The organism is Bacillus sp. UNC41MFS5 (assembly GCF_000686805.1).
This window is the reverse complement of sequence record NZ_KK366018.1, coordinates 37,759-95,251: the sequence shown is the minus strand read 5'-3', so window position 1 is coordinate 95,251 and position 57,493 is coordinate 37,759. Positions and strand designations below refer to the sequence as shown.

Annotated in this window: 60 protein-coding genes, 1 pseudogene and 1 riboswitch (1 of these 62 cut by a window edge); of the genes and pseudogenes, 16 read left to right on the top strand and 45 right to left on the bottom strand. The window is 37.2% G+C overall.

Annotated elements, in window-relative coordinates; genetic code table 11:
* A protein-coding gene (locus tag BR30_RS34440) for an efflux RND transporter periplasmic adaptor subunit (protein ID WP_051633763.1) crosses the window boundary here: on the bottom strand, positions 1 to 776 show its 5' portion. Its footprint begins 88 nt before the window's first position; only the first 776 of its 864 coding nucleotides appear in the window; it begins with the start codon at positions 774 to 776; its stop codon lies beyond the left edge, outside the window.
* Positions 777 to 925: 149 nt separating this feature from the next.
* On the opposite strand from BR30_RS34440, the gene BR30_RS37480 reads away from it, so the two are divergent.
* Positions 926 to 1,093 carry a hypothetical protein gene (locus tag BR30_RS37480; protein WP_197032402.1) on the top strand — a complete coding sequence of 56 codons (168 nt, stop codon included), beginning with the start codon at positions 926 to 928 and terminating at the stop codon, positions 1,091 to 1,093.
* A 2-nt stretch (positions 1,094 to 1,095) separates the two neighbouring features.
* On the opposite strand, the gene BR30_RS0124005 is transcribed toward BR30_RS37480, so the two are convergent.
* From BR30_RS0124005 to BR30_RS0123980, 6 genes are all read right to left on the bottom strand, one after another.
* Positions 1,096 to 1,584 (bottom strand): hypothetical protein, encoded by a 489-nt coding sequence (locus BR30_RS0124005; RefSeq protein ID WP_026567222.1) that lies wholly within the window; start codon positions 1,582 to 1,584, stop codon positions 1,096 to 1,098.
* Positions 1,585 to 1,599: 15 nt separating this feature from the next.
* Complete coding sequence (locus BR30_RS0124000; RefSeq protein WP_026567221.1) at positions 1,600 to 1,989, bottom strand: DUF6010 family protein; 390 nt, start codon at positions 1,987 to 1,989, stop codon at positions 1,600 to 1,602.
* 149 nt (positions 1,990 to 2,138) lie between these two features.
* Complete coding sequence (locus BR30_RS0123995) at positions 2,139 to 2,786, bottom strand: response regulator transcription factor (RefSeq protein ID WP_035446092.1); 648 nt, start codon at positions 2,784 to 2,786, stop codon at positions 2,139 to 2,141.
* Positions 2,764 to 5,277 (bottom strand): sensor histidine kinase, encoded by a 2,514-nt coding sequence (locus BR30_RS0123990; protein ID WP_026567219.1) that lies wholly within the window; start codon positions 5,275 to 5,277, stop codon positions 2,764 to 2,766. The genes BR30_RS0123995 and BR30_RS0123990 overlap by 23 nt, the downstream gene beginning before the upstream one ends.
* Positions 5,278 to 5,427: 150 nt before the next feature.
* Positions 5,428 to 5,850 carry a FosM family fosfomycin resistance protein gene (gene fosM / locus BR30_RS0123985; RefSeq protein ID WP_026567218.1) on the bottom strand — a complete coding sequence of 141 codons (423 nt, stop codon included), beginning with the start codon at positions 5,848 to 5,850 and terminating at the stop codon, positions 5,428 to 5,430.
* Between the two features lie 29 nt (positions 5,851 to 5,879).
* Complete coding sequence (locus BR30_RS0123980) at positions 5,880 to 6,224, bottom strand: avidin-fold protein (protein ID WP_331280813.1); 345 nt, start codon at positions 6,222 to 6,224, stop codon at positions 5,880 to 5,882.
* Between the two features lie 204 nt (positions 6,225 to 6,428).
* Here BR30_RS0123980 and BR30_RS0123975 point away from each other — a divergent pair, with 204 nt between their 5' ends.
* Positions 6,429 to 7,127, top strand: a complete 699-nt coding sequence (locus tag BR30_RS0123975) for a DUF421 domain-containing protein (protein ID WP_026567216.1) — start codon at positions 6,429 to 6,431, stop codon at positions 7,125 to 7,127.
* Positions 7,128 to 7,174: 47 nt separating this feature from the next.
* Here BR30_RS0123975 and BR30_RS0123970 read toward each other — a convergent pair whose 3' ends face one another.
* From BR30_RS0123970 to BR30_RS0123935, 8 genes are all read right to left on the bottom strand, one after another.
* Positions 7,175 to 7,831: a potassium channel family protein gene (locus BR30_RS0123970; RefSeq protein WP_026567215.1), complete on the bottom strand. Its 657-nt coding sequence runs from the start codon at positions 7,829 to 7,831 to the stop codon at positions 7,175 to 7,177.
* Between the two features lie 35 nt (positions 7,832 to 7,866).
* Positions 7,867 to 9,216, bottom strand: coding sequence for a TrkH family potassium uptake protein (locus BR30_RS0123965; RefSeq protein WP_026567214.1), 1,350 nt, complete (start codon positions 9,214 to 9,216; stop codon positions 7,867 to 7,869).
* A 106-nt stretch (positions 9,217 to 9,322) separates the two neighbouring features.
* Positions 9,323 to 10,900 (bottom strand): cation:proton antiporter domain-containing protein, encoded by a 1,578-nt coding sequence (locus BR30_RS0123960; protein ID WP_026567213.1) that lies wholly within the window; start codon positions 10,898 to 10,900, stop codon positions 9,323 to 9,325.
* 343 nt (positions 10,901 to 11,243) lie between these two features.
* Positions 11,244 to 12,254 (bottom strand): DUF3231 family protein, encoded by a 1,011-nt coding sequence (locus tag BR30_RS0123955; RefSeq protein WP_035446090.1) that lies wholly within the window; start codon positions 12,252 to 12,254, stop codon positions 11,244 to 11,246.
* A 119-nt stretch (positions 12,255 to 12,373) separates the two neighbouring features.
* Positions 12,374 to 13,483 (bottom strand): glycosyl hydrolase family 18 protein, encoded by a 1,110-nt coding sequence (locus tag BR30_RS0123950; RefSeq protein WP_026567211.1) that lies wholly within the window; start codon positions 13,481 to 13,483, stop codon positions 12,374 to 12,376.
* A 13-nt stretch (positions 13,484 to 13,496) separates the two neighbouring features.
* A complete protein-coding gene (locus BR30_RS0123945) occupies positions 13,497 to 14,156 on the bottom strand; it encodes an MOSC domain-containing protein (RefSeq protein ID WP_026567210.1) in 660 nt (219 codons plus the stop codon).
* 116 nt (positions 14,157 to 14,272) lie between these two features.
* Positions 14,273 to 14,758, bottom strand: coding sequence for a CBO0543 family protein (locus tag BR30_RS0123940; RefSeq protein ID WP_026567209.1), 486 nt, complete (start codon positions 14,756 to 14,758; stop codon positions 14,273 to 14,275).
* Positions 14,759 to 15,015: 257 nt separating this feature from the next.
* Positions 15,016 to 15,312: an antibiotic biosynthesis monooxygenase family protein gene (locus BR30_RS0123935; protein ID WP_026567208.1), complete on the bottom strand. Its 297-nt coding sequence runs from the start codon at positions 15,310 to 15,312 to the stop codon at positions 15,016 to 15,018.
* Positions 15,313 to 15,468: 156 nt separating this feature from the next.
* Here BR30_RS0123935 and BR30_RS0123930 point away from each other — a divergent pair, with 156 nt between their 5' ends.
* Both BR30_RS0123930 and BR30_RS0123925 read left to right on the top strand, forming a co-directional pair.
* Entirely contained in the window at positions 15,469 to 16,125 is a 657-nt protein-coding gene (locus tag BR30_RS0123930; protein WP_026567207.1) for a cupin domain-containing protein, read from the top strand.
* 239 nt (positions 16,126 to 16,364) lie between these two features.
* Positions 16,365 to 16,673 (top strand): hypothetical protein, encoded by a 309-nt coding sequence (locus BR30_RS0123925; RefSeq protein ID WP_026567206.1) that lies wholly within the window; start codon positions 16,365 to 16,367, stop codon positions 16,671 to 16,673.
* 62 nt (positions 16,674 to 16,735) lie between these two features.
* Here BR30_RS0123925 and BR30_RS0123920 read toward each other — a convergent pair whose 3' ends face one another.
* On the bottom strand, positions 16,736 to 17,926 hold the full coding sequence (locus BR30_RS0123920; protein WP_026567205.1) for an acetyl-CoA C-acetyltransferase: 1,191 nt from the start codon (positions 17,924 to 17,926) through the stop codon (positions 16,736 to 16,738).
* Positions 17,927 to 18,302: 376 nt separating this feature from the next.
* Positions 18,303 to 19,037 carry a 3-oxoacyl-[acyl-carrier-protein] reductase gene (gene fabG, locus BR30_RS0123915; RefSeq protein ID WP_231507797.1) on the bottom strand — a complete coding sequence of 245 codons (735 nt, stop codon included), beginning with the start codon at positions 19,035 to 19,037 and terminating at the stop codon, positions 18,303 to 18,305.
* A 320-nt stretch (positions 19,038 to 19,357) separates the two neighbouring features.
* On the opposite strand from fabG, the gene BR30_RS0123910 reads away from it, so the two are divergent.
* From BR30_RS0123910 to phaC, 3 genes are all read left to right on the top strand, one after another.
* Positions 19,358 to 19,840, top strand: coding sequence for a hypothetical protein (locus BR30_RS0123910; protein WP_026567203.1), 483 nt, complete (start codon positions 19,358 to 19,360; stop codon positions 19,838 to 19,840).
* Positions 19,841 to 19,928: 88 nt separating this feature from the next.
* Positions 19,929 to 20,672, top strand: coding sequence for a 3-oxoacyl-ACP reductase (locus tag BR30_RS0123905; RefSeq protein ID WP_026567202.1), 744 nt, complete (start codon positions 19,929 to 19,931; stop codon positions 20,670 to 20,672).
* 68 nt (positions 20,673 to 20,740) lie between these two features.
* Positions 20,741 to 21,826 carry a class III poly(R)-hydroxyalkanoic acid synthase subunit PhaC gene (phaC, locus tag BR30_RS0123900; protein ID WP_026567201.1) on the top strand — a complete coding sequence of 362 codons (1,086 nt, stop codon included), beginning with the start codon at positions 20,741 to 20,743 and terminating at the stop codon, positions 21,824 to 21,826.
* A 238-nt stretch (positions 21,827 to 22,064) separates the two neighbouring features.
* Here phaC and BR30_RS0123895 read toward each other — a convergent pair whose 3' ends face one another.
* The 3 genes from BR30_RS0123895 to BR30_RS0123885 are packed head-to-tail and all read right to left on the bottom strand — an operon-like array spanning position 22,065 to position 24,603.
* Complete coding sequence (locus BR30_RS0123895; RefSeq protein WP_026567200.1) at positions 22,065 to 22,724, bottom strand: DUF429 domain-containing protein; 660 nt, start codon at positions 22,722 to 22,724, stop codon at positions 22,065 to 22,067.
* A 24-nt stretch (positions 22,725 to 22,748) separates the two neighbouring features.
* On the bottom strand, positions 22,749 to 24,038 hold the full coding sequence (locus BR30_RS0123890) for an AAA family ATPase (protein ID WP_026567199.1): 1,290 nt from the start codon (positions 24,036 to 24,038) through the stop codon (positions 22,749 to 22,751).
* Between the two features lie 19 nt (positions 24,039 to 24,057).
* Positions 24,058 to 24,603, bottom strand: coding sequence for a GNAT family N-acetyltransferase (locus BR30_RS0123885; RefSeq protein WP_026567198.1), 546 nt, complete (start codon positions 24,601 to 24,603; stop codon positions 24,058 to 24,060).
* Between the two features lie 216 nt (positions 24,604 to 24,819).
* Between BR30_RS0123885 and BR30_RS0123880 the strand changes: the two genes are divergently transcribed.
* Positions 24,820 to 26,262, top strand: a complete 1,443-nt coding sequence (locus BR30_RS0123880) for a flavin monoamine oxidase family protein (protein ID WP_026567197.1) — start codon at positions 24,820 to 24,822, stop codon at positions 26,260 to 26,262.
* A 223-nt stretch (positions 26,263 to 26,485) separates the two neighbouring features.
* Positions 26,486 to 27,391 carry a branched-chain amino acid transaminase gene (locus BR30_RS0123875; protein WP_026567196.1) on the top strand — a complete coding sequence of 302 codons (906 nt, stop codon included), beginning with the start codon at positions 26,486 to 26,488 and terminating at the stop codon, positions 27,389 to 27,391.
* Position 27,392: 1 nt separating this feature from the next.
* On the opposite strand, the pseudogene BR30_RS38910 reads toward BR30_RS0123875, so the two are convergent.
* From BR30_RS38910 to BR30_RS0123860, 4 genes and pseudogenes are all read right to left on the bottom strand, one after another.
* Positions 27,393 to 27,630: pseudogene (locus BR30_RS38910) on the bottom strand (MFS transporter); the annotation flags it as partial.
* A gap of 177 nt (positions 27,631 to 27,807) precedes the next feature.
* Positions 27,808 to 28,335, bottom strand: a complete 528-nt coding sequence (locus tag BR30_RS0123870; RefSeq protein WP_026567195.1) for a dihydrofolate reductase family protein — start codon at positions 28,333 to 28,335, stop codon at positions 27,808 to 27,810.
* A 44-nt stretch (positions 28,336 to 28,379) separates the two neighbouring features.
* The gene (locus BR30_RS0123865) at positions 28,380 to 28,898 is read right to left on the bottom strand and encodes a spermidine/spermine N(1)-acetyltransferase (RefSeq protein ID WP_026567194.1); all 519 of its coding nucleotides are present in this window, start codon (positions 28,896 to 28,898) and stop codon (positions 28,380 to 28,382) included.
* Positions 28,899 to 28,923: 25 nt separating this feature from the next.
* A complete protein-coding gene (locus BR30_RS0123860) occupies positions 28,924 to 29,376 on the bottom strand; it encodes a MarR family winged helix-turn-helix transcriptional regulator (protein ID WP_026567193.1) in 453 nt (150 codons plus the stop codon).
* A gap of 261 nt (positions 29,377 to 29,637) precedes the next feature.
* Between BR30_RS0123860 and BR30_RS0123855 the strand changes: the two genes are divergently transcribed.
* Positions 29,638 to 31,080 carry a L,D-transpeptidase family protein gene (locus BR30_RS0123855; protein ID WP_026567192.1) on the top strand — a complete coding sequence of 481 codons (1,443 nt, stop codon included), beginning with the start codon at positions 29,638 to 29,640 and terminating at the stop codon, positions 31,078 to 31,080.
* Between the two features lie 123 nt (positions 31,081 to 31,203).
* On the opposite strand, the gene BR30_RS0123850 is transcribed toward BR30_RS0123855, so the two are convergent.
* The 4 genes from BR30_RS0123850 to BR30_RS0123835 all read right to left on the bottom strand — a co-directional run bounded on the left by BR30_RS0123850 (position 31,204) and on the right by BR30_RS0123835 (position 34,335).
* Positions 31,204 to 31,419 (bottom strand): helix-turn-helix domain-containing protein, encoded by a 216-nt coding sequence (locus BR30_RS0123850; RefSeq protein WP_026567191.1) that lies wholly within the window; start codon positions 31,417 to 31,419, stop codon positions 31,204 to 31,206.
* Between the two features lie 10 nt (positions 31,420 to 31,429).
* Positions 31,430 to 31,912, bottom strand: a complete 483-nt coding sequence (locus BR30_RS0123845; protein ID WP_026567190.1) for a DUF2975 domain-containing protein — start codon at positions 31,910 to 31,912, stop codon at positions 31,430 to 31,432.
* A 242-nt stretch (positions 31,913 to 32,154) separates the two neighbouring features.
* On the bottom strand, positions 32,155 to 33,426 hold the full coding sequence (locus tag BR30_RS0123840; protein WP_026567189.1) for an MFS transporter: 1,272 nt from the start codon (positions 33,424 to 33,426) through the stop codon (positions 32,155 to 32,157).
* Positions 33,427 to 33,552: 126 nt separating this feature from the next.
* Complete coding sequence (locus BR30_RS0123835) at positions 33,553 to 34,335, bottom strand: PhzF family phenazine biosynthesis protein (protein ID WP_026567188.1); 783 nt, start codon at positions 34,333 to 34,335, stop codon at positions 33,553 to 33,555.
* Positions 34,336 to 34,444: 109 nt separating this feature from the next.
* Here BR30_RS0123835 and pdxR point away from each other — a divergent pair, with 109 nt between their 5' ends.
* Positions 34,445 to 35,923 (top strand): MocR-like pyridoxine biosynthesis transcription factor PdxR, encoded by a 1,479-nt coding sequence (gene pdxR / locus BR30_RS0123830; RefSeq protein WP_026567187.1) that lies wholly within the window; start codon positions 34,445 to 34,447, stop codon positions 35,921 to 35,923.
* An 80-nt stretch (positions 35,924 to 36,003) separates the two neighbouring features.
* On the opposite strand, the gene BR30_RS0123825 is transcribed toward pdxR, so the two are convergent.
* The 3 genes from BR30_RS0123825 to BR30_RS0123815 form a co-directional block, all read right to left on the bottom strand.
* Positions 36,004 to 36,480, bottom strand: a complete 477-nt coding sequence (locus BR30_RS0123825) for a hypothetical protein (protein WP_026567186.1) — start codon at positions 36,478 to 36,480, stop codon at positions 36,004 to 36,006.
* Between the two features lie 192 nt (positions 36,481 to 36,672).
* Positions 36,673 to 37,380, bottom strand: coding sequence for a GntR family transcriptional regulator (locus BR30_RS0123820; RefSeq protein ID WP_026567185.1), 708 nt, complete (start codon positions 37,378 to 37,380; stop codon positions 36,673 to 36,675).
* Positions 37,381 to 37,462: 82 nt separating this feature from the next.
* Positions 37,463 to 38,872, bottom strand: coding sequence for a GH1 family beta-glucosidase (locus BR30_RS0123815; RefSeq protein WP_026567184.1), 1,410 nt, complete (start codon positions 38,870 to 38,872; stop codon positions 37,463 to 37,465).
* Between the two features lie 281 nt (positions 38,873 to 39,153).
* On the opposite strand from BR30_RS0123815, the gene BR30_RS0123810 reads away from it, so the two are divergent.
* Both BR30_RS0123810 and BR30_RS0123805 read left to right on the top strand, forming a co-directional pair.
* Positions 39,154 to 39,768: a DUF47 domain-containing protein gene (locus BR30_RS0123810; RefSeq protein ID WP_026567183.1), complete on the top strand. Its 615-nt coding sequence runs from the start codon at positions 39,154 to 39,156 to the stop codon at positions 39,766 to 39,768.
* Positions 39,769 to 39,823: 55 nt separating this feature from the next.
* Positions 39,824 to 40,810: an inorganic phosphate transporter gene (locus BR30_RS0123805; RefSeq protein ID WP_035446088.1), complete on the top strand. Its 987-nt coding sequence runs from the start codon at positions 39,824 to 39,826 to the stop codon at positions 40,808 to 40,810.
* Between the two features lie 137 nt (positions 40,811 to 40,947).
* Here BR30_RS0123805 and BR30_RS0123800 read toward each other — a convergent pair whose 3' ends face one another.
* Positions 40,948 to 42,108, bottom strand: a complete 1,161-nt coding sequence (locus BR30_RS0123800) for a DUF4317 domain-containing protein (RefSeq protein WP_026567181.1) — start codon at positions 42,106 to 42,108, stop codon at positions 40,948 to 40,950.
* Between the two features lie 174 nt (positions 42,109 to 42,282).
* On the opposite strand from BR30_RS0123800, the gene BR30_RS0123795 reads away from it, so the two are divergent.
* Positions 42,283 to 43,251, top strand: a complete 969-nt coding sequence (locus tag BR30_RS0123795; protein ID WP_026567180.1) for an NAD(P)-dependent alcohol dehydrogenase — start codon at positions 42,283 to 42,285, stop codon at positions 43,249 to 43,251.
* 239 nt (positions 43,252 to 43,490) lie between these two features.
* Here BR30_RS0123795 and BR30_RS0123790 read toward each other — a convergent pair whose 3' ends face one another.
* The 8 genes from BR30_RS0123790 to BR30_RS0123755 form a co-directional block, all read right to left on the bottom strand.
* Positions 43,491 to 44,369, bottom strand: coding sequence for a 5'-methylthioadenosine/S-adenosylhomocysteine nucleosidase (locus tag BR30_RS0123790; protein ID WP_026567179.1), 879 nt, complete (start codon positions 44,367 to 44,369; stop codon positions 43,491 to 43,493).
* Positions 44,370 to 44,542: 173 nt separating this feature from the next.
* Positions 44,543 to 44,646, bottom strand: a riboswitch (purine riboswitch).
* A 283-nt stretch (positions 44,647 to 44,929) separates the two neighbouring features.
* On the bottom strand, positions 44,930 to 45,925 hold the full coding sequence (locus BR30_RS34435; RefSeq protein WP_026567178.1) for a peptidoglycan recognition protein family protein: 996 nt from the start codon (positions 45,923 to 45,925) through the stop codon (positions 44,930 to 44,932).
* Between the two features lie 87 nt (positions 45,926 to 46,012).
* Positions 46,013 to 47,539 (bottom strand): tannase/feruloyl esterase family alpha/beta hydrolase, encoded by a 1,527-nt coding sequence (locus tag BR30_RS0123780; protein WP_026567177.1) that lies wholly within the window; start codon positions 47,537 to 47,539, stop codon positions 46,013 to 46,015.
* Between the two features lie 45 nt (positions 47,540 to 47,584).
* Positions 47,585 to 48,244, bottom strand: a complete 660-nt coding sequence (locus BR30_RS0123775; RefSeq protein ID WP_026567176.1) for a CoA transferase subunit B — start codon at positions 48,242 to 48,244, stop codon at positions 47,585 to 47,587.
* Between the two features lie 15 nt (positions 48,245 to 48,259).
* Complete coding sequence (locus BR30_RS0123770; RefSeq protein ID WP_026567175.1) at positions 48,260 to 48,961, bottom strand: CoA transferase subunit A; 702 nt, start codon at positions 48,959 to 48,961, stop codon at positions 48,260 to 48,262.
* A gap of 405 nt (positions 48,962 to 49,366) precedes the next feature.
* Entirely contained in the window at positions 49,367 to 49,567 is a 201-nt protein-coding gene (locus tag BR30_RS0123765; RefSeq protein ID WP_026567174.1) for a hypothetical protein, read from the bottom strand.
* Positions 49,568 to 49,664: 97 nt separating this feature from the next.
* Entirely contained in the window at positions 49,665 to 50,186 is a 522-nt protein-coding gene (locus BR30_RS0123760) for a DinB family protein (protein ID WP_026567173.1), read from the bottom strand.
* Positions 50,187 to 50,340: 154 nt separating this feature from the next.
* A complete protein-coding gene (locus BR30_RS0123755) occupies positions 50,341 to 51,165 on the bottom strand; it encodes a GNAT family N-acetyltransferase (protein ID WP_026567172.1) in 825 nt (274 codons plus the stop codon).
* Positions 51,166 to 51,397: 232 nt separating this feature from the next.
* Here BR30_RS0123755 and BR30_RS0123750 point away from each other — a divergent pair, with 232 nt between their 5' ends.
* Entirely contained in the window at positions 51,398 to 51,823 is a 426-nt protein-coding gene (locus BR30_RS0123750; RefSeq protein ID WP_035446086.1) for a ribosomal maturation YjgA family protein, read from the top strand.
* A 17-nt stretch (positions 51,824 to 51,840) separates the two neighbouring features.
* On the opposite strand, the gene BR30_RS34430 is transcribed toward BR30_RS0123750, so the two are convergent.
* The 5 genes from BR30_RS34430 to BR30_RS0123725 form a co-directional block, all read right to left on the bottom strand.
* Complete coding sequence (locus BR30_RS34430) at positions 51,841 to 52,305, bottom strand: Gmad2 immunoglobulin-like domain-containing protein (RefSeq protein ID WP_051633762.1); 465 nt, start codon at positions 52,303 to 52,305, stop codon at positions 51,841 to 51,843.
* 166 nt (positions 52,306 to 52,471) lie between these two features.
* Positions 52,472 to 52,693: a DUF1540 domain-containing protein gene (locus tag BR30_RS0123740; RefSeq protein ID WP_026567170.1), complete on the bottom strand. Its 222-nt coding sequence runs from the start codon at positions 52,691 to 52,693 to the stop codon at positions 52,472 to 52,474.
* A gap of 167 nt (positions 52,694 to 52,860) precedes the next feature.
* Positions 52,861 to 54,108 (bottom strand): L-lactate MFS transporter, encoded by a 1,248-nt coding sequence (locus BR30_RS0123735; RefSeq protein WP_026567169.1) that lies wholly within the window; start codon positions 54,106 to 54,108, stop codon positions 52,861 to 52,863.
* A 133-nt stretch (positions 54,109 to 54,241) separates the two neighbouring features.
* Positions 54,242 to 55,021: a LytR/AlgR family response regulator transcription factor gene (locus BR30_RS0123730; protein WP_026567168.1), complete on the bottom strand. Its 780-nt coding sequence runs from the start codon at positions 55,019 to 55,021 to the stop codon at positions 54,242 to 54,244.
* Positions 55,018 to 56,679, bottom strand: a complete 1,662-nt coding sequence (locus BR30_RS0123725; RefSeq protein WP_026567167.1) for a sensor histidine kinase — start codon at positions 56,677 to 56,679, stop codon at positions 55,018 to 55,020. The genes BR30_RS0123730 and BR30_RS0123725 overlap by 4 nt, the downstream gene beginning before the upstream one ends.
* Positions 56,680 to 56,945: 266 nt before the next feature.
* Between BR30_RS0123725 and BR30_RS37475 the strand changes: the two genes are divergently transcribed.
* The coding region (locus tag BR30_RS37475) for a hypothetical protein (RefSeq protein ID WP_051633761.1) at positions 56,946 to 57,493 on the top strand (548 nt) is incomplete at its 3' end.

Here is a 57,493-nt window from a genome sequence, read left to right as displayed (position 1 = left end):
CCCTTAATCTCCACCGTCGTACCATCATTAATGCCGGTTTGAATAGATTGCTTTGTAGCCATCCCTTTTTCGGTTGGGATCAATACATAAGGTTTATTTTTACTATCAAATTGAATGGCCTTCATCGAAAGGGTTATAACTCCCTTAGCAGATTGTTTCAATATTTTTGCTTCGGTACTCATGCCCACTTTGATCGTTTTGTCTTTCGGTAGATTAATCGTTGCGGTAAAGTAAGAAACCCCATTCTCGTTGGTGGCTTCTTTGGAAATGGCAGACACGGTTCCTTTTATTTCTTTGTCAAGCGCATTGATCGCAACATTAACTTTTTGATCCACTTTGAGGTATTTGAGGTCATATTCATCGACCTTTACATTTGTTTGTAACTTAGAATAGTCGACGATATCAAGTAGCTGTGCTCCAGACATGACTTCTGCGTTTTTCTCGACATGGATTTTTGAAATCTCTCCGTCAAAGACAGCCTTTATTTTGTCTCCCTGCTTAGTGGTCATCAAGACATCACCTTTTTCTACTTGCTCCCCGACTTTAACTTCAATTTCTTTAATTTGCATGGCAGTATCACTGATCATCGTCTTCCTGTTTTTTGCTTCGACGGTTCCTGAAAAGCTGTAATAAGTGGTAATATCACCTGTTATTGCTGTTTCTTCTTCAAGATCACTCGAACCCTTTGGCATAAATAAAAAGCCTGTAAGGAGAGCCACTGCGATCAGCCCAACCATGGTCCATATGACAAATTTCTTTTTACTCTTCTTTTTCATTTTTCTTTCCTCCCGAATGTTTTTTTGTTTAGTTCCTACTTCGTATGGGGTTTTTCTTTTGTTTTGGATGATTTCATTGTACGTAGTTTCTATTCCATCAAAACCGCAGACTTTGAGAGAACCACCGCAGACTTTTGGGGTACCACCGCATGGATTTTGCAGGTGTGGTTGTGTATTGGAAATTGGGTTTAGTGGCGGATGGCTACTGGTTACTGGCGGATAACATAGAGTTAGTGGCGCTTGGCCCGAGTTTACTGGCGGATAACACATGTTTACTGGCGATAACCAATCTCCAAGTAAGCGCAAAAAAACCTTAACTTTATTTGTTAAGGTTTTTACTACTTTTAGTTAGATAGATTAATATTATGAGACACCCAGCTACAGCCACGAACAATAGCAACATATTTAAATATAATGGCAAGAACAAAACAGCAATTGCTAGCCAAGCAAATAGGAGAGCTATCGGGCTCGTGGCTCTGAGGAAAAGATGAACAAATCGGAAACTTGAATGAATGAAAGGTGTAGCTTCTAACAACAAAATCGTTGGGTTCATGATCGAACCATAGATTAATGGGATGACAATGTACAAGGAAAACTCTGTTTTCGACGACATTTCCAATAGAAAAGCAAAACCCATTGCGAAGCCTTGCATGAAAAAATCAATATGGGATGATTTTAGTTTTCTAGCATTCGTGAAGACCTTTGTCATTGGTGAACTTTTTTGATAAAACACGGCTGCAAGCGGCAAGGATAATACCATCCCCATCATAAATGAGAACAATCCCCACTGTAATAGTTGAACATTCATTTCAATTACCTCCCTTTAATAAAACCTCAAGATAAATACAGCTACAATAAAATCAAATATGGCGCATAGGGGTGGAAACCATCGGACAACACTTGTTTTAATGATTCTTGGATGGTGAAGTAGATCCCAAATTCCATGTAGAATAAAACCCACCCCTATCCAAATCGGAGAATACAATAATCCCAATAAGGCACAATTAAAAAACAGGAATGACACCAAAAATTCAACCGAGATCCAGGTCACACGTGAATCCGATAAAGCAGCTCCAGCATAAACACATGCCGTATAGGTCAAAAAGAGTGCGAATAATTGATAGGAAATGGGCGATGTAAACGTGATAAAGAGTCTAATTGTTAGCATCGCTAATAAAACACCCGTTACAAGCGTTTTAAGGTTTGATTTCATAACAAATCTCCTTCCATTTATTTGGTATGGAATCATCATATTTCAGGAGAAGACACTGCCAACCGCAAACATTCATGGATTTTACGCAAAAAATTGAGGGTTTACCGAAATAACAAGAAAAGGACCGGCATTCGCCGGTCCCATTCCATCTAATATAAATCTTCCGTTGGTAAAATCCCCAGTCCTTTAGCTTTTTTAATAGCTTCTACCCGTGAGTTGACATTTAATTTTTGAAAAAGTTCGGTCAGACTATATTCCAACGAGCGTTGACTAATTAACAAGGTCTTGGAAATTTCCTTATTACTTTGTCCCTTCGCTAATTCGCGAAGAAGTTTTTCTTCCTTTTTTCCAATGGTTGTCTTTTCATTGACATTATCCCCTTGCACAACAATCTCTTGGCGTCTAAGCTGCTTTAGAAGTTGCATCGGAATAATTGCTTCTTTTCGCGATGCGCTGCGTATCGCCTGAACTAGCTGCTCCCGAGTTGATGTTTTCGAAATAAAACCGGACACGCCTGATTCCATCAGCAAATTAAAATGCGGCGCAATATCAAACCCCGAATAAATGAGAATAATGGCGTCAGGGACATCTTCGAGCACCTTTCGTGCCAAATCAGCCCCATTGATATTAGGCATATATAAATCAAACAGAATCACGTCAAAACTCTTTAGACGGACCAAATCCGAGACAAGATAAACGTCCGTTTCAATCGTAACATTCATATCTGATTCTGACTCAATTAGCATCTTTGTTCCTTCGACGACGGATCTATGATCATCCACCAATAATATTTCCATAATGATCACCTTTTTGCGATGTTATAGTTGGAATGGTAATATCCATGTGAAAACCTTCTTGAGGAGCAGAATGAAACTCGACTTTCCCTTCTAAACTAAGGACCCGATTTTCGATCCCCGCTAAACCCATATGTTTAAATGAGCCGCCAAAGGAATTTAAATCGATCCCTACTCCGTTATCCCCATAGGAAAAATGAATATATTCCTGTTTGCTGATCAAATTCATCGTTACTTTCGTTGCCTGTGAATGTTTGGTAGCATTATTTAATAGCTCCTGTACTATTCGATACATGCCCAGGATTTGATCTTCATTTAATGAATGGATCAACTCCATTGCCGAGAAGTCAATCTCATAATTAGAAAACATGCGGGCGTACGAAAACAGACTCTTTAAGGATTCCACCAGCCCCATTTTTAATAGAAACGGTGGGCGTAGTTCGTTACAAGTAATTCGAATTTGATGAATGGCGTCCAGCAATCCCTCTTCAATTTGCATCAGTTCCTCCTGTATCCCATCGGTAAACTTAGATGTGGAACGTAATGACTCCAATTTACGGTACCAAATGATGAGATCCTGCAATACAGAATCATGCAAATCACTGGAAAGAGAAGCCCGTTCCTTTTCAGAAAGTCTAAACAAGAGCCGTAGCATCCATTTTGGGGTCTCGTTGATGCTTACCATGTCCTCAATCCGTTTCATCAGATCTTCAATAAACCCGAGATTATCATATAAAATCGTAACATAATGAACCGCCGTTTCAAGCCACTCTTCCTCTATTTTTTTCAATGCTTGATCGATGTTAATCCTTAAATAAATCAGCTGATCCTTTTCGGCAATTTTGACCCATTTTTCCTTTTTGTCACTTAGAGTTGCTTCTACATTTCTTGGAATTTGTTCAATAGATGCACTTGTTACGGGTAACACTCTCTTTATCTCGTCAATCAAACGATTTTCTAGTTCAGAAACTTTCATTACATTCGCAAGTTCATGGGAGAAACGATTAATACTTTGCTGAAGCATCTTATATCTTTTTTCACTTTGGATTAACTCAAGTTCCTCTGTTTTGCGCTCGGTTATATCCTTAACCATCCCATGAACCCCCATCAATTCACCATAAAGGAAGATCGGAACAAAGGTAATATTGACAATGCGAGGCTCCCTTTGCCTAAAGCGGACGATCCTGCATTCAAGGTCTCTTGATTCATGGGTTTGAATGACTTCTGAGAGAACTTGATAGATAGCCAAGTGATCCTCATCAAAAATCAACCCAATTAAACAACGATCAGGCAAATCGTCTATTTTGATGCCGGTAATTTTTTCAAAAGATTGATTTGCATTGACGAAATTAGCCTTTAAATCAATGGAAAAAACTCCATCCAAATTGTTCTCAAATAATGACTTATACCTTTGCTCACTTTCCTCTAATGCTAGCTCCGACCTTTTTTTCTCAGTAATATCCAACATCAATCCATCAAGCCTTTCAACTGCACCTGTATTGTCCAGAAATGGATGGACAATCAGCCTTCCCCATCTAGTTTCATTTTCAATATGGGTATAACGAATGACTTTGTTGACAGGTAGACCCCTATCCAAATTTTTCTTTACTTCCCCCATTAGCATCATATTATCCTCTGGGTGGATGTGGTCATGTAGTCGAATCGGGTTATTCATGATTTCATGTCTAGGAATTCCAGATATTTTTTCGATACTCTCCGAACAAAAGGTATAGTAGCTAAAATCCTTATCCGTTGACCACACTGCAGCATTTACACTTTCTAAAATATTCTCTAGTAATTGTTCTGTCTGTTTGCGGGATGTGATATCCCGAACGACTGCGACGACATACTTTACATTTCCAAAACTATCTAGCACAGGTTTCACCCTAGTTTCTACATGAAGAATTGTACCCTGTGAATGAATTAGACGGTATTCCAAATCAACCTCATGTTTGGTTTGAATAGCTTGTAAATGCAAGGAGCGAACACGTTTTCGATCCTCGAGATGAATAATTTCGAATGCATCCATCCCTTCATATTGTTCAACTGTGTACCCTATAATCGGGTGAATGGATGGTGATACATACCGTACGATCGCCCTATTGTCAACGAGTACAATTACATCGGATGTGTTGTCGGCGACAATTTTATACCTTATGTCTTCGTCTAGAGGCTGTTCTATGGAAGACTTTTGTAAGATCCCTGTAAAAGCCATTGGTGTAGCTTCCGTTTCATTAATAGGGATTAATTGCAGACTTACAGAGAAAGTGGAACCATCTTTACAATGAACAATAAGAGGATCATTTTCTTTCTTTTCAATGAAGATTAAGTTGGTTAAACCATCATCCCATTGCTTTTGATCCGAACCAAATAATTTCTGAAACGCTTCGTTTACCCATAAAACCTTATTATCAAGGCCAATAATATACATCGCATCTGGCATATTGTGCAGCAATTGCTGCGCGTTTCTTATTAAATGTAAGTCCGTGCTCATTACGTTTCTCCTTTCGATAAGAAAGAATTTCCAGTTTAATCCTTTATGATAATTATAATGGAGATGACTTCAATAAAACACGCAAAAAATAGGGGGAGGTCCGCAAAAAAGAAAAAGCCTCCAAATCTGGGGCTTGAGGAAAGGAAGTAGTTAACTGTAAAACTCCATATGTCCTTTTTCTTGTTTGTAATAATCTAATCTATCTTGTAAGGTACCAGTGTGAAACTCAAACTTATGCCCGTCTGGGTCGGTAAAGTAGATTGACTTCTTGTCTTTTTCATCCCTTTGACGACCTGGTAAGATAGTAACATTCAAATCTATTAGTTTTTGAACCATTACATCAAACTCTGCTTCATCGATAGTAAAAGCTATATGTGTGTAGGATTGGTGTATTTCATTACGAGGTATATCTTTCTCTACATTAAGTGCTAACCACATTCCATTTAAGTCAAAATAAGCAGTGCTTCTACCTTTTACCAGCAGCTTCGCATTAAAAACATCTTGGTAAAAGTTAATAGATTTCTCCAGATCTGAAACGGAAAATAAAAAATGATTGAGACCTTTAATGGACATGTATATCACCTCGAAATTTTAGCCTCCTTTTATTTAACTTCTTCAATAACCGATTCTCCCTCAGTTTGCTCAGTACCTGTCCATTTCCACCTCTCATGTAATCTAATTCTTCCATCGGGCAGAGTTTCTGGAATCGAGTAGCACTGCCCGCCTCTTATTTCATTTTTTGTGTTCACATGGTTATATCTAAATTGTAAATGGCCATTTTCCAGAACCATTCCAATCAGTGTCCCTTTTACGATCTCTCCACCACCATATGTAGCTGAAAGTATCTTTCCCTCTTGTTTGTATTCAAAAAATGTACTTGAAGAAACCTCTCCGTTTGCTGTATTTTCAACAGCTACAAATTTCCGCCCATTGTAATTGATCACCATTCCCATTTAACCTCCTCAATTGTTGTAATATTCACATATTTTACCATGAATTTTACACTTTTATAAATAATAGGAACCAATTAATTTTTATCAAATCGACTTCCGTACATAAAGACAACTAATTGAAGTTCACTTTAGAATAATGGATTTATTCTAAGTACATACTATCAAAAGAACTTTTGGATTATATTGGGAGTCATAGCGATGCCAGAATCTGTTGAGATTATCATTCGAACGTTTACTTCATTTATATTATTATGGGTATTTGTCCTGGTACTCGGTAAACAAACGATTGCCCATAAGACGTATCACCTTTATATAGCTTCCATTACGATGGGAACAATTGCAGGAAATCTAGCCTTTAATATTAAAATTAAATTCCTGTATTTTATTATCGCCATGATTCTACTGGGTACAGTGGTTTTTATTCTAAATCAAGTGGCCTTACGAAATCCACGCTTAAGGAAATGGATCGCTGGTGAGCCTGCAATCTTAATTCAAAATGGAGAAATTCTTGGAGAATCAATGGAACGAATGCGTTATTCACTAGATTCTCTGCAACAAGCATTACGCGGCAAAGATATTTTCAACATTGAAGAAGTAGAATGTGCCATTTTAGAAATAAATGGCTCAGTCTCTGTCTTAAAAAAACCCCAATACCTATCCACCACTAAAGAGGATTTAAGGCAATTATCCTCCACTGGGTCGGTACCGGTCGAGTTGATTTATAATGGGAGAATATTATTTGAGAACTTAACCAAATACACCTACGACGAAAAATGGTTAATGGAAGAGCTTAAAAAGAGAAACCTTGCAGTTAATGATATTTCTTATGCTGTGATAGGGACCAAAGGAAACTTGTATATGGATTTGAAAGAGAACCTAAGGAAATATCCCTTATAATAAAAAGACATCCTAATTATGGATGTCTTTTCGGTAAAAATTAAAGGTTATTTAACATTTGCAAACTTATTTAAATCATCACGGTGTCCAATGACTACTAACTTATCCCCATTTTGAATAAGATGTTCAGGAAAGGGTGAAATGATTAAATTTTCACTACTTAGAATGGCAATGACATTCACATTATATTGCGCTCGTAAATCCAGATCACGTAAACTTTTTCTAGCCATACTTGGTGGCAGCATGATTTCTTCAATATTGTAATCCTTTGAAAGTTCTATATAGTTCAGCACATTTGGTGAGAGAAGTTGATGGGCCACACGTTCTCCCATATCTCTTTCAGGATGTACGACCCAATCTGCACCTACTTTTGTTAAAACTTGTCCATGGCGTTTATTCAGAGCTTTTGCAATAACCTGTTTTACGCCCATTTCTTTTAAAAGTAATACAGTTAGAATACTGGCCTGCATATCATTACCGATGGCGACAATAACATAATCAAAATTACGAATCCCAACTGTATTAAGTGATTCCTCTTCAGTAGAATCAAGGACCACAGCATGGGTAACCAATAATTTACCGTCTTCGACTCTTTCTTCATTTATATCAATTCCCATTACTTCCTGATCTGCCTCAATTAGCTTGGATGCAATACTTGTCCCAAATCTCCCTAACCCAATCACAGCATAACTTTGCTTTGCCATAACTACTAAACACCCCCTAATTCAATAATGAAACCCTAGCCGATTAAAATTTTTTCTTCTGCATATCTAACCTTTGCATCTTTACGAGTATTTAAAAGCGCAAAAGCCATGGTTAAAGGTCCAAGCCTTCCAATAAACATCATGATGGAAATCAAGACCCTTCCAACAGACGAGAGGTCGGGTGTAAAATTTGCTGACAAACCTACTGTTCCAAAGGCAGAAATGGTTTCGAAAAGAAGTTTGCACATATCAGCGTTTTCGGTAAAGGTTAATAGAAAGAAAATGAGGAAGATAAAAAACATTCCCGCCACAACAATCGATAATGATTTATTGACAAGCTCCCACGAAAGTCTTCGTTTAAAAATATTCACATCATCTCGATTCGTAACCACCGCCCAAAAAGCTAAAATAATTATGGCAAAGGTGGTTACTTTAATACCCCCACCAGTAGAACCAGGGGACGCACCAATAAACATCAGCGCCATCATGAAAACAAGGGAAGAAAGATTCATGGCTCCAATATCAATCGTATTAAAACCGGCAGTCCGTGTTACAACGCCTTGAAAGTAAGATGCCCAAAGCTTATCATCAAATGACAGCTTCCCTATAGTTCCAGAATTATTATATTCTGATAATAAAATGATTAATGTCCCTACTATGTTAAGTATTAGTGTCATAAGGAGGGCTACTTTCGAATGGAGGGACAATTTGCGAAAGGATTTTTTATGAATTAAATCGAGAATAACTGTAAAACCAATTCCACCTGTGATAAAAAGAAGAGTAATCATGATATTTATCGTTGGATCACCTACCCATTTACTTAAGTTGTCAGGTTCAAGACCAAACCCAGCATTATTAAAGGCGGAAATAGAATGGAATATTCCATAGTAAATGGCTTTCTGGAGCGGCATATCAAACGACCAGCGTATGGCTAGCGTGATAGCACCAATTAGTTCAACAATAAAGGTAATGAAGATGATCCGTTTTACTAGGTTGACTACTCCCGAAAGAGAAAACACATTTAATGAATCCTGAAGTAATAAGCGCTCTTTTAGTCCAATTTTTTTGCCTAAAATAATAAACAATAAGATACCTGTAGTCATAAATCCCCAACCACCAATTTGGATCAAACAGAGAAGAACAATTTCACCAAATAATGTAAAGGTTGTTCCCGTATCTACTACCGCCAACCCTGTCACACAAACAGCTGAGGTCGCCTCAAATAAAGCATCAATGAAGCTTAGTCCGCGTCCCTCTTCATAGGTTGCTATCGGTAACATAAAAAGAAAAGTCCCCAATAGAATTAAACTTCCGAAACCGATTACAAGTATTTGGGCAGGATGCAAACGAACTAAATTACCTTTTCTTTTAATCACTTCCACCATGTTGACTCTCCCCCTTAAAAAGAAAATTTAACAGTCAAGACAATACATAGGAATACTATTTTTATGTTTTACCCTATTGTTTAAGTTTATAATTACAATTTAATTACTAATGTAAATCCTCTAATTTTACGATTTTGTCAGTAATATGGTTATGTTCAAGCTCTGCAACTTCATTTGAGATAATATCTTCTTTAATCAATTTCTCAATAGCTTCGTGCTGTGCATATAAGGCATGTTTTTGCAGAATCGATTGTTGTTTTTCTTTCAGACTGGGATACTTTTTAAAAAGTTGCTCCATTTTGCTCTGTAATTCAGAAAGTTCCTGTTCATATTCTGTAATCACTTCTTTAGCTGCTGTTTCGGTAATGAACAAATTTTTTCTAACGGTGTGTATTTCATTTATGGCTGTTTCAAATCTATGTCCCCTTGCAATCAGTTCTTCATATTCCTTATCCCCTTCTTCTTTTTTATTAAGCCCTAAGACGGATAATAGCGGTTTAATAGATAGTCCTTGAAATATTAAAGAGAACAATACCACACTAAAAGCGACAATTAATATTTCTTCCCTACCAGTAAATTCATGAGAAAGACTTAAAACAAGTGCTATGGATAATGAGCCTTTTAAACCTCCCCAGTTGATTACGTGTTTCCAGGGAGTTGGGAAATTTCTGGTGAACAATAGACTTACATAAACTGCAATACTTCTGGCGATGAGCACAATCAAAATGGCAAGAAAAACTAAACCCCATTTATCCGCTAAGTTAATTTTGGTTATTTCCAATCCAACCATTAGGAAGACGACTGAATTGGCTAGCAGTGCAGTAACCTCCCAAAAATTATTAATATTTAGCTTCGTGGTCGGGCTCATTCCAATTTTTGCTCCATAATTTCCAAAAATCAGGGCAGCTACAACAACCGCGATGACTCCTGAGGCATGTACGGCTTCAGCTAGTAAGAATGAACCGTAAAAAAGGATCACACTAAAGATAATTTCCAATGGGTAATCGTCAAAGTAACTAGTTAATTTAGAGAAACCATAACCAAGTGCACCGCCAATGATGAGTCCAAGGGAAATCACTTTAATAAATTCCCATAATCCATATCCAATCCCTACTACACCAAGATCTATATATGTAAGTAAATAGAAAGCAGAAATTTTAAACAGGACGACTGCCAGTCCATCATTAAATAAACTCTCTCCTTCAATAACAGTAGCGAGCCTTTTATTTACGCCGACACTTTTAAAAATGGAAATAACACTGACAGGGTCAGTGGCACTCATTAGAGCAGCAAACACAAAAGCGGTAGGAATCGAAAAACCTAAAAGCCATATCGTAGAAAAACCGATAATAAGAAAGGATAACAGAGTGGCTCCAAAAGCTAGAGCAAGAATTGGACCTTTATTCTCTTTTAAATGAGAAAAAGGAAGCTTTAAAGCCGCTTCGCCTAATAAAGCGGGCAAGAAGAGTGTAATGATAACAAAGTTAAAAACTTCACCTTCTGTAATAAAATCCTTTAAAGGAGCTAATGCTGGAATGTTTACCAGGCCAATAATAGTCCCAACTATAACTAAGGCAATTGAATAAGGCTGCTTTAATTTTTTAGAGATGGCAGTGATACCAGCTGCAATCATGACTAATGTAAGTCCAAGATCGAAAATATGGTGTATATCTAGTTCATCCACTTTTTTACAACCCCCCCTTATAAATTAATAATGTCCATTTAGTGTACAACGTATCATTTTATTTTCCTCTAAAACTAAAAGGTGCCATACCACTATGTGTCATGTTCTATAGTTATATTTAAAATCCTATTTTTTACGTAAAAAAATAGCCCAGTCCTGTTTAGAATAAACTACCTCAAAATTTTATTTATACTCTTCTAATAATCTATTACCAAAATTAGTTCCGTACAACAAGAAATGGGATCGCCGCAGCAACCCCATCTTTAACTATTGCTCCTTTTATTTAAATGAGACGTTTCACACCAAAATTTTTAGGTAATCATCTTAAAACTGTTTTATTACCTCATTTTTTCTTCATCGCTAATTCCGTTCGGTCTTCGGCTAAAGGAGGTTGTTCCAGCCACCCGTTATCAATCATCATGTCGATCCAATCGTTTCCAATTTTTACATCACCAGATATTGCCATCATATAATGTGGAGTCAAATCCCTTCTGGGAGACGATGCCCATCCCGTCCCGTAATACACCATCGCGGTTGAGAATAAAAATCCGACTTGAAACATCATTAGCTTTTCTGAAAACGGTGAAGTGGTGGAATTCGTAACTTCAGCTTCCAAAGTAGGTGGTGCAGGCAGATTTTCCTTATTCAAAAGGTCATGGAACAATTGGATATGACTGTCTTTTGTTTTCAATGCTTTCAATAATAAGTCTCGAACGTCCTTAGACTGAACGACTTGCCAAAAGGCAACTGTGACTGCTTTCGCCATGATGCTCTTCTTCAAATTAAAATAAATATCGGTAATCTCAATACAACTTAACGGTCGTTTTTCACCAAACCATCCCGCTAAAAAGTTTTCGTCTTTGACAAAATCAGGCTTTTCAGGTGGGAAAACCACAGGAGGGCGGTAGTATAAGCCTTTTTCTAACAAAATATTCTTTGTCCGATTACACAATTCAACTGCAGAAGAATTACAACTCGTAAAATATTCACGAACGTCATGTCGAGAACATGTGGTGATCGCCCCACTGTACCCATGACAGCCATGGATGGTCATGATATTTAAATAATGCAAACACAATATATCAGAAAAAAGACGTGGAGTGTTTGGTATCACGTCATGATTCGTAAATCCGATTGGAACTGGAAAACCTTCATTGACAAAGAATTCTTTTATTTTATCCAAATGTTGAGTCCCGAGAGACATTGCATATTCAAAAACATCTTTGATTTCCTTGTCCTCCAGGTGTTCCATCATGTGTTTGTGAAAGCAAAGCCCTGCTGTTTCGTTTAAATATTGTGTCCAGAGGGCAGCAATCTCTGCGGAAGTCAATTTGGTTTTATGATTGGAATACACACAAGACACCTCATTGTTTTTTCATAGATTGTCTTACATTTCATTGAAATATACCTTTTCTTTATTATGCAAACTTGTCAATTTGATCTGAATCACTGCTCGTTTCTTGGACCAATCCATCACTTTTTTACTTGTAATTTCTCGGATATGGTCGTCCAGTACATGGGGTCTTCTAAGCCAAGCCGCCAAATCCCTATTCCCCGTAAGTCATATTTTTCTACAAGGTTTAGCTTATACCGCAGACTGTGGCTATTCTCAAACCAAGCCTGGTGGCTATGATTTTTATTATCTACGTAACTGAAATGAGGTGTTTGCGAACGAGAGTCCCATATAACTTTAGCTTTATATTTTGTTTTCTGACTCATTAACATTGCATAGGAACTATACAAGGCTTTGTTTGCTGTTGTATCCCAGTCCCATCCATAAGTAGCGATACCGAGTATAATTTTGGAGGGTGGTACTTTATGTTTCAAAGCATAATCAATAGTTGCTTCTATCCAATTGATTGATGCTGATGATCCGGGTGTTGTTCTTGGGTTGTGTTCATCGTATGTCATAATCATTAACCTATCTGAATATTGACCAAGCTTTTCGTAATCAAACCACGGTGACCAGGGATTAGCACGGGAATCACCTGTATTTGCCGGAACTGAAACGGTTACTACTTTCCCATCACGATGTAGTGAATCAGACAATTTTTTAATCAGCAAACTAAAGGAATCTCGGTCAGTCAAATACAAATTTTCCATGTCTATATTAATCCCGTCATAGTTAAACTGCTTTATTTCATTACGTAAGTTCTGAATGAAAACATTGCGGTTTTTTTCGTTTTGGAGGATATTACTCGCAACTCGCTTTCCCTTCTCCTCCGTTTCATAAAAGAGATTATGTACAACCATATATACCTTCAGGTGTTTGTCATGTGCACTCTGAATAACCATTATTTTATGATCTTTGGTAACCGAATCGATAAGATTGCCTGGTCGCTTCTCATCAAGCTTATACCAAAAGGGTGCGATGATACTTAAATTAGTGTATTGTGAGTTAACTGTAGGTTGAGACCCTGGTAACGTGCCTTCCTGTTCTGTATAGAAACCTAAAACCTCGCGAGGAGTTTTATTCGTCCTGTATTCTGCCTCTTTTCTTTGTGACTGACTACAGGATGACAAAAGTAAAAAGACCAGGCTTAAAGAAATGATAGTGAATGAACGATAATAATATTTTTCCATCATACACCTTCTTCTAATTTGTATTTTTGGATTGAAATTGTTTTATTAAAGTAGCACGCAGACTTTCTGATAAAGCATCAACCGATAAAACTTTTTCAAGTTTCTCTTTATTAAATTTGTCAAAAAATTTTACATCATTAACTAATGATACAGAAGCTTGTTGAGGATGTGGTTCAAGTAAAACTAAGTCATCCTTTGGTGTTACCAGACCCTCTTTTAATACTCTTAAAAGGAAACCTGTATACCCAGTATCTCTCATTCGAATAACTATATCAGGTACTTCATACTTTGTAGCAAGTTTATAACAAGGATTTCTGGGTTCGGAAACCTGAATAACGGCTTCACCAAAAGTAAAAATATCTCCAATATGAGCATTATCTTCTTTTAATCCTTCAACGGTTAAGTTCTCTCCGAACAAGGCTGTATGACTAAAATTATTTAAAATATCACTCCAATAGGAGTAGTAATCATACGGATATAAACATAGGGCTTTATCCTCGCCACCGTGATGTTCATAGGCCTGCTCATCGCTTATAAATCCTGTTTTACTTAAAAAAATGGGTTCTTGGACAGAGCTCTTTCTGATAGCCGATTCAAATGTTCTGTTGCCGTATGTTAGTATTTCGATTTTCCCTACATTTAAAGATTTAACTTGATATTTTTGATTTATCATTTGTGATCCTCCCTATATTAGGTATAATGTTTCACAAACTTTAATATAAAAATAAAAAAAGGTTGCAGCAGCAACCGTTTACCATTAAAAAGACACTAAAATATTGTAAAATTAAATTATTCAGTTACTTTTTGATGTCTCTTTAATTTATCTAATATTTTTAGTAATCCTACAAATCCTCTAATTATAAACAAAGTAAGATTTACAAAGCCAAAAGTATGAAATGGTGTCCACTTTTTCCACTGAAATAATCTTGTATTCTTTTCCATGTACCATTGACCAATACTCATGGGAACACTAAATATTAAGCTTTTTAGTAATATTTTCCAAATTTTATCGTTGTATGAAATCCTAACCCATATAACACTTAAAATCGGGAAAAATAATATGTCATAAATAATATTCGTTTTAAAAATTTTTGGAAAAGGACGCACAGGATATTCAACTCTTTTTTTTCCAACAACAAAAGAATCAATAAGAGTAGAAATTACTCCTTTTGAGAAAAAAATCACGAGATTTTCTCTCATTTTTGGTCCTTTAAATATAAATGGTAAAGAAATAAAACATAAAGATGTAAGTAAATTTAAGAGTTTCTTCTCCAAAAAAATACGCCCTTCCAAAGAAATTATAATTGACAGTATTACAATTTCCTAAACGAATAAATATTATCCTTTAAAATATTCAATAAATTTTCTGTAATATATTATTGAAAATGGGTTAATTTACAATAAAATAAGAAAATGTACGTTTCAAACTGAAAAAAATTGTCCTAATTTATCAAGCAAAAACATTGGAAACAGAACCAGCTTTGCTTAGCAGCTCCTTAGTACAGCTCTTACTTCTGTAATACAAATAATTATTAGAAAAGCGGGATGCTCTCAAAATGTTCCACAGTTGGAAAGGGATCATAGAAATGATGTAACAGGTTTTTCCATTCTTGATACTCATTGGATTGCCTAAATCCAACGGTATGGTCTTCTAAAGTTTCCCACTTAACCAATAATAAATATTTCCCCTTCACTTCAAGACAACGCTGTAATTCGTGAGATATGTATCCTTTCATAGAGGCGATGATTTCTGCTGCCTGACGAAATGCCTCCTCATACTCCTCTTCCATCCCTGGCTTAACCGTAAGCATAACGGCTTCTAATATCATATAAGTCTCTCCTATCTTAAGTGAAAAAATTGAATAAACATCTTTTATTCTATTATATAATTCCTAGGTTAATCGAACTTAAAATTAACTCACACCCAACTATAGGTATGTGCATACCATGCCTATATGTTTATTTCTATATAAGAGGTGTAGAATATGGTATCGTATATGGATTATACATCCCCATCCACTCAATACACGTTTGATGTTAATAAGAGCCCCCTCTTCATAAAAGACAACCAAAACTATATTAATGTATTAGGCGTGAAACAGTTAAATACCCTGGAAAATGTGTCTCTTTTAGATATTTTTTTAAGTACAAATAATGTCGTGGAACCGCACTATCACCAAAATGCAGCCGAACTAGTTTACTGTATTTCTGGCTCTGCTACCGTATCCATTTTGAATCCATTTACAAAACAGATACTCAATTACACGATAACACCAGGTCAGGTAGCTAACGTTCCGCAAGGTTGGTGGCATTATGAAATTGCTGGCGTTGATAACACTCATCTTTTGGCGATTTTTGATGCACCCACTCCAGAAGTAATACTAGGTTCGGATATATTAAAATTTACACCTGCTAATATCATGTCGCATACCTATTGTATGGATGATAAACAATGGGAACAAGTAATTGCACCCATCAAACCCTCCACCTATATTGGTCCATATCAGGATTGTAATCAGAGAAATGATTTGTCACCCAATCAGTATGTACATCAACAGTATCAACAACCAAAACCACAATATATTCCACTATATCCTCAAATACCCTACGTTTCGTACTATCAGCAATATTGGGGATATTGAAAGAGGGATTGCGAAAGCAATCCCCCTCAAATTTATCCTTGAAGCAAGTGAAAATTCACGAATATTTCACTTTTATATGCTCTTCATGTATTTTTCGTCACACCTTATCTTCTCTGCTGGATATACAATCAAACTGAAGCCATCCCACTAAAGGAGCTGATTAATCTCAAGTGTTAGAAGTTTAATAGTGTAGTAGTCATACATATGTATCTTTACAAAAACTTAAGGAGGGTATTCTATTGTTCAATTTATTGATTTTCGGCTTAATTGCTATTACCTTGGTGTTGTTAAGTATCTTTGTTGATGGGCTGATGAGATTATATAAGGAAGAGAAAGAAGCTGAAAAAAATGTTGTTCGCGACGGAATGGATGGAAATTTATATGGAATGGGTCCAGTAAAAATCTTCAAAACAATTTATGATGCCGATGGCAATTTAAGATATTTGGTTTATTTGCCACAGTACGAGTGGTTCAAAGCACCAACATACAAATGGTATGAAGTTTATGCCACACATAACGGATTTCATCACATCGAAGTAGAAAGATAATCTGCACAAAGTAAAATGGCTTGGAGTAATCTCCAAGCCATTTCTAAGAGGTTCTAATCCTCTTACTTAACATTTTCAATGATGGTTGCTACACCTTGTCCTCCGCCAATACATAATGTAGCTAAACCATATTGGTTTTCTCTTTTCTTCATTTCATGAATTAAAGATACCAAGATTCTTGCTCCACTTGCACCGATTGGGTGGCCAAGTGCAATGGCACCGCCATTTACATTTAGTTTTTCTTTACTAAAATGAAGCTCGCGATCAACTGCAATCGATTGAGCGGCAAATGCCTCATTTGCTTCAATTAAGTCAATGTCTTCTAAGGATAAAGACGCTGATTTAAGAGCTTTTTTCACAGCTGGAACAGGCCCGATTCCCATAATACTTGGATCTACCCCCGCTGAAGCATTCGCTTTTATTGTTACGAGAGGCGTAACTCCTAATTCGTCTGCCTTTTTACGGCTCATCACAACAAATGCAGCAGCACCGTCGTTAATGCCTGAAGCATTAGCAGCAGTAACCGATCCATCCTTTTTAAATGCCGGACGAAGTTTACCTAAGCCTTCTGCAGTTGCTCCAAAACGAGGGAATTCATCTTGGCTGAATAATGTCACTTGTCCTTTACGGCCAGGAACTTCGACAGGGACAATTTCTTCAGCAAAGCGATTGGATTCAATCGCTGCTTGAGCCTTTTGTTGACTCCATGCTGCAAATTCATCCTGTTCTGCACGTGAGATTTCATACTTTTCAGCAAGATTTTCAGCTGTAATTCCCATATGATAGTTATTTTCCGCACACCATAAACCGTCTTGAATCATGCTGTCTAACATTTTCTGATCGCCCATTTTGAATCCATTGCGTCCGCCTTTTAACAGGTATGGAGCTTGACTCATACTCTCCATTCCACCTGCAACAACAATTTCAGACTCCCCAGCAAGAATGGCTTGTGTTGCTAAGTGAACAGCTTTCAAGCCTGAACCACAGACTTTATTAATGGTTAAAGCTGGTGACTCTTGTGGAATACCTGCAGCAAGCGAAGCTTGTCTTGCAGGATTTTGGCCCAATCCTGCTTGTAACACATTCCCCATAATAACTTCGTCAACTTGATTTGGATTAATTCCAGCTTTTTCGATGGCAGCTTTAATTACAGTTGTACCTAACTGAGTGGCTGATACATTTTCTAAACTCCCTAAGAAACTACCAATAGCTGTTCTGACTGCACTTACAATGACAACTTCATTTACTGACATTATGATCTCCTCCAAAGCTAATTTATGTATTCGAATAATAATTCCTCACAAATTTTACTACATTTAGCCGTACATTTCGTGACAAACTATTCGACAAATTCAGAGTTATTTAGTTATTCCTTTAACCCTTCAATGATCAAAAATCTATAAAACTTTTTTTAAAATGATGTAGTAAATCAACGAATGGCAACGGAGAATCCGTCGTACATAAACAAATAATAATGTAAGGGTGTTCATGTTGAAGTTTAATATAAAATGACGAATTTTGTAGAAAAGTTTTTGGGTTAATTATTTTTCAATATTATTTATTGAAAATAATAACAACAAAAAAGAGAGAGAAAACCATGATTCTCCCTCTTAGCTTTGGCTATGCAGTTTAAATTACTAATCCCCCATCCACACTCAAGATCGACCCGTTTATATAATTTGCTTTATCTGAAGCCAAAAATAAGTACGCAGCGGCAATGTCTTCTGGTTTCCCGAGTTTCTTGAGAGGGGTCTTTTCCTTCATAAACTCAAGGACCTTATCTGGCACGGCAGCCGTCATGCCTGTTTCAATGAAACCTGGAGCGACTGCATTGACCCTGATCCCTTTTGGACCAAATTCTTTTGCCCAGCTCTTGGTCAACCCAATTACCCCAGCTTTGGTTGCTGCATAATTTGTTTGGCCAATATTCCCATATAAACCGACCACTGAGGATGCGTTGAGAATGACCCCTGCCCCCTGCTTTAACATATAAGGTGCAACCGCTTTCGTACATTTAAAAACACCTGAGAGGTTTACAGAAATTACTTTTTCCCAAGCTGCTTCATCCATTTTTGTAAGAAAGCCGTCTAGTGTAATTCCGGCGTTATTAATTAGAATGTCGATTCGGTCGTGCTTTTCTACTGTGGCACGGACCATCTTTTCAATCTGTGCACTGTCTGTTACATCCACTTTAAAAAACGCTAACTTTTCACTATTTAATTCCTCTAATGCAGTTTTCCCAGCTGACTCATCATAATCACAAATTACAACACTTGCTCCCTCTTGAAGAAATTGTTTTGCAGTTTCTTTGCCGATTCCTTGTGCTCCACCAGTAATTAACACGACCATTTCACTAAATCCCAATCGTATCACCTCATTTTTTACTATTCTGAACAGAACAACTACACATGATCATCATCCCAAGGCACATTGAAAAAGAAAACAACAAAACAATTATAATAAGGGGAACGAAGCCCATTATTACCATTTTTAACCATAGTATGCTTAGTTCTCTCTACTTATAACTCTTCTTTAATTCATATGGCATTTTGCGAAAAAGTGAGAATTTTGTCAAAAAATGAAGAAATGTATTTTGTGAAATTTTAAACTTTCACCTTTAAATATTCCAAACAAGTTAGTATGATGGATACGTCAACAAAAAGTAATAAAGGAGGAAGACAGAAATGAACCAAGATTTTAATTTTTATGATATGTGGAAGGATTTTTATTCCCAATCTAGTAAATTATTTGATGGGAAATTCGATGCGGAAGACTTTAATGTTTATGATATGTGGAAGGATTTTTATTCCCAATCCAGTAAATTATTTGATGAAAAATTCGGTTCAGATTACCCTTCTCAAGGGATGGGACAGTTGTTGGAGATGAATCTTCAATTTAAAAAAATGATGGATGAATCTTCGTTAAAAGCCTTAGAATTTATGAATGTACCATCTCGTAATGACATTGCGAACATTTCATCGTTAATTGTTAATGTAGATGCAAAAGTTGACGATCTTGAAGAAAAATTGGAAGAAAAATTAGACAATAATGAAGGTCAGGTGTCATTTAAGTCAGAATTGTCGAATGTTAAAAAAGATATGAAGAATTTGGATAATAAATTGAATCAAATCCTTACTTTGTTAAATACACAAAAAGAAAAGAAATAAAACGGATTACATAATAGCATGTAACACAAAGTAATGTATTAAACTAGCAGGATTATTTAAACAACTACTATAGATGGGGTGCATAAAAATGACAGAATTAAAAGGTAAAGTAGCGATTGTAACAGGCGGCAGCAGAGGTATCGGTTCATCGATTGCATTAGAACTAGCTAAGAATGGCGCGAAAGTTGTTATTAACTATAATATCCGCAAAGAATTAGCAGATAAAGTAGTCGCAGAAATTAATGAGTTTGGTGGAGAGGCTTACGCTGTTCAAGCAGATGTTTCAGAAAGTAATGAAGCAGCATACCTTGTTCAAGAAACGATCAACCATTTCGGCCAATTAGATATCCTAGTTAATAATGCAGGAATTACAAGAGACAGCACGTTCAAAAAATTGAGCGAGGAAGATTGGAGAAAAGTAATTGATGTAAATTTAAACAGTGTTTACAATAATACATCTGCGGCTCTTCCTTATCTTCTTGAATCAGAAGCAGGACGTATTATTAACATTTCATCTATTATTGGACAAGCAGGCGGATTTGGACAAACCAACTATGCAGCAGCAAAAGCAGGACTCATTGGATATACTAAATCACTTGCTCTTGAACTTGCAAAAAGCAATGTAACAGTTAATGCAATTTGCCCTGGATTTATTGGTACTGAGATGGTCCAAGCCATTCCAGAAAAAGTTCTTGCAGGCATCGTTGAAAAAGTTCCGCAAAAACGTTTAGGTAAACCAGAAGAAATTGCTCGTGGTGTTGTTTTCTTATGTAAAGATGGTGACTATATAACTGGTCAGCAATTAAATATTAACGGTGGACTTTACATGTAATTGTCATGAAGGTACAACTTTCTTTATATATTAAGAGAGTAAATAAATTTTGTTAGGAGTGAACAGTCATTAACGTTTTGCCAAAAGAATGGAATGGGGTGCTTGAATTTGCACCTGAAAAGTATCAAGAAATGTATCACCGTGTCTACAGGGCAACTCAAGTGTTAACGACCGAGGCCGAACCGGAAGTAGCACCTACACCGAAAGAAGTTGTTTGGACTAGAAATAAAACGAAGCTCTACCGGTATATTTCTGATCAACCAAAAAAACATAAAACTCCCCTTCTTTTAGTTTATGCTCTAATTAATAAACCATATATATTGGATCTAACAAAAGGTGGTAGTTTAATAGAATATTTAGTTGAACGTGGGTTTGATGTTTATCTTCTTGACTGGGGTACACCAGGTTACGAAGATAGAAATATGAAACTAGATGATTACATTATGGACTATATCCCACGTGCTGTTCGTAAGGTCATGAGACGTTCTAAGGTTGACGAAGTATCAATCCTTGGATATTGCATGGGTGGAACGATCACGTCTGCATTTGCGGCACTACACCCTGAATTACCAATTCGCAACCTTATCTTTATGACCAGTCCGTTTAGTTTTGAAAATAGCGGCTCATATGGTCCGATGCTAGATGAGCGCTATTTTGATATTAATAAAGTGGTAGAAACTCTTGGTGTAATTCCACCAGAAATGATTGACTTTGGAAACAAAATGATTAATCCAATGGGAACCAACTTTGGACCATTAATTAGTCTCGTAGAGCGAGCTGATAATGAGAAGTTTATTAAGAGCTTTAAACTTCTACGAAAATGGTTAAACGACGGGATTCTTTTCCCTGGTGAAGCCTACCGTCAGTGGATTAGAGACTTCTACCAAAATAATAAACTGATTAAAGGCGAAATGGTTATTCGAGGTCAAAAGGTTAAACTTGAAAATATCAAGGCTAATGTGCTCAATTTAGCTGGGGTAAACGACTTAATTGCCCCGCCACATCAAGTTGAGGCATTGATGAATGTGATTTCAAGTGAGGATAAAGAATTTAAAGTTTTACCTGTTGGGCATACTTCCATTACTTTTGGCAGCCAAGCAACGAAAATAACTTATCCTACGATAGCGGATTGGTTAGAAGAAAGATCCAACTAATACTAGTTTAGATGAGTGTCCCAATTGGGGCACTCCTTTTATTTTATTAAGTGAAATAGTAATGGCGGGCGGATATACAAGTTGGCAATAGTGGTAAAATTAATTATATGTAATTTTTAGGAAAAAAACAAGTATAATAGACGAAATTTATATTCAATTTAGAGAATTCAAATAATTTAAAAATAATAAACCAGAAAGAAAAACACCACAGTATCAAATACTGTGGTAGAAAGAACGACTAACAACAATAACCAAAAGGATGCAATGGAGGATTTGCAGGAAATGACCATTTTGGTTGCAACGATGGATCCTTCCAATGCCATGCTCCTAATGCTGCTGCACATGCATCAATCAAATGGCTTTCCTCATCAATAAATACAGGAAGTTTGGTTAATTTTTGCTCCGCAAACCAGTCTCGAATCCAGGTTCTTGCTAAGAGATTTTGTTTGTAGCTCAAGACATACTCCAGATCCCTTTCAGGAAGTCTCGATCCAATCACTCCACCTGGATGCACTTCCACAATCGAAATCGGATATCTTGTAGCAAGATTCCCTATTTCTCTACTAAGCTTTATCCCTCTTAGAGTAAGATATACCATTCGATTTAAGGTTGGCGGCATGATGGATCCAGGTCTCATCCCAATTGAGACAATATACTGACGAAGCAGTTTATCCCCTTGCCTATCTCCTCCCCCATCCTCATATGATAAGGGAGCATCAATCCCGATAACGACTTCATCTAATTGACTTTGAGCCTCTATTTCTTTTAAAATGTCCAAATCTCCGATATTCCTAATTAATTTCAAAAAATTTAATTGACCATTTTGTTGGTCAAATACAGTCAATACAGTATCTTTGTGATTACTTGGACCAGATAAATCAATACCTATCACTCTCATAAACCATTTACTCTCAAAAGAATATTAATCATCACCAAACCCCGCAAACCCAATCGATGCTGAGGAAAGATCTTGATCCCATTCTTGTTTTTGTTGTTTTTGCTGTAGTGATTTTAAGTCCGCACAAAGACGTCTCACATCCACTTTTTGTTCATAATGCCATTCAAGGGCAATCGATGTATATAATTCATTGAGCTGCGCATAGGAGAAATCCCTGGTCGAATCAACCACCTGCTGAATCTCTTCCACTGAAAGAATCCGAGCAATATTCTTATTTAATAAATACTGATAACGGAGCTCCTTCGTCGGTACATGAATCTCATACGCTCGGTCAAACCGTCCAGAGCGATTCATGAGAGCAGGGTCAATTTTTTCAGGATAATTGGTCGTCCCAATGATGAAAATTCCTTCCTTCGAAGTAGCACCATCTAAGATGTTCAAGAATACAGAACGGACACTTGCAGGCATGGAATCAATATCCTCAATAACTAATACCAATGGTGTTAACTTCAATACAGACGTAAATACTTCTTTAATCGTATAACTCGATGTAAATTCAGTAATCTGCCAATATGCAACTGGAGCGTTAATGCTGCTCGCGATCGATTTCACAAGGGTGGTCTTCCCATTACCTGGCTTCCCATAGAGAAGGATTCCGCGTTTGTAGGGAATGTCATAAGTTTTGAAAAACTGGCCGCTTTCCGAAAAGAATTCGTCAATCGAGCGATAAATTTCACGCTTTAACGAATCCTCTAAAAATACATCCTCCCTTCTAACCAAGGTTGTAATACTATCAATCTCTGTTTCCACACCATCTTCCGTATCCGTAAAAACAGTGACATAGTTTTTAATATAATCTCTTTTTCTTTTTAGAACATACTTCAAAAAGGCTACTAAGCAAGCATCATTTTTGGCAAAAATAAAATCATGAGTCATTTCCCCATCACTTTGGTATATGGCTAATCTTGCCAGTGCAACCTGATAATTTGGATAATAAAAGAGACCGTTGATAATACGTGGTTTAATAATCAACTCCATCGCCTTATCAGTATGGTTGGATGAGATGGTTTTGGTCTCCCCTTCTTTATAAATATGACAAATCAATTGTACTTCCGGAGATTCCTCTTTCAAGTCTTCCTCAAGAATGTCCCAAATTTCATTGGAGGTATCTTCATCTGAATACATTTGAAAGTCGATTCCCACTTCATTGACGAGTTTTTCTTGAATCGTAGAAACGATTTTGCCGTAGTCATAATAATAAGGTAATGCTTCCCTGTCGATTTTATTAGTATCAAACAAAACATTAGTTTTCATCAAATTCTCCTTATTCATATTAGTCATGAAACCTTCCCATCAATATCGTATGATAGTAATTCCCATCAGATAGGATCTTGTCCTTTTTTAAAATACCTTCTACTTCAAAACCAAGGTTTTCATAGAGTTTAATGGCTTTATCATTGGTTTCGAGAACAGCTAAAGATATTTTCTTAACTCCGTTTGAGTCCGCCCATTGGACTGATTCTAATAATAAATTTTTCCCAATCGCGTACCCCCAGAATTCTTTTAAAACACAGACGCCAAATTCTACTTTATGAGCAAATCTTTTCAATTTTTTCCCTTCGCATCTTGAAAAACCTACTAATCTATCATTGACCTCAACAACTAAAAATAAATTACTATTACTTTCTGTATCTTCTTTAATAATCCGTTTGAATCCAGATTCATCTATATACGCTTCGCCTTTTTCCCTATCCAAATTCTCTGTTTCACCATCGATTTGCAATCTAACTTCAGACAAGTTCTTTGCATCCGTCTCTTTTGCAGACCTAATGATATAACGTAAATCATTCACAAAATATTCAGTCGGCGCCACTCTCATACTTATCCCTCCCTTTTAATAGGACCATATTCTCATGATTGGAGGGTCCTTCTCTCCTATGTTATAGCACATACGTTTAGTAAAAGAAATGGTTGATTTTCCTTATATCCGAAGGAGATAAGTATTCAGGTTCATAAATAGCACATATGCCTCCCTTTCACTGTATATAATGCAATAAGGGATTTTTTGGAAACGCAAAGGAGGTTGCCCCAACAAATGAATTCCCCATTAACGGAGCAACAAATGCTGACCATCATTAGAAATGGTCTGAAGAAATCTCAAAATCCTAAACATATTATGATTATTGGTGCAGGCATGGCTGGACTCGTTGCGGCCTCTTTGCTCAAGGAAAGCGGACATCGGGTCACCATTTTGGAAGCAAATGATAGAGTTGGCGGACGTGTTTATACAATAAGAACGCCTTTTAGCGAGAATTTATATTTCAATGTCGGTCCGATGCGCATTCCGGAAAAACATCAATTAACCTTTGAATATATTAAAAAATTTAAGTTGCCTACCAATCTATTTATAAACCGAACCCCAAATGACATCCTCTACGCAAATGGCGTTAAAACGAGGCTTCAATTGTTTGAGAAGGATCCCAGCATTTTAAAATACCCAGTTACTCCAAATGAAAAAGGAAAATCATCGGAAGAACTTTTGTTTTCTGTCGTCCAACCAATCATCGATTTTATAAACAAAGATCCTAAAAAGAATTGGCCTCTTATAGAAAAACAATATAGAAATCTTTCGTTAGGCTCTTTCTTAAACTATTATTTTTCTGTCGGTGCAAATGATATGATTGGTGTGCTTATTGACTTGGAAGCGTATATGGGGATGACCTTTGTAGAGATATTACGAGAACTCATCATCTTAAACGGAACGAAGAATTTTTATGAAATAACGGGTGGCATGGATCGATTGCCTAAAGCCTTTCAACCACAATTATACGAAAATATTTTGTTTAATCAAAAGTTAATGAAAATATCTCAACATCAAAACAGTGTAACCATTCATTGTAAGCACCAGAAAACCGATCAGAGCTTCAGCATCACTGGTGACCTTGCCATTGTGACTATTCCTTTTTCCACGCTTCGGTTTGTGAAAGTCGAGCCTTATGACTCCTTCTCCTATTTTAAAAGGACAGCGATTCGTGAACTCAATTATATGGCCTCCTCTAAGATTGCCATCGAGTTTAAAAGTAGGTTTTGGGAGAAAGCAGGGCAATTAGGTGGTAAATCGATCACCGATCTGCCCATTCGATTTTCCTATTACCCTAGCTATGGTATTGGCTCAAAAGGACCTGCGGTTGTTATTGCGAGTTATACTTGGGCAGACGAGGCCTTAACGTTGGAGAGTCTATCTGAAAGGGAAATGATTCAATTTGCACTAATGAACTTGGCAGAAATTTTTGGGTATCAGGTTTATTCAGAATTTGTTACGGGGGCTGCTTTTAGTTGGAGTAAAAACCCTTTTTCTTGCGGAGGTTTTACCTCTTTTGAACCGGGTCAGGATGTTGATCTATATCCTCATATTTCTAAACCTGAGGGAAAAGTCCACTTTGCTGGTGAACATACCGGCCTTACCCACGGCTGGATTCAAGGGGCAATTGAATCCGGGATCCGTGTGGCAAATGAAGTGAATGATTTACCGAAATAATTTTAGAAACAGGCTGCGATGACTAATGGGTTATGTTTGAAGTATAACTATCCTGCCGCAAGCACAATAAGAAAAGTGACCTTATTGAATCCACTTGCCTTGCTTTCTACCTTAAAAAACTTCAATTGGGATTCTTAAAATGTTTAATTTGTTAGAAAAAATATTACATTTTGAGACTATAAATATTAAACGTAAATAACATGTTATATGAGGGGGGTGAAATATGCGGTATGTATTTGATCAGGGGAGAATTTTAGATGAGTCATTTGTTTCTATTAGTGTAAGAAATAAAGGATTAAATTATGGTTTGGGGTGCTTCGAGGGAATTAGAGCATTTTGGAATGAAAGCCAAAACCAATTGTTTATTTTCAGAATCTACGACCATTATAAACGATTCCATGAATCTGGAAATTCACTTCATATACCAATTCCCTTTTCATCTACAGAATTAATTCATTGGACAATTCAATTATTAAGACAAAATAATGTCAAGGGGGATGTCTATATACGCCCCATTTGCTTTAAAGGAGCAAATACACTGCGTCCTGATTTACTAGATTCTTTTAATCGGGTAAGTATTTATTGCACAAAGATAGAGTATTTGCCAAAGCCTGCTCTAAGGGTTTGTATTTCTTCATGGAATCGATCAGGTAATAATATGATTCCTCCCCAAGTAAAATCCACGGGAAGCTATTTAAATTCCGGATTAGCTACTTCTGAAGCAAGTTTAAATGGTTTTGATGAAGCTATTTTTTTAACGGATAAGGGGAATGTAAGCGAAGGCCCAGGCGAAAACATTTTTATTATTAAAAATAACAAATTAATTACCCCGCCTATATCTGATAATATACTTTCAGGGATTACGCGTGATACTGTCATGCAAATCGCTAATAACGAATTGCATTTGTCTGTTTCTGAAAAAAGTCTTTCAAGAACGGAACTATACTCTGCTGATGAAGTATTTTTTACAGGCACAGCAATAGGTATCAAACCTATAATAAATATTGACAATAGGATGATAGGTAAAGGTAGTGAAGGGGCTATCACTAATAACATCCGCTATCTTTATGAAAATATTGTTAGAGGAAACAACCCCAATTATTTAGGTTATTGCACACCGGTGTATTAGCAATGCCAACTGCCAGTCCCCTTCTTTTTTCAAACCAATGATTGGCAACATAGGGGCTTAATATCGTTAAGAATATTCCTGAGCCTAAACCGATGCCATTGATATTAGTAACCGATCCCATCCGAATGCATTTTCTAATGGGATAATCAATAGCCCAGACGAGGATCGTACAATCCCTGCTACAATAATAGAAAAGAAAGGAATTAATAAAAAAAACAGCTATAATGAATCCGTCTCAAATCTTTGTCCTCCGCTTGGTGCGAATATTCAGAAAAAATCTATAATTACATACTTGTCAATATTGGGATGGAATGTGAAAAAGCGGCAATAAACATAATGGGTTCTGTTTTGCAGTACAAAATGTAATTGAAAAGGTAAAAATCTTCCCCTCTTAAAAAAGGGGAAGATGATGAAAATTATTTTTTTATATAATGAAGCATAGCAAGTTGCCCTAATTTCTCTACTTTTGTTAATGTGTATTTTTGAGTTATATCATCTCCGCTATATAGGGAGATTCCTTTCCCTAAAATAATAGGGGCAATGGCTAGTTGGAATTCATCAATTAAATTTTCTTTAAAAAATTCACGAGCTAAATTTCCACCGCCAATGAACCATATATCTTTACCAGGCTTTTGTTTTAGATTTTTAATGAACGCATTTGCCTCTTCATCAATAAATGTAGCGAATTCATCTGCTCCACTAACAGATTTGGAAAACACATAATTTTTATAGTTACTATAGGGATAGTCCATATCAAATCCACGAACGACATCATACGTTCCTTTTCCCATAACAACAGTGTCAATTCGTTCAAGGAGTGAATTGTAGCCAGAATCTCCTTCTACTTCTGTTGATTCTAGCCAATCTAATGTCCCATCCTCATTTGCAATATAGCCATCAATGGAAGTACCAATGTATAAAATAATGTTACGCTGTTTTTTCATTTGTATCTCCCCTTGCCTTGTTTCAGATGCTCAAATCAATAAGTTTATTTTAGCGTTTTTGTCATTATAAAATCTATTTGTTCCTCATCACCCATATAAAAAGAGTGGGCGCCAGTTTGAACAAACCCCATTTTCTTATAAAAAGCCATAGCATTTTCATTTTTTTCCCAAACGCCTAACCATATTTTCTTTTTATTACCTTCCATCGCCCTTTCCCTAGCTTTATTTAGCAAATATCTACCAAGCCCATGTTTTTGAAATTTGTTCCTTATATAAATCCTCTCGATTTCAAGTGATTCATCACCCATTTCTTCAGACTGAGCCTCATTGGTATTGATTTTTAAATATCCAGCGATTTCGTTATTAAAATAAACAAAAAAGAATTCAGAAGAAATATTGGATAATTCTTTTCCTAGTTGTTTCAAGTTATATGCTCTTTCCAAATAAGCGTCCATATTTTCGGGCGAATTCTGATGCTTAAATGTGTCATTAAATGTTTCATAACTAATTTCTTGTAGTGTGTGTAAATCTTCAAGAGTACACTTATTTATGTTTATAGTCATTTTAATTTTGTGGCTCCTTTATTAACTAATAGTTTCTCTTGTTTCCCTTTTTTACAAATTCCCAGTCTATTTCAATATTTTTTCTCACTCTTTGAAGAAGATTAAACATGGTTTCTACTTCCCTTTCGGAAAAGCCATCTAATGCTACCATGTTGGAATAATCATTTTCTCTTCTTATGAAAGGATAAACATTATTCCCTTTCTCTGTTGGAAAGAGTTTTTTTATTTTTTTGTTTTGTTGGTCGTCTTTTTTTTCAATAAAACCACTCATTTCAAGTTTTTTTATCGCACGAGCTGCAGTTGTTCTGTCTACCTTTATCAACTCAGCTAACTTCTCTTGAATGATTCCTGGGTTTTCACATATTCGCACAAGGTACAAATACTGCCCTTTTGTCAGGTCATATTCTTTAAATTCTATATTACTTATCGAATCTAATGCCCTTGCAATCATTCCAATTTCACGAAGAATTTCTTTCATGATTTTCTCCTTTAGCTTGTTTTTTGTTGCATTTACTATAAAAAGTAATATAAATAAAATGTACCCTAATTTTATTGCATTTACAATAAATAAATAAATTTAAGCAAATACAAAATCTGACAATGTTCGACGATTACATTTGTTAGAATAGTTGTATAAATTTACATTTTGTAATCAAACTGTAATCTATGAAATAAATACATAATTTGTGAAAATGAAATATTAATAGCTTGAATATCAACAGGTTTAGGAGGAAACTTAATGGAAAGTACAGCAGTAACTAAAGAAATGGGCAAAAATCGTGGAAATTCAGTAAAGTGGTTCGCTAACTGGAGGTTTATTACCGGAAGTCTCCTCTTCATGATCGTGCTCTTGAGTGCAGCTGTCTGGTACTATCAAGCAACCCATTTTAATTCAAATATCAAGATTAATGGGATAAGAGTCGGTGGAATGACCGCTGATCAGGCATTAAAGAAATTAAAAACAACTATATTGAAAAATACCGTCTATGTCGGAGATCAACAAGTTTTCGATGGAAAAGATACAAAGATGGGATTTATGGAAAGTGACCTGCCCCAAGTCAAAAAAATATTAAAGGGCCACTGGACGTTTTTTCCTTCTTCAAAGGCTAATAATTTTTCCTTATTGCCCAGTAAACAGGATCACTTTCGAAACCAGACGTTGAAAAAGCAGGTGGAAGAAAAGCTGTTAGCCATGAATCAATCTTTAAAAATGCCAAAAGATGCGGTGGTTCGTTTGGTAAAAGGTAAAATTGTTGTCACTAACAGCGTTAGCGGAGAGCAGTATGATGTCCCCAGTCTTTTGAAGGACTATGAAAAACACGAATATATTAGTGAAATCCATCTCAAGCCAGTATACATACAGCCCATTAAAGAAGACAGTGAGTTTATAAAAAATCAACAGAAAAGGCTAGAAGAATTCCTTGTGCAGACCGTTGATTATAAGGTACAGAAAAAAGTTTTTACGTTAACAGCGGGAGATTTAATTAAAAATGCATCTATTACAAAAGATTTGCAGATTAAGATTGATGATGAAGGCGATGTTAAGAAAAAGATTGCTGAAATTAACCATTCACAATCCACACTAAACAAGGATTTCTCATTCAAGGCCCATTCAGGTTCGGTCATATCGGTTAAAGCTAAAGGCTATGGCTGGGCCATAAATGTTGATAAAGAAATCCCACGTATTTTGAAAGCTTTTGAAAGTGGGAAAAAATCGGTTTCCGCCTCTAATATTTACGGCAATGGCTGGAAAGGTGAAGGTTATGGATATGACACTGTCGGGAACAATGGGATTGGCGATACTTATGCTGAAGTCTCCATAGCAGCGCAACGAATTTGGATTTACAAAAATGGGAAATTAGTCGTTACAACGAATGTGGTTACAGGCAATCAAAGTACCCAACACGATACTTCACCAGGAGTGTGGTATATCCTTTATAAGCAAACCCCTGCCGTCCTAACGGGCAGAGAAAACGGAAAAATTACGTATCAGACACCTGTTCAATATTGGGTCCCTTTTACGAATGACGGACAGGGATTCCACGATGCCAACTGGAGGTCAAATTTTGGTGGTAATATCTATAAAAGCAATGGATCGCATGGCTGTGTCAACACCCCGCCTAGCGTAATGAAATTGGTGTATGACAATCTCAGTACCTATGATCCGGTTGTCGTTTATTGATGCATTGGTAAAATACTGGCGGAGCAGCCCTTGAATTATGTATGGTTCTTTTAGGTGCTTGCTTAAAATCCTATATAAAAAGGAGAAACAATTATCGTGTTTCTCCTTTTTTAATGTAATATTTTAAGGTTTTTCTTCGCTTTTGTACTCTAAAATATCTCCAGGTTGACAATCCAAAGCCTTACATATCGCTTCTAATGTGGAAAAACGAACTGCTTTTGCTTTCCCGTTTTTCAGAATGGATAGGTTCGCCATTGTAATTCCAACCCTCTCGGAAAGTTCCGTTACGCTCATTTTCCTTTTCGCCAGCATCACATCAATATTGATTATTATCGCCATTGTTTTCACCTCAGACCGTTAAATCATTTTCTGATTTTATATCAATCGCTTCTTTTAAAAGCTTTTGGAGAACAGCAGCAAAAACTGCAATCACGAGTGAAGCAAAAGGAACAACTAATCCGACAAAGATGACACCTGGGGCGTCGTCTTTATCCGCAAAGAGATAGAATAGCGGTAAGACGAGCACATGCAAGATACTGATTGTGATCGCACAGTGCTTGATTTTCTTTAATGCATATACAGACAATTCGGAAAAAGCTTCATTTTTGTCAATATAGCGTAAAAGTTTGAATGCTTGATACAAAGCAAAGTAAAAAGGAATCACTGATGCATAAAAAATAATGGAAACGAGATATTTTATATAGGAAAACTCAGGAATCAATTTTGCTGCAACATTCCCAATCTCAGGCACCATAAAGATGCACAAAGCAAGAACTGGGATTCCTATAAAAATAACAGCTACCTTTAAAAAGAGTGTCGTAACTTGTTTCATAAAAGCACCTCACTTAATTAATTATTATTTAATTTTAATGCATTATTTATCGTTTATCAATAAAAACTTATTGGTTTTAATTAGATTATTGTTGTTATAGGTATATCCTTTGATTTTTTATGTAAATAAAAAGCATTCCTTATTCGCAAAGAAATGCTTTTTAACTTTAAACTATTCAATTAATAACATAATGTTTTCTACTCGAAAACAGAACGTATACGATACAGCCTTTTATTTTTTATCTAAGCATTATAAGTTTGTTTCACTTCAACTTTTACATTTTGCTTTTTTATCACAATCACAAATAGACTGGCTAACAAACAAAACATTCCTGCCAGCATAAATGCCCATGTATAGGAGTTGAAAATATTATAGATGATCCCGCCTCCACCGGCCGCCACAGCTGAACCCAACTGATGGGCTGCAAAGATCCATCCATAAACAACGACACTTTTTTCGATTCCAAAGATTTGCCGTGAAATGTTTACGGTTGGCGGGACAGTTGCAATCCAATCTAATCCGTAAAACACAGAAAAAATAATAAGTAGAGTAATAGAACCTTCATTTAGTGCAAAAGGGAGAAATACTAGTGAAGCGCCTCTTAAAGCGTAATACCAAAACAGCAGCCAACGGTTATCGAACCTGTCTGATAACCAACCAGAAAGAGTGGTTCCGATTAAATCGAAAATCCCCATAAACGAAAGCATCGAAGCGGCTGTGACTGCCGTAAACCCAAAGCCAATACAATAAGAAATGAAATGAGTACCAATTAATCCACTTGTCGAAAGGCCGCAAATAAAGAAACTGCCTGAAAGTAACCAAAATTCCTTCACTTTTACTGCTTCAAACAATGTACGAAAGGCGATAATAATCGGATTAATCTTTTGGACGACTTGCTGTACAGGTGGCTCTTCTTCTAATCCATATCGAAGAAGACCTATTTCTTTTGGTGAGTTTTTCATAAATAATAAGATGATAACTAACATAAGGAAGCTAAGGATTAGAATAAAGCCAATCGCCCATTTCCACGAATATGCTTCGATAATAATCGCTAACAGCGGGAGAAGTATTAACTGTCCAGTCGCTGTACTCGCAGTCAAAATGCCTACTGCAAGTCCCCTTCTTTTTTCAAACCAATGATTCGCAACATAGGGACTTAAAATCGTTAAGAACAACCCCGATCCTAAGCCAATGATTACTCCCCAAATGATCATTAATTGCCAAGGTTCCGCCATAAAAAGAGTGAGCAAAACACCGATAAGCAGTGTAGTCATAGCTAAGACCATCATTTTCTTTAAACCGATTTCCTCCAACAGCGCTGCCATAAAAGGTCCAGAAATGCCGTAAAGTAAAAGGTTAACCGCAAATGCCATCGAAATTAATGACCGATCCCATCCGAATGCATTTTCCAAAGGGACAATCAACACTCCTGAGGAGGATCGAACAATGCCTGCTACAATAATAGAAAAGAATGTAATCAATAAAATAAACCAACTATAATGAATCCGTCTCAAGTCTTTTTATCCTCCAGTTGTTGTGAATTTTCAGAATAAGTTTATAATAACATACCTGTCAACACAGGATTCGAATGTGAAATAGCTGCAAAAATGCCGCTCCTCACATTTGCGCATTTTCAAATCTTAATACCCGATTTGTAATTCCGCAATCGAATAAAGTGCTGCTTTTCCGGCCATCCTCACTCGCGTCCCTTCAAGTTTACAATAAAGTGTGCCGCCTCTATTGGATAACTGTTTAGCCACCATTTCTTTTTTTTCTAGTCTCTCAGACCAAAATGGAATCAAGCTGCAGTGTAAAGAACCAGTCACAGGATCTTCATTAACCTTTAGTTTTGGGAAGAATCCTCTGGAAACAAAATCACAATCATTTCCTTTAGCGGTTATACAGACACCAAGGCCTTCAGGTAGTTTTTCTAATTTCGAAAAGTCTGGACTAGCTTTTTTCACGTCTACTTCTGAGTCTAATACCAAAACTAGGTCTCTATTTAAATAGGCTTCTGTTGGGACAACTCCCAAGGCTTCAATCATTTGTTCCGTCACAGGTACTTTTTCTGATGAAACAACCGGGAAATTTAATTCATACATGTCCCCTATTTTGTTTACGGTAAGCACTCCACTAAGCGTATCAAATTGGACGGATTCCTCTTGTTTTTCTACAAAATTCAAAATCACATAAGCGGTTGCTAACGTTGCGTGACCACAAAGGTTGATCTCTCCTCCTGGAGTAAACCAGCGGAGCCGATATATTTTTTCCACCTTTACAGCAAATGCGGTTTCAGATAAATTATTTTCTATCGCAATTTTCTGCATGATCTCGTCTGGGATCCATTCATTCATAATACTTACCCCAGCTGGATTTCCTTCAAATACTTTTTCGGCAAAGGCATCAACAACATAATATTTCATTCATTATTCCCTCCAAGTGTTATAATGTAAAATAATTATTTACGAGTAGTTTATATTGAACACTATATAACACTCAAGACGGTAGTATAACACTAAGGGGATAATTATGATGCAAATCGAAATTCAACGAAATGGTGAAGTTTCACTATCAAAACAAATCTATCAGTCTATTGTGGATCGCATTCGATCAGGACTCCTTCAAGAGGGTTTACAATTACCTTCCGTCCGCGATCTATCAAAACAACTAGGAGTAAGTTTGGTTACTGCAGTAAAGGCGTATCAGCAATTGGAACAAGAAGGATTTATCAATTCTGTCCAAGGAAAAGGAACGTTTGTAAAAATGAACAGAAAAGCAACTGAGGAAAGCAATGATGAGATGTTTTCGTATGATTGGCAGTTATCTGTTCAAGATTATTTACCTAGATCTCAATTTGGACGATTTCATCTAGTCCCTGAAAAGATTAACCTGTCCTCCTCTATGATTGATCCCGGACTTCTTCCTAATCGCTATTTAGAACGAGAGATTCACCAAATACTTTCCGATAACCCTAGAATATTGTCTCAATACGGAGAAATCCAAGGAGACATCCATCTTAGAAAGGCAATGGATGAGTATTTGCAGAGAGTTGGTGTTTCTACTACTCCCGAGAACATTTTAGTTACAAGTGGTTCACAGCAAGGAATTGACCTTGTTGCCCGTACATTTGTTGGTCCGGGAGATGTGGTCATTATGGAAGCCCCTACATACCCGGGAGCAATTGATGTTTTTCGAGGGAGAGGCGCTATTGTACTCACCGTCCCTGTTGATAAGGACGGTATGCGTGTAGATATCCTCCAAAATTTATGTGACAAGCATAAACCTAAAATTATCTATACCATTCCAACTTTTCATAATCCTACAGGTGCGGTTATGACTTCAAGACGCCGCAGACAACTTCTTGCGATCGCACAAAGTATCCATTGTCTAATTATTGAAGATGACCCATGGGGTGAAATTTATTTTGATAAAAAACCACCGTCACCCATTAAAAGTTTAGACCATAACGGTCATGTGATTTACTTAAAAGGGTTAAGTAAAACACTTGCGCCAGGTTGTCGAATTGGAATTTTGGCTGCTTCTGGCACTGTATTTAATCGACTTTTGGCAGCCAAAGCCAATTCTGACCTTGGAAGTCCTTTACTCACACAAAAAGCCGTCCTGCCATTTATTTACTCTAAACAAATGAACGATCACTATAAAAAGTTGAGAACGGCTTTAAGAATTCGCCGCGATTTGGTCCTTGAGTTACTTTCCCAACATATGCCGGATGGCGTATCATGGAGTATCCCGGAGGGTGGATTAAACGTGTGGATCAGTCTTCCTTCCTGGCTAGATAGTAATCATGTTCTTTTAGAGGCAAAGAAACAGCAACTAACTTTCTTACCTGGGTCGGCATGTTTTCCAGTCGAGCAAGAAAATCATCACCTGCGTGTAAGTTACTCTTATATGAACGAGCCTCTGTTACAACAGGGAATCACAACATTATGTAACATCCTTCATTCCCAATTGTCATCAAAACAAATCCATGACAGTGCACCATTTTTTTAAGTAGAAAGCTTTTGAAAATGAAAGGCCCGATTTTCGCTTCAATCATGAAGCAAAATCGGGCTTGTTTTTTGTTGTGGGAATCAATTTTTACTTCTTAGAATCTCATTCACAGTTGTTCTCATGGAATAAATAACAGTTTTCTTGTAATGGGCAGCTATGAGGAGCACTCTTATTTGCTCGGACCGGGACAGTTGTTTAAATCGAGGTTCTTGCTTTAAAAACGATCGGACGATAGACCAGCTGGACGGCATTAAAGGAAAGTCATCAAGGGGTTGTTTGTTCCTCAATCGATGAAACCACGATATCATTCCAGTGGAACTGCTGCTTTTATCGACTATACAGGGAGCATAAATATTTTTCGTGTGCTTTTTAAGGGATTCGAATCGCTCTTGCCCGCTAACAATAATGTAGTTGCCATCCTTGCGATTTTTTTTGACAACCAAAACAAACATACAATCCCACATGACTCTCTGTAGTCTCTTAAGGTGCTCTGTAATTTTCATCGATAAATCTGGCTTGATTTTGTTAAGAGGAATATACTGGATCGTGAATTTCATACTTAGCCCCTCCTGTTTTTTCATTTACCTTTCCTCAATTTCTTGCAGCAGGTGCGTTATTCTGGTGAAATCCGTTATAAAGTTCCCTTTTAGAAAATGTATGATGAAGGGCGCATGTCACATACGAAGTAAGTAAAAAACAATTCGCGCCCACGCAAAAAATCGGTTAAGATGATAAGTCTTAACCGGATTTTATTTAAAATTAATTCGATTTAAGATTTTTGCTTTTTGATAATGGAACAATGACTTAGATACTTCAAAGATGGTCCCATTCGTTAAACAAACTGTATTTTCAATAATCAACGCGGGATCTAGCGGATGAACATGCAGCAATTCTGCATCTGCTTCCTCAATTTTCTCACAGGTAATAACTTTATCAGCAAAACCAATGGTTAATTTAAGGTCATCGATCAGGTAACTATAAATCGAACTCGAAGCAATATCTTCATTTAAATACCGTACAATATCTTTATTAAAGTAACTAATTTCAATGGAGAAAGGTTCATGATCTACCATTCTCAGCCGCTTAATATAATAAACATTTGAGCCGACTTCACAACGCATTTGGTTGGCGATGATTTCATCCGCTTCTACAACCTGTAAGGTCAGAATTTTTGTCTCAATGATTTTTGAAGCCAAATCAACAGTTAAGCCTCTAAGGCTCCCTAAATTGATGGTATCGGTTTCAGATTTTTCCCTTAAAAACATGCCACTGCCCTGGACCTGGTAAATATGGCCGCGATTGACTAGCTGATTAATAGATTTTCGAATCGTATTTCGGCTCACTTCGAATTTTTTGATCAGTTCATCCTCTGTCGGCAACTTTTTTGTGTGATCAAATTTCCCATCACGAATTTCTTGTTCTAAACAATCAGCTATTCCTTTGTATTTAACAGCCATAAAGTCTCCCTTTTATTCGTTCAAACTTTTATGCCTCTATTATACACAGAACCTCTTGATAAAAATCAAGAGGTTCTTTTATCTACAGCTCTTCTCCCCGAGTCTCAATAATATGCTTATACCAGTGAAAAGAAAGCTTTTTCTTTCGATTTAAGTGATCCTTATGATCCACGTAGATAAATCCGTATTGCTTTCTGTACCCATTTAACCAACTCAATAGATCAATCACAGACCAAGCATAATACCCTTTTAGATGGATGCCTTCTTGAATCGCACGCTTCACCACTTTTAAATGTTCCTCAATATATTTTATACGAGGCACATCAACAATTTCACCTTCGATTATCGGATCTTCATCACCCAGGCCGTTTTCAGTTACATACATTTTAATATCACCATAACGCTCTTTCAACATATGCAGCCCATCTAAAAATCCTTGTGGTGAGATTTCCCATCCCCATTTTGTATAGGTCTTATCTTCCATTTTGACTGTACGATAAAAATAATCAAATGACGGGTTACCTGGTGCTAATGTAGATGTTTCTCTTGAATGTTCTATCGATGATGCAGATTCATGATTTTTTTCTACTCGGATTGGCTGATAGTAATTTAGTCCAATAAAATCATTTTTACTTGCATTTCGTTTTAACGTATTTAGCTCATCCTCCGTCCAGATTGGCATCCAGCCCTTTTCCTTTAACTGCTCAACCACATAAGACGGATATTCTCCTTTTAAAATAGGGTCATAGTACCAAAAAGTTTCATATTCATTAGCATGTCTTGCTGCTAATACATTCTCCGGTTGATTATCCACACTGAAGGCTGGTAAGAACACATGGGTAATCCCGATTTCTCCGTACTGTTTCAGTTTCTTATAAACTTCAACCGCTTTTGCATGGGCATAAAACACATAATGCGTTGCTTGGAAGTATTTTTTCTCATCATTTTGGATCCCTGGTGGATGTGCACCCTTTAGATAGCCTAATCCCGTAAACATCACTGTTTCATTAAAGGTAATCCAATATTTAACTCTGTCCCCGAATGCCCTGAAACACACTTCAGCATACTTAACGAAGGCTTCCGCTGTTCGTTTATTCGTCCATCCTCCGTCTTCTTCGAGCGTCAAAGGTAAATCCCAATGATACAGTGTAACAAATGGAACGATTCCATACTTTATACATTCATTAATGACATTATTATAAAATGCTAATCCTTTTTCATTGACGTCCCCGTCCCCTGTTGGCAATATCCTTGCCCATGAAATTGAAAACCTGTACGATTCAAGACCCATCTCTGCCATTAATTTAATATCTTCTTTGTAGCGATGATAATGGTCTATTGCTACATCTCCGTTGGTCCCTTCATACGTTTTCCCCGGAATCTTTGAAAAGACATCCCAATTGGTAACTCCCTTCCCATCCTCATTCCATGCACCCTCTATTTGATACGAAGCAGATGCAGCTCCGAATAAAAAATCATGTGGAAACTTCATTTTATATCCTCCATTTTTATACCCTCTTATTAAAATCATTGTTATCTATTAAATTTATAGGTACAAATATAAAGTTGATTATATACCTTTCATCAAAATTTGACTACACAAATTTTTTAAAACAATAAAACACAAGGATAGTATCTACAGTAATGGAATACTTTAATGCTATTCCAGCCTTATTAATTGCTGTGATAGGGTTCTTTCCTAATATTCTTGAATCGTAGAGTCCAATTAGGAAATATTAAGTTTAGATTATTTAAAATTGTGGAGGTCATACTATGGCAAGAAAAAAAGACAAGTTTGCCGATTATCTAGGGAATATAGCTACGAATTTAAAAGAAAGTGCAAATTACTTCGCGGATTATAAACTTAAAAATGTGAGCGACCTTAAAATCTTCTCTGAAAAAATGAAGGAATATGAGAACAAGGGGGATTCTTTAGTTCATGATGTGACCAAAGATTTACATAATGCCTTCATCACCTATATTGAACGTGAAGATATTTTAACACTGACGATGAGCATGGATGATGTTTTAGATGGATTAGAACATACTGCTGCCTTGTTTGAAATGTATTCAATTATTAATGCTGATGATTATATGCTTAGGTTTGTTGAAGCCATCAGAAGCTGTACAGCTGAAATTGAAACAGCTGTTGAAATGCTGGCATCAAAGAAATTACTAAACATGAGAGAGCATGCGATAAAAATTAAAGACTTGGAATCAAAATGTGATGCAATTCTGCGTGAATCCATTACAAACCTGTTTGCGAACGAAAAAGACCCTATTCGTATTATTCAATATAAAGAAATCTATGAAGAACTTGAAAACATTGCAGACTTCTGTCAAGTTGTCGCAAATACATTGGAAAGTATTATCATGAAAAATGCTTAATCACTTTCCTGATAAAACTTAGATTACTTCAAGTCAGTACATTTTGGAGGTACAAATGACGATTATCGTTATCATCCTTATACTTGCGTTAATCTTCGAATTCATAAATGGTTTCCATGATACCGCTAACGCAATTGCGATGTCAGTTTCTACAAAGGCCTTATCACCGCGATTTGCCGTTTTCTATGCAGGCGCCTTAAACTTTGTCGGTGCTTTAACTTCACAAGCTGTTGCGAAATCAATAGGCGGAAAAATTGCCGATCCTTTTCAAATAGATAATGGATTGTTAATCGTCATTGCTGCACTGATTGCCGCGATTTTTTGGAACCTTTTAACCTGGTACTATGGGATTCCTTCGTCATCTTCCCATACCTTAATCGGTTCAGTGGCAGGTGCGGTTATATTTGGATCCGGCTTTGATTCTATTAACTGGGAAGGATTCACCGATATTATTAAAGCTCTAGTCATTTCGCCCTTTTTAGCATTTGGTGTAGGATTTATCATTATGAAAATATTAGCGATTATCTTTAAGAATGCAAATCCATATCGGGCAACGAAAGGTTTTCGGGGATTCCAAATCATTGCCTCTGGGTTAGCCGCATTTTCTCATGGAGGAAATGATGGTCAAAAAACGATGGGAATTATTGTCTTTGCCTTGGTTGCAGGCGGTTTCCAATCGACATTAGATGTTCCATTTTGGGTACAAGTCCTATGTGCCGGTACGATTGGTCTAGGAACCATGATTGGTGGAATGCGGATTATTAAAACCGTTGCTAAAAAAATCTTCAAAGTAAAACCGATCAATGGATTTGCTGCAGATTTGACCTCATTTGCCGTTTTACAAGGAGCAACCATGTTCGGACTACCCGTATCAACGACTCATGTGTCTTCATCTGCCATATTAGGTGTCGGATCGTCGAAGCGGTTTAAAGGTGTGAACTGGGGAGTAGCGATACGAATTGTTACAACGTGGGTGATTACATTGCCTATCTCAGCATTGATAGCTGGATTGGTCATGATGATATTGAAACTTTTCATGTAATAATGTATTTATTAATTAGTTACTCCAGGTATATTGTAAACATAAAAGAGCGGTCAAAAACAATTGAAAATCAGTTGTTTTTGACCGCTCTTTTTTAATTCAAATGGTAAAAGCTTTAACAACCTATCATTAAAAAGCTAGAATGTTTCCGTTTCTAGTCGAAAACCTTCCACGATTACATCTTCATCAATTTCCAACAGTAAGCATCGTTTTCCTTGGTACATAATATATTTTATGTTTTTAAGGTCTTTCGGATCGATAGATAAATTTGCTACATTTGTATCGATTTTTATCTTTTTAGGAATTAAATTGCTGGCTTTGAACTCATGGGTTTCGTCAGCTAGCACATCTTTAAAGGCATGTTCCACTTTGGCAGTATCTACGTTTTCGACCCCGCTTACTTCTAAGATGCGTCCAATGTCCTTATAATCCAACATTGGGGCTTCACTTTCTTCGTTTTCTTCATTCTCTTGGATAACTTTATCAATTTCCTCATAAACATTGGAAATAATTTTGGAATCCACTTGATCTCCAATTACTTTTTTTAATATTAATTCAAAACCATCTTTATCTTCGTCAGCCGTGATGATTTCTTCACAATTAAGGACCTGTTCAATAAACGTAAAATCCGGTTGATTAGCTTTCCCCGCACAATAAAGAATATGGTTCACGTCTGAAGAATTGTCACTAAAAGCAGGGAACAGAAAGCCAGACAATGGTGACTGCAAATTAATAATTGGATCGAAGACGGTATTCGATTTAAATTCTTTCTCAACATAATCAAACAGCAGAGCTTTTTTCGGCTGATCTGTTTTATTAAGACTGCAAAGAATAAATTGGTTGGAATAGACTGCGTCATCTCCGCCCTCTTCCGATTCAGGATCGCGCTTCCTCGTCGGTTTACGATATTCCCCGCGGATAAACGTCACGACCGTATCAAATTCATACACCGTATGAGCATACATTTTTCCAACCATAGCAAACATATATTCTAACCAGTCTTCTGTGGTGTCTGTCTGTAAACCATCAAAGAGGATCGTTTGAGTACTGTCTTCTGTATCACGCTGAAATTTTAGTTCGAACAGTTTGGAATCTAGTTGGCCGGTCAAAACCTTTTTAAAATTCCCTAAAAACAACTCTTGTGTTTCCAGTTCTAACATTTGAAACGGCTGACAAACATGATGATAAATCTCACCTGATTCTTTCTGAACATAAACATTGTAGATTTCACGAATGGCCAGGAGATCATTATTTAATTTAAATTGCTTTCGAATAGTAGCGACGTCGTTTTTATTCATCATTCTCAACTCCCATCCCTGATTATACTGTGCTGACACAAAAATAGAAATACATACAACTACTTTGGCAAACATTTTGGGAAATTTATGTATTAAATTGGCGATGGTCTGGAATATCAATAATTTGAGGATCATTAGCGATTTTTACATGACCAAATCCTAGGAGGTTTCTAAATGAAAGCTATTGTATCAAGTAAATATGGACCACCTGATACCCTTGAATTAATGGAAGTGGAAAAACCGATCCCAAAGGCTCATCAAGTCCTGGTAAAAATACATGCATCATCGATGAATTTTGGTAACTTGGTCCTATTAAAAGGTGAGCCATTCCTAGCTCGCTTCGCTTTCGGCCTCCGTAAACCCAAATATCCCATACCCGGGGGTGACATTGCCGGCCGGGTAGAAGCGGTTGGAAAAGATGTCACGCAGTTTCAACCAGGTGATGATGTGTTCGGAGACCTATCAGGTTTTGGCTGGGGTGGGTTTGCCGAATATGTATCTGTTCCCGAAAATGCACTCGCCTTAAAGCCGGCCAATCTGACTTATGAGGAAGCAGCCTCAGTACCGATGGCAGGAGTCACAGCCCTGCAAGGTCTACGGGATAAAGGCAAGATCCAGTCAGGACAAAGGGTGTTAATTAATGGAGCGTCAGGTGGTGTCGGCACCTTCGCCGTCCAGTTGGCCAAATCCTTTGGGGCCGAAGTAACAGGAGTATGTAGTACAAGAAATTTAGACATTTTGCAGTCACTTGGAGCCGATCATACGATTGACTATACCCAAGAAGATTTTGCCCAAAATCAAGCAAAGTATGACCTGATTCTTGGTGTTAACGGTCATAAACCAATTTCAGCTTATAAACGAGTTTTAACTCCTCATGGTATCTTTGTTCACGTCGGAGGTTCCGAGGCACAAATGTTCCAAGCGATGGTCCTCGGGCCTTGGATATCTATGACCAGTAAAAAGAAAATGGGCACCTTTTTACAACGGCCTAAACAGGATGATTTGATTTATATAAAAGAACTTATTGAGTCCGGTAAAGTAAAACCTGTGATTGATCGAAGTTACAAATTGAGCGAAGTCCCCGAAGCATTCCGGTATTTTCAAGAAGGACACGCACAGGGGAAAGTTGTTATCACGATGTGAACCCATGTTTTATGAGGGACTTTATAAACCGTCGTTATTGACCTATTCATTTATCTATTAGCTCATTTAGGCTTTATAAGCGTGGCTCATTGAACATACCTCTTACTGAAAAGAACTCTCTGTACCAAAATGGATGTTCCTTCCATTTTCTACCCAAAAATCTCATTGGTAATAGTAATAACTTAAAAAAAAATAGAGCTGTGGAAACAGCTCTACGATAGTGACACCTATTTTCTAAATTATTTACTCTGCACTGTTGCAATATACTTTTTAACCACTTCATAAACATAGTCTTGATTGGCCGAAGCTGTATTTGGGTTGTATGTGCCGCCATTTGTTTTATTGTTAGAAAGAACACGAATACCCAAGAATGCGACATCATAAGCATCGGCTATTTGTGCTGCGGCAGCACCTTCCATTTCCTCTACAGATGTTTCATAATTTGTATGGAACCATTTAATACGATCAACTTCATTGTTCCAAACGTCTGCTGAACCGATTGTCCCTTCAACGACTTTACCCTGGGTGTACTTATTTTTTACGGCATTAGCTGCTGCAAGAAGGCCCGCATCACCCTCGTAGTAACGGACTTTTTCAGCATTCGGATCTGACCCGCTTCCTTCCGAGGCCATTAAGTCCATAGGTTTCCAAATCGTTGGATCCATACCTTGGTTTTCTTCGATGTTTCCTGTTTTTAAGGATCCAATGTTTGTCGTTCTCTTTCCTAAAACAATATCAAATACGTTCAAACTTGGGTCATGTCCGCCTGAAGTCCCTTGATTGATAATCGCAATAGGATTATATTTTTCAATCGCTAATGCTGTCGCAGCCGCTGTATTTTCCATTCCCTTACCTGTTTTTGCCACGATGACAGGATAATTGTTCAACTTTCCTTTGTAAAATACAAAAGTCCCTGACTTTTCCACTTTCACTTTTTCTAATCTTTGTGCAAATTTTTCGGCTTCAATAGGCATTGGACCTTGAATGAGAATTGGTCTCGCAGCGCCTTCTACTTTTTCTTCTACTAGTAAAGTAGAATTCCGGAATGCAAGCAACGATAAGAATAGTACAACAATAACTGCTAATGGTGCGGATTTCTTTAACATTTTGTTTTTCATAAAAACCTCTCCCATTTCTTTTGATGTTTGATACACTCGATTGTCTTGTCCAATGAAAAAGGTCTAGAAATGTAGAATGATTTCTACCCTTCTAGACCTACGGAAGTCAAAGTATGGATAATTAAGCAAAATTGCTAAATTATCTAATGGCTGCGGCAAAAATCGCCGAATAATAGCCAGATACTTTAACTCGTAGTCTAGTTCTTTCATTGGGAACCAGGTAGAGACACTCAGACCATATTTCCGAGTATATACGAGTAATGTTATTTACGATTATTACTTTTTTAATATAACAAATATCTAATAGAAATACAACTAAAAGGTGAATGTTTAGATAAAAAAATATATTATTGTTCGTGTTTAGGGGATATTTAAGAAAAAATGAGGATGTTAACTAGTTTGTTTACGACTTTTTACAAACACTCATAAAACTCATCTTTCATTTTAATAAGGTTTAATCACCTCTTTGAGCGGCAAATAAATTATCCTCATGAGGACAAAAACTCAAAGCAAAAAAAATTGGTCCTCATGAAGTGTTCATGAGGACCTGGAAGCCACGTTTAATGCCTCCTAGAAGCTAAAATTTCTTGCATCTTCCGTGAAACGAGCGGATAAAAGTTATTAATAGCACTGGTAGTTGAATTCCCGCCGAAAAATCCAGTTCCTGGGCAGGTTTTTACATTATAATCTGGCCCACTATCCAGCACTCGTTCCTTCGTTCGTAGATTCCACCAATGATGATAGGTAATACTGTCTAGGGATGGCGTTAGCCCGAATTTAATCGAAAGCACGGCGGTAATATACACAATCGTTTCCTTCTGTTCGCTAGTCATAACATCATGACCTTTATCGAAGTTGCCAACATTTTCAATAGCGATCCCTGTGGCGTTCGCCCTTGGCCCAATGGTACCTTCGGGGGCCATGTTAAAGGGTCTAGAAACGGCTATTTTCCCATCCGGAAAGGTGGTAATATTTTGAGCGATATTACTCCAGCGCATTTTTCGCTTATGGAAATTTTCCATTCCCATCAACATTCGAAAATGATTGGATCCATTAAATTTCTTGTAAGACGGTGACCAGGTGTGATGCTGTTGGATGAGCGTCACTTTCCTCTTTATCTGAGTATGAAATAACCAATCCCTAAATTCTTCCCTTGTCATCAAGATATGCTGCCCTTGCATCGTCATGTTTTTTGGTGGAATTTTTAATACTTGCCCAATAAACAGTCGTTCAGTAGAAAGTCGATTTTTGGCTTTAATAAGATTGACGGAAGAATGGAAGACAGACGCTATGCCTCTCAGTGTATCCCCAGCAACCACTTCATACGTGATTGGTATCCACAATTTTTGGCCAGCCAAGACTGTATTCGACTGCAATCCATTGGTCACTTTTAAGTCATAAACGGAAGTTCCAAATTGAACAGCAATTCGCGGCAACGAATCGCCTTGTTTTACAACATATATATTTCTTGGCTTATTCTCAGTGGCATGAGCAGGAATACTATTTAATAGGATGATAAAAACCAAACTACATACAATCACCAATTGTTTTCTCATGTTTGATATCCCTTCACTCTATTTCTGCATTCATAGTTTGCAGAATAGCGTGGAGATTATTCTCGGCTGATTTGAAAGTAGTTCTTTTTACTTCGGATTCACTTCTTTACCAGTCTTAATATCTACCACTTTTGTATGATCCTGAGGGGAAGTAAGGACTTTACTTTTAGGTGCTTTTTTATGATGTTCCACCCAGTCCACGAGTAAATCAAAAGCTTGATGGGCATACGGAAGCAATGGCTGCAATTCTTTATTCGGATCCGTTGAATTGTTCCAGACCAAGCTGTCGACATGGTTTCCTTTTTCAATGGTATAAAGTCGGTGTAATTTGCCTTTTCCGGCTTTGTTTACTAGCTTGTCGTAAGCATCCGCATGGATGGACGGAAAAATTAACGAGTCCCAGGAACCAGTTATACTGATCAACGGCACATCAATATCGCCCGTATTCTCAATCGCTTTTACATTTTGTTTGACTTCTTTCGGGCGTTGCATATAATTGTAATCTTTAAAGATGGAATCGTATGTACGATCACGAAGACCATCCTTATAGTTCAAATAGTTTCCCCAATCGATTTGGTTCGGAGCTGTTGGATCAAGTTCATCCCGATAAATATTTAATGTAAGGAACCAGTAGACTTGGTCATGATAACCCCAAAGTTTTTCAGATCCTTTAGGTAAACCAGCTTTATACATTTTTTCCATTGCCGTTTGCTTTTCTTCACCAGCACCGTAAAGGGCTTTCTCAGCATGATTGACGACTGGGGTTAACGAACTAATTAAATTCGGTTCATTCGCTCTCCATAACACGCCTTCCCAATCCACGCCGCCATCATATAATGCTGGTTCCCCTGTCTTCTCTGGACCGTCATGTTCAAGGGCATAACGGACGACATAACCGCCATTTGAAATTCCCATCGCATAGGTTGGAACTTTATGTTTTTTTGTAATCAACTTGCTGGCTGGATTTTTCCGATCACTCTCTTTAATCAGCTGATCACGATAATTTTCAGTTAAGTATTTTTGTGCAGCTATCGTCAATTGTCGAAAGCGCTGATTCCATTCAGAGATACTGTCATCCTCTTCAACTAAGGCGTTCTTTGCTTTTGCGAATGGATCGGCAGGGTCAGTTTCACCTTGTGTCCCTTTATCCGTTGCCGCAAACGCATAACCTTTTGCTAAAACATAATCACTAAACAGTAAATCGGTCGCCGTTTCATTTCGAGTTGCGGGTATTCCCCCTACAACTAATTTTCCATTCCAGTTATCTGGTACACGGATGACAAATTTGGCATCGTCGAACATACCGTTGACTTGAACGCCGCTTACTGACGCAGGGTTGTACATGTTATACCAACCCGTTCCTTCATCCTTATTCCCCCAATTATAAGGGGCCAGTCCTATATTCCCAAAGACAGTGGCTGCTGTATATTGAGACGGATTTTTTGTTGTTAACCAGTTTCCGTTTGTTCCATCAAACTTGCTCACCGTAACTTCTTGTGCCCCCGGTACTTCTGGAGAATAGGATGCGGAAACACTTTTTTGCAAGTAGGTCTGAGGAATAAACGGAAACATTAAAGCAGAGGCAGCAGCTATCGCTAAGAGTTTACCTTTCACCAAAAAATCCCCTCCGATTCTTAATACTCATAATTATTTTTGTTTTTACACAGATACAGAGTTAACGAGCAATTCCGGACTAATTGTAAAAGAAGCTTCTGTTTTTTCCTTAACTTCCTCAAGGGTAACCCCTTCTTGTGTTTCTACTAATACCATTCCATCAGGCGTAAAATCAAATACAGCTAAATCAGTAATTAAGCGATGGACAACCCTTTTCCCGGTTAGCGGAAGTGTGCATTCTTCTTTAATTTTAGACTCACCATACTTATTAACATGTTCCATAATCACAACAATGCGCTTTGCTCCATTTACAAGGTCCATGGCTCCGCCCATGCCCTTTACCATTTTCCCCGGAATCATCCAGTTGGCAAGATCTCCGTTTTCTGAAACCTCCATACCGCCAAGAATGGCTAAATCAATATGGCCGCCGCGGATCATGGCAAAGGACTCGGCACTATCAAAATAAGAGGCGCCTTTCACTGCTGTAACTGTTTCTTTCCCTGCGTTGATTAAATCAGGATCCACATCTTCCTCATTCGGATAAGGCCCGATCCCCAAAAGTCCATTTTCTGATTGAAGCAAAACACTGTATTCAGCAGGTATTTCATTTGCTAAAAGTGTCGGTATTCCAATACCCAAATTGACATTCATCCCATCTTGTATTTCCTGCACTGCCCGCTTGATAATTCTTTGACGTACATCCATTGAAAATTCTCCTCCTTATGCTTGAATAACCGTCCGTCTCTCAATTCTCTTTTCATAACCTTCCCCTGCTAAAAGTCGTTGAACATACACACTTGGTGTATGAATGTGGTCAGGATTTAATTCCCCTGCTCCGACAATTTCTTCTACTTCTGCAATCGTTATTTTTCCAGCCATTGCTGCCAATGGGTTAAAATTCCTGGCTGTTTTGTCGTAAACTAAATTCCCTAATGAATCCGCTCTCCAAGCCTTTACTAAGGAAAAATCGCCTACAATGGCTTTTTCAAGGATATAGGTTTTTCCGTCAAAATCTTTGTGTTCCTTTCCTTCGGCGATCGGTGTTCCAACTCCTGTAGCAGTATAAAATCCAGGTATGCCGGCGCCGCCTGCACGGATTCGTTCAGCTAGTGTACCTTGTGGCACGAGTTCCACTTCTAATTCCCCGCTTAAAAATTGTCGTTCAAAAATCTTGTTCTCCCCAACATAGGAGGAAATCATTTTCTTAATTTGTTTATTCGCAAGCAATATTCCAAGTCCCCAATCGTCGACACCACAATTATTACTGACAATTGTTAAGTCTTTAACTCCTTTATCTCTTAAAGCCAGAATCGCCTTTTCAGGTATCCCGCAAAGACCAAATCCTCCGACAATGATCGTGGCCCCGTCATGGATATCCTCGATGGCTTTTTCAAACGAATCAATTATTTTTCCATTCTTCATTATCTTTTCTCCTTTTTTATAGATTCGTGCCTCCGAAACATGCTGATCCCTATAGCGAAAGCGCATTCATTTATTAGATTGCAAGTTTTATGCCAAATATATTTTATTATTCAGAATTAATGAAAAAGGGCAGAAATCCTTAAGTACCCAACATTTATTTATTTTTCTTGGTTAAAGATAATATAAATTTTCCGCATTTTCGGAATTAGATCTATGTACCTTTTCCGAAAAACAGGAATTTTCCGTTTTTTCGGAAAAGTATAACTCTTAACCATTTTCGAAGATACCAAAAAAGGGTTAGTCCCTCAAAGTAATGAGAGACTGACCCTTTTTTTGTTTACACTTAATCGTGTTTAAAGTAATTGTTATATCCCTTGCAAAAAAAACACCTCAAACCAGAAGGGCTTACTCTTTCTCCGTAATAAACCAACCCTCAGGTTTTTTTTCTATAGTAAAAAGATCTTCATCGAATTTTTTGCGAAGTGCTTTATATTCCTCATTTTCAAATTTAATCTCTGAAACTCTGATTTGTTTTAGTGTTATTTCGGGCTTTTTGACTTCAAATATCAAATCTTTAAAAATAAAAAAGGTCTTTTGTCGTTTCATTCTCTCCACTTCCTCCCTTTAATATTTCTTACGTATAGAATTAGGCAAAAATGGATGAAACCCTTTAAAAATTCTATGTAAATTTATTGTAACAAATTTATAAATCCTTCCGAAATTTTCTAAGCATCTGGAAAATCTGTCCTCGATGATGGGATTCATGTTCAATCAAATGATAGACAACCCATTCAGGTGTGACATCATATGGTTCTAGTACTCTAGGTTTACGCCAATCTGTTAGGTCCATCGAACGAAAATGGGAAAGAAATACTTCACGAACTTTATTTAGGCGGTAAAAATGTTCGTCTAAACTTTGTCCCTCCACGTGAGCTAAAGAGCCATCTTCGGACCTGTGTTCGATCGGAAACATTGAGCGTATATCGGGATCCCATTCGGTAACAAGTACCTCTTCATATAACCAATCTGCTTCAATCAAGGCTATGTGATACAACAACGAGCCAATCGTTTGTCTTTCATCTATTTTGGTATCGAGTATCGTTTGGGTAATACCAGTTAATTCCGTTAAAAGAGTACGGCGAACATCCTCTAGACACCATAGCCAACGGCCAATTTCTTCATTAAAACCTGGTAATGAAGATACCAGTAAAGTTCTTCTATTCAATGAGATCATCCTCTTCTTAATTATAATTTATGAGCTTTATGAGCGAATTATATGCTTCTATGAGCGAACTTGAAAAAACAACAATCTATAATTATATAAAAAAAGATGCATTACAAAGCATCTTTCTTTAAATTCCAATATGCTTTACTTGAAATTACTTTTCATATAGATAGTAATCTTGAGAATGGTAGCTTCTAAATCCACATGATTCGTAGAGTCTTAGGGCATTGGCATTTTTGGCCTCTACCTCGAGAAAAATAGGTAATCCTTTTTGGTGCTCCCTGATTACTACATTCGTTAAGGCTTTTCTTCCAATCCCTTTTCCCTGGAGTTCAGGAAAAACGGCAAAACCATAGATCCAGGCTTCACCATTCGATTCGGAAACGCGCATTTTTCCAGCAATTTTTCCTTCTGCTTCAATAATGAAACGTTCGTCACTGCTGGTCTCCCTAATCGATTGGTTAAACTCTCGTGCAGCATCTTCATTGATACCGAACCCCAAAACTTCGAGTTGGATTTCGGCTTCCCAATCTTCTGAAGAAATAGACGGGCGCAATGTAACAGTCGGATCCTCAGACAATTGAGTTTCCTGCCATTTCATTTGATACTCAGCAACTGAAAAAGCACAAGGAACGTTTTTCAAAAACTGCTTGGCTGATTGAGATTCTGTAGGAGCATTTAACAAAATCGTAGTATATCGTTTTTTCGACTCTAGTAGGCCCCTTTCCATCAACTCAGAAAAGATTCCTTTTCTTCGGTAATCGGGGTGTACCATTCCACAAAGTTCTACTTTATCACCAAAACCATAGATGCCCAGAAAACCGACAAGCTTGCCACCTTCATAATGGAATAAGTCTTCTTTTTGTTTTCCAATCCGATTTTCAAGCATATCAAAATTTAGCTTCAGGTTAAATCCACCCTCTTTTTCACAAACCCCCTGAAGTTCTTTTATTTTCAATATATCTTCACGTGTTAGCATTCATTTCACCCCTGTTCATCTTCACCTATTCCTATTCTTGACGATAGGTTGTCATTCCTTCTTTTTTTTAATTAATAAGATTAAAAAAAGCCAAGGAAGTGATTATTGTCACCTCCCCAGCAATAACATAGTTCTATTTTCTAAAAAGATCTCTATTCTTTTTTTCATTGCTTCAATCGAAAAATACAAGTATATTCAAACTTATAGGTATGAGGAGAAAAGAGTGATATGAATGACTACCCACCATCCAAAAAAGGAATCAATTACACCACATAACATGAGGACTCGTTATGTGTTCGCTGTTATTCTTACCATCATCTTTGGCCTGGCCTCGAGAAAATTCTCTCACCTTCTCCCGTTACTTATTGCGGAGAATGCCGGGGATGCCCTGTGGGCGATGATGGTTTATTTTGCATTCCGTTTCTTGTTGGTGCGAAAGAGCCTCCTAATAGCAATCTCCCTTAGTTTTTTATTCAGTTATAGCATTGAATTCAGTCAGCTCTATCAAGCTGAATGGATCAATCAGCTTCGGGGTACAGTACTTGGAGCATTAATACTTGGAAAAGGTTTTCTTACAGTGGATTTGATTCGATATGCTATTGGGATTACAGTCGCTGCTAGTATGGATAAAATGACGCTTAGTGCAAGAAAGCGTTAATCTTAGAAAATGCAGCCTCAGTTGTCTAAGGCTATTGGAATTTCTAACGTATTTATTTTTGAGCCATCTTTTGCGGAATATACAAATAATTCTAATTTGCTGGTATCTGTAGATACTAACTCCTTGGCAAATGTGATTTCAAATCCCCCCCAAGCTGGTGCACCCTCTGTCTGGTAGTTCCCTTCTTTAACGACTTTTTCTCCATCATAAAGAGCATATTGAAAGACCCCTTCAAAAACTTGGGCTTTCCCTGTCACAATGATTGTATTTGCTTTTTCTGTAACGACAACATCTTTAAAGACTTCATTGTGATAAACTTCTTCCACTGGTTCTTCTGAAACTGGCCCATTGGGTTTTGACGGATTTTCTCCGTCTGGTTCTGATACCGGTGGCTTTTCATTCACCACATCCTGTTGTGGGGTACAAGCAGCTAAACCCATTGAAACTAACAATAAAGAGAACAAATAATTCATCTTCTTCATCATGTGATCCCGCCTATTTTTTCTTTTTATTTATTATATTTTATTAATTATTCAATAATCCTGTGTGCTGTAAAAATAATAAAAAATGAACAAATCAATAAAAAAAGACGGGGCTGGTTCTTCCTTTTGGGAAGGCTATGCCCGTCTTTTTTACAACAGAATCCGTTTAACTATTTTTGCTTCGTTTTGGTTTGAAGGTTTTACAACAGGTTTCTGCTGAGGTACCTGCCGTATCCACATGATTCTTTTCACCTAATTCAGAAGAAAATTCTGTATCATAGCGTGCATGGTTATCTATTTCAACCATGATTTTTTCCGCTGTACAAACATTTCCTTCTCCATAAAACGAGCAGTTGGAGATTGAACAAGCTACTTCAACTTTAGGCATGGCAATACCTCCTAGTTAATGACCTGTTGCTTTATTATTTTTTGTAAAAACAATTTTTTTCATTCACTGGATTATTTCTTATCTAATGAAATTGAAGTATTTTTCCTATATAGCACGAAAGGCAACGACCCCATAGGGGTTCGCTGCCTCATTTCTAACTTGCTCTATTAACTTGCTCGTGTCTCTGGTGAAAGGTTGTGAACCTTCCCATGATCCCTTTTTTCCTTCGTTTTCGGATTTCCAACATTCGGTGCCTTAATGGTCATGGCGATGAGTAATGATACAACGCTCAGAACGGCAATAAGCTTAAAGGTAGGAATAAATCCACCTAAGGCAGAAGCAATAAATGATGCAGATATGGCTCCAATTCCGAAACCTTGATAAATGATGCCGTAGTTTTTGCTTTGATTTTTCAAACCAAAGAAATCAGCGACAATCGCAGGAAAGATCGTAATATTCCCGCCAAAACAGAAGGCAATCCCGGCAACACAGGCAAAGAACAATGCATAATTAAGTTGGACAAAGCTTAATACGGTCACAGCTGCTGCAGTAACAAGAAGTGCAAATGATACTACTCTTAAACGGCCGACTTTATCTGATAAGGCCCCGAGAATGATGCGTCCACTTGTATTAAAGATGGCAACTAATGCCACAGCATTACTTGCTGTTTCTATATCAAGTCCTGCCAAGCTAACACCAATATCCTTCACGATTCCAATTAAGAATAACCCACTCATACAAGCCGTGAAGAAAATAACAAATAATAGATACGCTTGCTTAGTTTTAAGCATTTCTTTAACAGTGAAATCTTTTTGGACGCTGGCACTAAGGGTTTGTGCCGCTTGACCCATTTTTGCTTCCCGTACAAGGAATGAACCACCCACAACTAATATCATTACGATTAAGCCCCAGTAAAAGAAGGCTTGAGATACTCCCACTGATTGGATCAGTGAACCGTTAATGAATTTGAATAACAAACTTCCTGTACCGTACGCACCAACAGAAATTCCAGAAATAAGTCCTTTTCTCTCTGGAAACCACTTAATTAAATTTGATAATGAAGTAATATAAGCAGTACCGTCTGCTGCCCCAACGACCACACCTACTAGAATATAAAGCATCCATAAAGATGATACTTGGGAACTAAGGATTAATCCTGATCCTAGTACAAGGCCTGCAACACCAATTAAACGGCGAAGCCCCCATTTATCCTGCAACTTTCCGGCAAACAATGTCGAGAATGCCAAGGCGAAGCTGGTAATAGAAAACGTAATAGCAACTGAATTTAACTTCCAATGAAAGAGTTCTACCAACGGCTGGTTAAAAAGACTCCACGTATAAATGGTACCTAATCCCATCTGTACAATAATCGTTCCTAACACGATCAGCCATCGACGATCTGTTCCTGATTTCATTGCGATCTCCTCTTTTCTTCCATGTAAAAATGATAATGTTTAATTGATTTTGTCTACATCATCATCATAGCATCGAAAAATAGATGGAAATCGGTTTCAGAATGAGATGCCTATTATTCGGAATGAATGGCGGTTATAGATGCATAATTTGTCGAAACTCCTTCACCTTGCTTCTACTCACCGGAATTTCCTCAGAAAGATCTTTTAAACGAAGCATGTAGGTTTGATTAAACCAAGGAACAATTTCACGGATTTTGGTCAGGTTAACCGTATAAGAACGATGACAACGAAAGAAAAGGTTCTCTGGTAATAGTGCGTCAAATTCCGTTATGCTCAACGGCATGGTGTACTCCTCCTCTTTCGTATACACCAAAGTAACTTTTTCTCTCGCGATTGCATAATAGATATCATTGACATCTGTCACGATAATTTTATCGTTCTTTTTCAAATTAATTCGATTAGAAGCCTTCGATGAGATTTCCCTTTGCTGTAGTTGAGGATTCAGATGCGATTCGAGTTTTCTATCCGGAAGCGTTGTTTCGGTATGATCTCTTTTAAAGGCAGATTCCAGCCTGCTTAACATCGTGGCAATCCGCTTCTCGTCATAGGGCTTTAAAATATAGTCAAAGGCTTCTAGTTCAAATGCTTGTGCTGCATGCTCTTTATAAGCTGTGGTAAAGACAATATATGGCTTTTTTGAAAATTTACTTATAGTACTCGCTAACAACATACCATTAAGGGAAGGAATGTTAATATCTAGAAAGATTACATCTGTTTCATTCTCCTGCAAAAATTTTAATACATCTAAGCCATCATCAAAGTATTGTATCACTTCAATTTCACTATAGGCTTCAACTAAATACTCCAGTTCTTCACGTGCAGGTATTTCATCCTCTACAATAATTGCTCTCATAGGTTCTCCTTTACTATATCAAAAAAGACTTCAGTTCCAGGTGACAGACGGTGAATGACCAGTCCACGTCCATAAATGAGTTTCACTCGCTGGTGAACATTATACAAGCCGATTTTGTTGGCCGGTACATTATCATTCAACAACTGATGAATGACATCCTCGCTAATTCCGGCCCCGGTATCCTTCACACTAATTCTTACTTTGTTTTCCAAATTCTTGACCGAAATGGTCACCACTCCGGGTCCTTTTATCTTTAAGATTCCATGGATAATGGCATTTTCGACTAAAGGCTGAATGAGAAGACTCGGTATGTGCACATTTACATCATCTACCTCATATTCCACTGTTAAACGGCTGCCAAAACGCGCCTTTTCTATTTCCACGTAATCTCGGACTTGAGCCAATTCTTTATGGATATCAATCAATTCATCACTAACTTCTAAATTGTAGCGCATATAGCCAGAAAGATTAATAATCAGCTCACGCGCCTTGTCCGGATTTTTACGTGTGGTGGAGGCAATTGCATTGAGGGCATTAAACAAAAAATGCGGATTAATTTTCGTTTGGAGTGCCTTCAATTCCGCCTTGTTCGCAGCTTCCCTTATTTGTTCAATCCGGGAAACCTCCATTAGTGTGGAGATGATTTGCGATAATCCGATCGCCATCGTCTGCAGTGAATAGGTCATTTTATAGGCTTTCCGGTAATAGATTTTAAGAGTGCCTGTCACCTCGCCATGCTCCTCAAAAGGAACAATGAGCAGGGAGTGAATTTGCGGTGTATGGTGATCCTGAACTTGATTCCGAATAATAAATTTCCCACTGTGAATGGCCTCTTTGGTTAAATCACTAATGATTTCCTGCCCAATGACATATCGTTCTTCTCCAAAGCCCACATAAGTGAGCACGTTATGGGTATCTGTAATCGCTACAGCGTCGGCCTTGATATCATCTTTTATAATACGACAAATCTCCGTCAGGGAATCCGAATTAATCGACCGAAAGTAAGGCAGTGTCTTGTTCGCGATATCCAATGCTAACTTCGCCTGTCTCGCTGCAATCATTTCCTTTTCACCTTCGACGCTCATCACAAGCAAAACAATTAAACCAATGCTAACCTCTCCTAAAATCATCGGGAATGCGATTTTAGAAACAATATCCAAACCTAGTTCAAACGGATTTGCCATCACAAGAATTAACACCATGGTCAAAATTTCCGACAACATTCCGGCTGCTATTCCAAAAATCCAGCGCAAAGACCGCTTCACTCTTCGATTAATATACCCCGATACAATCCCTGCAAAAATGCTCGTAATGAGGCACGGGATTGAGGTGATCCCACCAATATCAATTACATATCGATGGACTCCTGACACAATACCGGTAATAATTCCTACCCAGGGTCCAAATAATATTCCACCCGAAACAACAGCAATAATCCTGACATTTACCAGTGACCCTTCCACATTTATCCCTGAATACGTACCAAATATGGCAAATAGGCAAAACACAAGTGTAATGACAACACGCTCTGTGGGAGAATGCTGGTCTTTTTGCAACGATTCCTTAAATCGTGGGATTCGAATCATAAAGAACAGGCAAATCAACAGTAATGCCGCCCGTTCAAATATATCAATAAGCATTTCTAACGATGTGTTCATCTAACGTTCCTTTCTTCTTTATGTTTTCTAAAATTTCATCGTAACTTCAATATTATACTACTTGCTGGTTTAGAAAATGAAAAATACAACTTGTGCAGAATGAATTCAAGTGAACTTGATGACAAGGGCTGAAGGGAAATTAATTAAGGCTTGCCTATTTTTCTCTTGAATAATATAAACAGGCTATTTTATTAGGACAACATCTTCCCGTGTTACATATACATGCAGTGTAAATATAATTAGGGAAATGTAAGGGGAGAATTTTTATGGATAGAGACATCATGAAAAATTTCATAGGCAGAGTAATCAAGATTGATAGAGGAGGACCAGAATCCAAAATTGGGATGTTAATGGATGCAAGCGACGAATTTCTCGCCATTCTCACGGAAGATGATGGACTTGTTTACTACAATACTAATCATATTAAAAGTTTTACAGATAATTTAAAGGAGAAGATGCAATTCGATCTTGACGTACCTCAAGATTTCCCATTTATAAAAGCTGATAATTTCCACGAACTGCTTGGCTTAATGAAATACAAATGGATTAAAATTAATCGTGGAGGCCCTGAGACCTTAGAGGGAGTACTCATGAAGTTAGATAATGAGTCTATTTATTTGGTCAACGGTCAGGAAATTGTTCGCTCCTCCATGTTCCACATTAAAAGTATTAGTTATGGTTTAAAAATTGAAAAGGCAAATGAAGAAAACACTGATTACCAACAATCACAAGAAAAAGACGGAGATTCCAAAAATAACAATAAAAATAATAATAGTAGCAGTAAAAGTAATAAAAGCAGCAGTAAAAGTAATAA

Bases quoted from the DNA above. Each gene is read 5' to 3' on its own strand.
- BR30_RS0123935 (WP_026567208.1), bottom strand. From the start codon at position 15,312: ATGATATTAGAAGCCGTTATGCTTACGGTTAAGCCAGGGATGGAAGAG.
- BR30_RS0123855 (WP_026567192.1), top strand. From the start codon at position 29,638: ATGGAAAGTACAGCAGTAACTAAAGAAATGGGCAAAAATCGTGGAAAT.
- BR30_RS0123730 (WP_026567168.1), bottom strand. From the start codon at position 55,021: ATGAGAGCAATTATTGTAGAGGATGAAATACCTGCACGTGAAGAACTG.
- fosM (WP_026567218.1), bottom strand. From the start codon at position 5,850: ATGTCCATTAAAGGTCTCAATCATTTTTTATTTTCCGTTTCAGATCTG.
- BR30_RS34435 (WP_026567178.1), bottom strand. From the start codon at position 45,925: ATGAGAAAACAATTGGTGATTGTATGTAGTTTGGTTTTTATCATCCTA.
- BR30_RS0124000 (WP_026567221.1), bottom strand. From the start codon at position 1,989: ATGAAATCAAACCTTAAAACGCTTGTAACGGGTGTTTTATTAGCGATG.
- BR30_RS0123930 (WP_026567207.1), top strand. From the start codon at position 15,469: ATGGTATCGTATATGGATTATACATCCCCATCCACTCAATACACGTTT.
- BR30_RS0123875 (WP_026567196.1), top strand. From the start codon at position 26,486: ATGCGGTATGTATTTGATCAGGGGAGAATTTTAGATGAGTCATTTGTT.
- BR30_RS0123865 (WP_026567194.1), bottom strand. From the start codon at position 28,898: ATGACTATAAACATAAATAAGTGTACTCTTGAAGATTTACACACACTA.
- BR30_RS0123810 (WP_026567183.1), top strand. From the start codon at position 39,154: ATGGCAAGAAAAAAAGACAAGTTTGCCGATTATCTAGGGAATATAGCT.
- BR30_RS0123870 (WP_026567195.1), bottom strand. From the start codon at position 28,335: ATGAAAAAACAGCGTAACATTATTTTATACATTGGTACTTCCATTGAT.
- BR30_RS0123750 (WP_035446086.1), top strand. From the start codon at position 51,398: ATGACTACCCACCATCCAAAAAAGGAATCAATTACACCACATAACATG.
- BR30_RS0123920 (WP_026567205.1), bottom strand. From the start codon at position 17,926: ATGTCAGTAAATGAAGTTGTCATTGTAAGTGCAGTCAGAACAGCTATT.
- BR30_RS0123945 (WP_026567210.1), bottom strand. From the start codon at position 14,156: ATGATAAATCAAAAATATCAAGTTAAATCTTTAAATGTAGGGAAAATC.
- pdxR (WP_026567187.1), top strand. From the start codon at position 34,445: ATGCAAATCGAAATTCAACGAAATGGTGAAGTTTCACTATCAAAACAA.
- BR30_RS0123980 (WP_331280813.1), bottom strand. From the start codon at position 6,224: ATGGTGATCAATTACAATGGGCGGAAATTTGTAGCTGTTGAAAATACA.
- BR30_RS0123795 (WP_026567180.1), top strand. From the start codon at position 42,283: ATGAAAGCTATTGTATCAAGTAAATATGGACCACCTGATACCCTTGAA.
- BR30_RS0123995 (WP_035446092.1), bottom strand. From the start codon at position 2,786: ATGGAAATATTATTGGTGGATGATCATAGATCCGTCGTCGAAGGAACA.
- BR30_RS0123820 (WP_026567185.1), bottom strand. From the start codon at position 37,380: ATGGCTGTTAAATACAAAGGAATAGCTGATTGTTTAGAACAAGAAATT.
- BR30_RS0123860 (WP_026567193.1), bottom strand. From the start codon at position 29,376: ATGAAAGAAATTCTTCGTGAAATTGGAATGATTGCAAGGGCATTAGAT.
- BR30_RS0123970 (WP_026567215.1), bottom strand. From the start codon at position 7,831: ATGGCAAAGCAAAGTTATGCTGTGATTGGGTTAGGGAGATTTGGGACA.
- BR30_RS0123800 (WP_026567181.1), bottom strand. From the start codon at position 42,108: ATGAATAAAAACGACGTCGCTACTATTCGAAAGCAATTTAAATTAAAT.
- BR30_RS0123850 (WP_026567191.1), bottom strand. From the start codon at position 31,419: ATGGCGATAATAATCAATATTGATGTGATGCTGGCGAAAAGGAAAATG.
- BR30_RS37480 (WP_197032402.1), top strand. From the start codon at position 926: ATGGATTTTGCAGGTGTGGTTGTGTATTGGAAATTGGGTTTAGTGGCG.
- BR30_RS0123775 (WP_026567176.1), bottom strand. From the start codon at position 48,244: ATGGATGTACGTCAAAGAATTATCAAGCGGGCAGTGCAGGAAATACAA.
- BR30_RS0123815 (WP_026567184.1), bottom strand. From the start codon at position 38,872: ATGAAGTTTCCACATGATTTTTTATTCGGAGCTGCATCTGCTTCGTAT.
- BR30_RS34430 (WP_051633762.1), bottom strand. From the start codon at position 52,305: ATGAAGAAGATGAATTATTTGTTCTCTTTATTGTTAGTTTCAATGGGT.
- BR30_RS0123825 (WP_026567186.1), bottom strand. From the start codon at position 36,480: ATGAAATTCACGATCCAGTATATTCCTCTTAACAAAATCAAGCCAGAT.
- BR30_RS0123910 (WP_026567203.1), top strand. From the start codon at position 19,358: ATGAACCAAGATTTTAATTTTTATGATATGTGGAAGGATTTTTATTCC.
- BR30_RS0123965 (WP_026567214.1), bottom strand. From the start codon at position 9,216: ATGGTGGAAGTGATTAAAAGAAAAGGTAATTTAGTTCGTTTGCATCCT.
- BR30_RS0123950 (WP_026567211.1), bottom strand. From the start codon at position 13,483: ATGGAAAAATATTATTATCGTTCATTCACTATCATTTCTTTAAGCCTG.
- BR30_RS0123740 (WP_026567170.1), bottom strand. From the start codon at position 52,693: ATGCCTAAAGTTGAAGTAGCTTGTTCAATCTCCAACTGCTCGTTTTAT.
- BR30_RS0123770 (WP_026567175.1), bottom strand. From the start codon at position 48,961: ATGAAGAATGGAAAAATAATTGATTCGTTTGAAAAAGCCATCGAGGAT.
- BR30_RS0123975 (WP_026567216.1), top strand. From the start codon at position 6,429: ATGCCAGAATCTGTTGAGATTATCATTCGAACGTTTACTTCATTTATA.
- BR30_RS0123765 (WP_026567174.1), bottom strand. From the start codon at position 49,567: ATGAAACGACAAAAGACCTTTTTTATTTTTAAAGATTTGATATTTGAA.
- BR30_RS0123755 (WP_026567172.1), bottom strand. From the start codon at position 51,165: ATGCTAACACGTGAAGATATATTGAAAATAAAAGAACTTCAGGGGGTT.
- BR30_RS0123805 (WP_035446088.1), top strand. From the start codon at position 39,824: ATGACGATTATCGTTATCATCCTTATACTTGCGTTAATCTTCGAATTC.
- BR30_RS0123895 (WP_026567200.1), bottom strand. From the start codon at position 22,724: ATGAGAGTGATAGGTATTGATTTATCTGGTCCAAGTAATCACAAAGAT.
- BR30_RS0123790 (WP_026567179.1), bottom strand. From the start codon at position 44,369: ATGAAAAACAAAATGTTAAAGAAATCCGCACCATTAGCAGTTATTGTT.
- BR30_RS0123905 (WP_026567202.1), top strand. From the start codon at position 19,929: ATGACAGAATTAAAAGGTAAAGTAGCGATTGTAACAGGCGGCAGCAGA.
- BR30_RS0123845 (WP_026567190.1), bottom strand. From the start codon at position 31,912: ATGAAACAAGTTACGACACTCTTTTTAAAGGTAGCTGTTATTTTTATA.
- BR30_RS0123885 (WP_026567198.1), bottom strand. From the start codon at position 24,603: ATGAGAGTGGCGCCGACTGAATATTTTGTGAATGATTTACGTTATATC.
- BR30_RS0123725 (WP_026567167.1), bottom strand. From the start codon at position 56,679: ATGAACACATCGTTAGAAATGCTTATTGATATATTTGAACGGGCGGCA.
- BR30_RS0124005 (WP_026567222.1), bottom strand. From the start codon at position 1,584: ATGAATGTTCAACTATTACAGTGGGGATTGTTCTCATTTATGATGGGG.
- BR30_RS0123835 (WP_026567188.1), bottom strand. From the start codon at position 34,335: ATGAAATATTATGTTGTTGATGCCTTTGCCGAAAAAGTATTTGAAGGA.
- BR30_RS0123990 (WP_026567219.1), bottom strand. From the start codon at position 5,277: ATGAGCACGGACTTACATTTAATAAGAAACGCGCAGCAATTGCTGCAC.
- BR30_RS0123880 (WP_026567197.1), top strand. From the start codon at position 24,820: ATGAATTCCCCATTAACGGAGCAACAAATGCTGACCATCATTAGAAAT.
- BR30_RS0123735 (WP_026567169.1), bottom strand. From the start codon at position 54,108: ATGAAATCAGGAACAGATCGTCGATGGCTGATCGTGTTAGGAACGATT.
- BR30_RS0123890 (WP_026567199.1), bottom strand. From the start codon at position 24,038: ATGAAAACTAATGTTTTGTTTGATACTAATAAAATCGACAGGGAAGCA.